Source organism: Massilia sp. NBRC 108631, assembly GCF_059704565.1.
Window position 1 is genome coordinate 1 of sequence record NZ_BAAKJE010000061.1, and the last position, 57671, is coordinate 57671.

At 66.3% G+C, this 57671-nt stretch carries 47 protein-coding genes, 1 pseudogene and 1 riboswitch (1 of these 49 running past the window's edge); of the genes and pseudogenes, 23 read left to right on the forward strand and 25 right to left on the reverse strand.

The window, feature by feature from the left end; genetic code table 11:
* Positions 1-81: 81 nt before the first annotated feature.
* From AC6H42_RS06680 to AC6H42_RS06705, 6 genes are all read right to left on the reverse strand, one after another.
* Complete coding sequence (locus tag AC6H42_RS06680; RefSeq protein WP_057154837.1) at positions 82-1626, reverse strand: alpha-N-arabinofuranosidase; 1545 nt, start codon at positions 1624-1626, stop codon at positions 82-84.
* 19 nt (positions 1627-1645) lie between these two features.
* A complete protein-coding gene (locus tag AC6H42_RS06685) occupies positions 1646-3604 on the reverse strand; it encodes a glycoside hydrolase family 97 protein (RefSeq protein WP_057154836.1) in 1959 nt (652 codons plus the stop codon).
* 64 nt (positions 3605-3668) lie between these two features.
* A complete protein-coding gene (locus AC6H42_RS06690; protein WP_057154835.1) occupies positions 3669-4436 on the reverse strand; it encodes an SDR family NAD(P)-dependent oxidoreductase in 768 nt (255 codons plus the stop codon).
* A 73-nt stretch (positions 4437-4509) separates the two neighbouring features.
* Complete coding sequence (locus AC6H42_RS06695; RefSeq protein ID WP_497547675.1) at positions 4510-6081, reverse strand: aldehyde dehydrogenase (NADP(+)); 1572 nt, start codon at positions 6079-6081, stop codon at positions 4510-4512.
* A complete protein-coding gene (araD1, locus tag AC6H42_RS06700) occupies positions 6078-7070 on the reverse strand; it encodes an AraD1 family protein (protein WP_057154833.1) in 993 nt (330 codons plus the stop codon). Before araD1 ends, AC6H42_RS06695 begins: the two co-directional genes overlap by 4 nt.
* Positions 7071-7087: 17 nt before the next feature.
* A complete protein-coding gene (locus AC6H42_RS06705; protein ID WP_497547676.1) occupies positions 7088-8830 on the reverse strand; it encodes an IlvD/Edd family dehydratase in 1743 nt (580 codons plus the stop codon).
* A gap of 174 nt (positions 8831-9004) precedes the next feature.
* Between AC6H42_RS06705 and AC6H42_RS06710 the strand changes: the two genes are divergently transcribed.
* Genes AC6H42_RS06710 through AC6H42_RS06725 form a run of 4 tightly spaced genes read left to right on the forward strand, consistent with a single transcriptional unit; the run spans position 9005 to position 11378 of the window.
* On the forward strand, positions 9005-9469 hold the full coding sequence (locus AC6H42_RS06710) for a YbaK/EbsC family protein (RefSeq protein ID WP_057154831.1): 465 nt from the start codon (positions 9005-9007) through the stop codon (positions 9467-9469).
* Positions 9454-10191 carry a CPBP family intramembrane glutamic endopeptidase gene (locus AC6H42_RS06715; protein WP_057154830.1) on the forward strand — a complete coding sequence of 246 codons (738 nt, stop codon included), beginning with the start codon at positions 9454-9456 and terminating at the stop codon, positions 10189-10191. The genes AC6H42_RS06710 and AC6H42_RS06715 overlap by 16 nt, the downstream gene beginning before the upstream one ends.
* 20 nt (positions 10192-10211) lie before the next feature.
* Positions 10212-10457: a hypothetical protein gene (locus AC6H42_RS06720; protein WP_057154829.1), complete on the forward strand. Its 246-nt coding sequence runs from the start codon at positions 10212-10214 to the stop codon at positions 10455-10457.
* A 15-nt stretch (positions 10458-10472) separates the two neighbouring features.
* Positions 10473-11378 carry a prolipoprotein diacylglyceryl transferase gene (locus tag AC6H42_RS06725; RefSeq protein ID WP_497547677.1) on the forward strand — a complete coding sequence of 302 codons (906 nt, stop codon included), beginning with the start codon at positions 10473-10475 and terminating at the stop codon, positions 11376-11378.
* Here the strand turns inward: AC6H42_RS06725 and udk are convergent.
* Both udk and AC6H42_RS06735 read right to left on the reverse strand, forming a co-directional pair.
* The gene (gene udk, locus AC6H42_RS06730; RefSeq protein ID WP_057154827.1) at positions 11353-11994 is read right to left on the reverse strand and encodes a uridine kinase; all 642 of its coding nucleotides are present in this window, start codon (positions 11992-11994) and stop codon (positions 11353-11355) included. The two genes, AC6H42_RS06725 and udk, sit on opposite strands and share 26 nt — an antisense overlap.
* A 105-nt stretch (positions 11995-12099) precedes the next feature.
* On the reverse strand, positions 12100-12495 hold the full coding sequence (locus AC6H42_RS06735; RefSeq protein WP_057154826.1) for an OsmC family protein: 396 nt from the start codon (positions 12493-12495) through the stop codon (positions 12100-12102).
* 81 nt (positions 12496-12576) lie between these two features.
* Here AC6H42_RS06735 and AC6H42_RS06740 point away from each other — a divergent pair, with 81 nt between their 5' ends.
* Positions 12577-13362: a DUF695 domain-containing protein gene (locus tag AC6H42_RS06740; protein ID WP_497547678.1), complete on the forward strand. Its 786-nt coding sequence runs from the start codon at positions 12577-12579 to the stop codon at positions 13360-13362.
* Between the two features lie 115 nt (positions 13363-13477).
* Here the strand turns inward: AC6H42_RS06740 and AC6H42_RS06745 are convergent, their stop codons facing one another.
* The 3 genes from AC6H42_RS06745 to AC6H42_RS06755 form a co-directional block, all read right to left on the reverse strand.
* On the reverse strand, positions 13478-13885 hold the full coding sequence (locus AC6H42_RS06745) for a hypothetical protein (protein WP_057154824.1): 408 nt from the start codon (positions 13883-13885) through the stop codon (positions 13478-13480).
* A gap of 137 nt (positions 13886-14022) precedes the next feature.
* Positions 14023-15297, reverse strand: coding sequence for a DUF819 family protein (locus AC6H42_RS06750; RefSeq protein ID WP_057154823.1), 1275 nt, complete (start codon positions 15295-15297; stop codon positions 14023-14025).
* 38 nt (positions 15298-15335) lie between these two features.
* Entirely contained in the window at positions 15336-16949 is a 1614-nt protein-coding gene (locus AC6H42_RS06755; RefSeq protein ID WP_497547679.1) for a diguanylate cyclase domain-containing protein, read from the reverse strand.
* A 118-nt stretch (positions 16950-17067) separates the two neighbouring features.
* On the opposite strand from AC6H42_RS06755, the gene AC6H42_RS06760 reads away from it, so the two are divergent.
* Complete coding sequence (locus AC6H42_RS06760; RefSeq protein WP_057154821.1) at positions 17068-18069, forward strand: alpha/beta fold hydrolase; 1002 nt, start codon at positions 17068-17070, stop codon at positions 18067-18069.
* A 33-nt stretch (positions 18070-18102) separates the two neighbouring features.
* Here the strand turns inward: AC6H42_RS06760 and AC6H42_RS06765 are convergent, their stop codons facing one another.
* The 4 genes from AC6H42_RS06765 to AC6H42_RS06780 all read right to left on the reverse strand — a co-directional run bounded on the left by AC6H42_RS06765 (position 18103) and on the right by AC6H42_RS06780 (position 24170).
* Positions 18103-19158 carry an aldose epimerase family protein gene (locus AC6H42_RS06765; RefSeq protein ID WP_057154820.1) on the reverse strand — a complete coding sequence of 352 codons (1056 nt, stop codon included), beginning with the start codon at positions 19156-19158 and terminating at the stop codon, positions 18103-18105.
* Entirely contained in the window at positions 19158-20102 is a 945-nt protein-coding gene (locus AC6H42_RS06770) for a glycoside hydrolase family 43 protein (RefSeq protein ID WP_057154819.1), read from the reverse strand. Before AC6H42_RS06770 ends, AC6H42_RS06765 begins: the two co-directional genes overlap by 1 nt.
* Positions 20103-20139: 37 nt before the next feature.
* Positions 20140-21492 (reverse strand): MFS transporter, encoded by a 1353-nt coding sequence (locus AC6H42_RS06775; protein ID WP_057154818.1) that lies wholly within the window; start codon positions 21490-21492, stop codon positions 20140-20142.
* A gap of 116 nt (positions 21493-21608) precedes the next feature.
* Positions 21609-24170, reverse strand: a complete 2562-nt coding sequence (locus AC6H42_RS06780) for a TonB-dependent receptor (RefSeq protein WP_229418145.1) — start codon at positions 24168-24170, stop codon at positions 21609-21611.
* A gap of 269 nt (positions 24171-24439) precedes the next feature.
* On the opposite strand from AC6H42_RS06780, the gene AC6H42_RS06785 reads away from it, so the two are divergent.
* The 3 genes from AC6H42_RS06785 (at position 24440) to AC6H42_RS06795 (ending at position 28191) form a co-directional block, all read left to right on the forward strand.
* Entirely contained in the window at positions 24440-25231 is a 792-nt protein-coding gene (locus tag AC6H42_RS06785; RefSeq protein WP_157200894.1) for a substrate-binding periplasmic protein, read from the forward strand.
* A 69-nt stretch (positions 25232-25300) separates the two neighbouring features.
* Positions 25301-27433 (forward strand): bifunctional 2',3'-cyclic-nucleotide 2'-phosphodiesterase/3'-nucleotidase, encoded by a 2133-nt coding sequence (locus AC6H42_RS06790; protein ID WP_497547680.1) that lies wholly within the window; start codon positions 25301-25303, stop codon positions 27431-27433.
* 8 nt (positions 27434-27441) lie between these two features.
* Positions 27442-28191 (forward strand): tetratricopeptide repeat protein, encoded by a 750-nt coding sequence (locus tag AC6H42_RS06795; RefSeq protein ID WP_497547681.1) that lies wholly within the window; start codon positions 27442-27444, stop codon positions 28189-28191.
* A gap of 145 nt (positions 28192-28336) precedes the next feature.
* Here the strand turns inward: AC6H42_RS06795 and AC6H42_RS06800 are convergent, their stop codons facing one another.
* A complete protein-coding gene (locus tag AC6H42_RS06800) occupies positions 28337-29872 on the reverse strand; it encodes an ATP-binding protein (protein WP_082551740.1) in 1536 nt (511 codons plus the stop codon).
* 112 nt (positions 29873-29984) lie between these two features.
* Here AC6H42_RS06800 and AC6H42_RS06805 point away from each other — a divergent pair, with 112 nt between their 5' ends.
* Positions 29985-30614 carry a response regulator gene (locus AC6H42_RS06805; RefSeq protein WP_307188274.1) on the forward strand — a complete coding sequence of 210 codons (630 nt, stop codon included), beginning with the start codon at positions 29985-29987 and terminating at the stop codon, positions 30612-30614.
* On the opposite strand, the gene AC6H42_RS06810 is transcribed toward AC6H42_RS06805, so the two are convergent.
* The gene (locus AC6H42_RS06810; RefSeq protein ID WP_497547682.1) at positions 30611-31924 is read right to left on the reverse strand and encodes a cyclic di-GMP phosphodiesterase; all 1314 of its coding nucleotides are present in this window, start codon (positions 31922-31924) and stop codon (positions 30611-30613) included. The genes AC6H42_RS06805 and AC6H42_RS06810 overlap by 4 nt on opposite strands.
* Positions 31925-32065: 141 nt before the next feature.
* On the opposite strand from AC6H42_RS06810, the gene AC6H42_RS06815 reads away from it, so the two are divergent.
* The 3 genes from AC6H42_RS06815 (at position 32066) to AC6H42_RS06825 (ending at position 35695) form a co-directional block, all read left to right on the forward strand.
* Positions 32066-33286 (forward strand): MFS transporter, encoded by a 1221-nt coding sequence (locus AC6H42_RS06815; RefSeq protein ID WP_497547683.1) that lies wholly within the window; start codon positions 32066-32068, stop codon positions 33284-33286.
* A gap of 65 nt (positions 33287-33351) precedes the next feature.
* Complete coding sequence (locus tag AC6H42_RS06820) at positions 33352-35139, forward strand: thiamine pyrophosphate-requiring protein (RefSeq protein ID WP_497547684.1); 1788 nt, start codon at positions 33352-33354, stop codon at positions 35137-35139.
* 109 nt (positions 35140-35248) lie between these two features.
* Complete coding sequence (locus AC6H42_RS06825; protein WP_497547685.1) at positions 35249-35695, forward strand: RidA family protein; 447 nt, start codon at positions 35249-35251, stop codon at positions 35693-35695.
* A gap of 35 nt (positions 35696-35730) precedes the next feature.
* On the opposite strand, the pseudogene AC6H42_RS06830 reads toward AC6H42_RS06825, so the two are convergent.
* Positions 35731-35838, reverse strand: a pseudogene (locus tag AC6H42_RS06830) (hypothetical protein); the annotation flags it as partial.
* A gap of 256 nt (positions 35839-36094) precedes the next feature.
* Positions 36095-36312, forward strand: a riboswitch (cobalamin riboswitch).
* Between the two features lie 152 nt (positions 36313-36464).
* On the opposite strand from AC6H42_RS06830, the gene AC6H42_RS06835 reads away from it, so the two are divergent.
* The 5 genes from AC6H42_RS06835 to mmsB are packed head-to-tail and all read left to right on the forward strand — an operon-like array spanning position 36465 to position 41953.
* Entirely contained in the window at positions 36465-37970 is a 1506-nt protein-coding gene (locus AC6H42_RS06835; protein WP_497547686.1) for a CoA-acylating methylmalonate-semialdehyde dehydrogenase, read from the forward strand.
* Between the two features lie 10 nt (positions 37971-37980).
* Entirely contained in the window at positions 37981-39141 is a 1161-nt protein-coding gene (locus AC6H42_RS06840) for an acyl-CoA dehydrogenase family protein (RefSeq protein WP_497547687.1), read from the forward strand.
* Positions 39142-39150: 9 nt separating this feature from the next.
* Entirely contained in the window at positions 39151-39933 is a 783-nt protein-coding gene (locus AC6H42_RS06845; RefSeq protein WP_057154806.1) for an enoyl-CoA hydratase, read from the forward strand.
* Entirely contained in the window at positions 39930-41069 is a 1140-nt protein-coding gene (locus AC6H42_RS06850; RefSeq protein WP_082551738.1) for an enoyl-CoA hydratase/isomerase family protein, read from the forward strand. Before AC6H42_RS06845 ends, AC6H42_RS06850 begins: the two co-directional genes overlap by 4 nt.
* Positions 41066-41953, forward strand: a complete 888-nt coding sequence (mmsB, locus tag AC6H42_RS06855; RefSeq protein WP_497547688.1) for a 3-hydroxyisobutyrate dehydrogenase — start codon at positions 41066-41068, stop codon at positions 41951-41953. The genes AC6H42_RS06850 and mmsB overlap by 4 nt, the downstream gene beginning before the upstream one ends.
* Positions 41954-42018: 65 nt before the next feature.
* Here mmsB and AC6H42_RS06860 read toward each other — a convergent pair whose 3' ends face one another.
* Positions 42019-43518, reverse strand: a complete 1500-nt coding sequence (locus AC6H42_RS06860) for an AMP nucleosidase (protein ID WP_057154804.1) — start codon at positions 43516-43518, stop codon at positions 42019-42021.
* A gap of 88 nt (positions 43519-43606) precedes the next feature.
* Here AC6H42_RS06860 and AC6H42_RS06865 point away from each other — a divergent pair, with 88 nt between their 5' ends.
* A complete protein-coding gene (locus AC6H42_RS06865; RefSeq protein ID WP_497547689.1) occupies positions 43607-44605 on the forward strand; it encodes a 2-dehydropantoate 2-reductase in 999 nt (332 codons plus the stop codon).
* Between the two features lie 15 nt (positions 44606-44620).
* On the opposite strand, the gene AC6H42_RS06870 is transcribed toward AC6H42_RS06865, so the two are convergent.
* Both AC6H42_RS06870 and AC6H42_RS06875 read right to left on the reverse strand, forming a co-directional pair.
* Positions 44621-45994 carry an MATE family efflux transporter gene (locus AC6H42_RS06870; RefSeq protein ID WP_497547690.1) on the reverse strand — a complete coding sequence of 458 codons (1374 nt, stop codon included), beginning with the start codon at positions 45992-45994 and terminating at the stop codon, positions 44621-44623.
* Positions 45995-46460: 466 nt separating this feature from the next.
* Positions 46461-47765: an NAD(P)/FAD-dependent oxidoreductase gene (locus AC6H42_RS06875; RefSeq protein WP_497547691.1), complete on the reverse strand. Its 1305-nt coding sequence runs from the start codon at positions 47763-47765 to the stop codon at positions 46461-46463.
* Positions 47766-47853: 88 nt separating this feature from the next.
* On the opposite strand from AC6H42_RS06875, the gene AC6H42_RS06880 reads away from it, so the two are divergent.
* Both AC6H42_RS06880 and AC6H42_RS06885 read left to right on the forward strand, forming a co-directional pair.
* Complete coding sequence (locus AC6H42_RS06880) at positions 47854-48798, forward strand: LysR family transcriptional regulator (protein ID WP_057154799.1); 945 nt, start codon at positions 47854-47856, stop codon at positions 48796-48798.
* A gap of 79 nt (positions 48799-48877) precedes the next feature.
* Positions 48878-51010, forward strand: a complete 2133-nt coding sequence (locus AC6H42_RS06885; RefSeq protein WP_497547692.1) for a TonB-dependent siderophore receptor — start codon at positions 48878-48880, stop codon at positions 51008-51010.
* Between the two features lie 2 nt (positions 51011-51012).
* On the opposite strand, the gene AC6H42_RS06890 is transcribed toward AC6H42_RS06885, so the two are convergent.
* The 4 genes from AC6H42_RS06890 to AC6H42_RS06905 all read right to left on the reverse strand — a co-directional run bounded on the left by AC6H42_RS06890 (position 51013) and on the right by AC6H42_RS06905 (position 53736).
* Positions 51013-52608: a PepSY-associated TM helix domain-containing protein gene (locus tag AC6H42_RS06890; protein ID WP_497547693.1), complete on the reverse strand. Its 1596-nt coding sequence runs from the start codon at positions 52606-52608 to the stop codon at positions 51013-51015.
* Complete coding sequence (locus tag AC6H42_RS06895) at positions 52605-52874, reverse strand: hypothetical protein (protein ID WP_497547694.1); 270 nt, start codon at positions 52872-52874, stop codon at positions 52605-52607. The genes AC6H42_RS06890 and AC6H42_RS06895 overlap by 4 nt, the downstream gene beginning before the upstream one ends.
* A complete protein-coding gene (locus AC6H42_RS06900) occupies positions 52864-53133 on the reverse strand; it encodes a hypothetical protein (RefSeq protein WP_057154795.1) in 270 nt (89 codons plus the stop codon). The genes AC6H42_RS06895 and AC6H42_RS06900 overlap by 11 nt, the downstream gene beginning before the upstream one ends.
* Positions 53134-53235: 102 nt before the next feature.
* A complete protein-coding gene (locus AC6H42_RS06905; protein ID WP_497547695.1) occupies positions 53236-53736 on the reverse strand; it encodes an RNA polymerase factor sigma-70 in 501 nt (166 codons plus the stop codon).
* A 339-nt stretch (positions 53737-54075) separates the two neighbouring features.
* On the opposite strand from AC6H42_RS06905, the gene AC6H42_RS06910 reads away from it, so the two are divergent.
* Positions 54076-54696 (forward strand): PEP-CTERM sorting domain-containing protein, encoded by a 621-nt coding sequence (locus AC6H42_RS06910; RefSeq protein ID WP_497547696.1) that lies wholly within the window; start codon positions 54076-54078, stop codon positions 54694-54696.
* Positions 54697-54754: 58 nt separating this feature from the next.
* Positions 54755-57671: the 5' portion of a pectinesterase family protein gene (locus tag AC6H42_RS06915; RefSeq protein WP_082551735.1), read on the forward strand. 644 nt of this gene lie beyond the right edge of the window; only the first 2917 of its 3561 coding nucleotides appear in the window; its start codon is at positions 54755-54757; its stop codon lies off the right edge, out of view.

A 57671-nucleotide genomic window follows, 5' to 3' on the forward strand; every position in this document is an offset into this window, starting at 1 on the left:
CATATTTCATCGTCATTCCCATCTGGTTCCAGTGCCGGCACGGCGCGGAACCAAAAGGTCCGCGCCGTGCCGGCACATAGCTTACTCTACTGCGACAACCACGACCGCCTTGGCCGGCAGCTTGACCTGCAGCTTGCCGTTGCTGGCCTTCGCTTCGAACGGCACCGGCTTCACCGACTGCGGCTTGGCGAAGGTGTTGTGCGCGTCCATCGCGTCGGCGGTCAGCAGCTGTCCGCGCGCCACGCCTGCCTGGGCGCCGGCGACATTCACCGACACTTCCGCAGCCTCTTTGGGATTGGTGTTGACCAGCGCCAGGTAGACCTTGCCGTCCTTGCCGCGTGCGGCCGAAGCACTCACCTGCGGCACGCTCACATTGCCCACGCTGTACTGGCCGTTGCCGGACATGGAGATCGGCAGCGAGGTCGCGTCCTGGAATGGCACGTACATGCGGTAGGCATGGTAGGTCGGCGTCAGCAGCATCTTGTCCTTGTCGGTCAGGATCATGGCCTGCAGCACGTTTACCATCTGCGCGATGTTCGTCATCTTCACGCGCTCGGCGTAGTTGTGGAAGATGTTGAAGTTCAGCGCCGCCACCACCGCGTCGCGCAGGGAATTCTGCTGGTACAGGAAGCCGGTGTTGGTACCCTTCTCCACGTCATACCAGGTGCCCCATTCGTCGACGTAGAAGCCGACCTTCTTGGACGGATCGTTCTTGTCCAGGACTGCCACGTTGTTCTTGATCAGCTCATCCATGCGCATGGTGTTCTTCATGGTCGAGATCCACTGGTCTTCGCCGAAGCCGGTGGCCGCGCCCTTCACTTCCCACTTGCCGGTCGGGATGGTGTAGTAGTGGAAGCTGATCGCGTCCATCTTGTGCTTCACGTTGGCCGACAGCACCTCGGTCCACTTCGTGTCATTGTCGTTGCCGCCGCTGGCAATGAACTTCGGCATATGGCCATGCGGCGCCTTCAGGAATTCGGCGGCGGTCTTGTACAGGTTGGTGTAGTGCTCAGGCGTCATCTGGCCGCCGCAGCCCCAGGCCTCGTTGCCGACAGCGAAGTAGTCCACCTTGAACGGCTTGTCGCGGCCATTCTTGCGGCGCAGTTCAGCCAGCGTGGACTTGGACGGCGACGTCATGTACTCCAGCCACTCCGCCATTTCCTGGTTGCTGCCGGTGCCCAGGTTGCCGTTCACATAGGTCTCGGCGCCCAGCAGTTCGGCCAGGTCGAAGAACTCATGCGTGCCAACCGCGTTGTTTTCCTCGACGCCGCCCCACATGGTGTTGACCTTGACCGGACGCTTGCTGCGCGGGCCGATGCCTTCGCGCCAGTGGTACTCGTCGGCGAAGCAGCCGCCCGGCCAGCGCACCAGCGGCACTTTCAGGTCTTTCAGCGCGCCCAGCACGTCGTTGCGCCAGCCCTTGGTGTTCGGCTGCTTGGAGTTCGGGCCGACCCACATGCCTTCGTAGATGCCGGTGCCCAGGTGCTCGGCGAACTGGCCGTAGACGTTCTTGTTGATCACCGGGCCAGGCTTGGCCGCGTCGATGGTGATGCTCACTTCGCCGGCGGCAAAGGCTGCGCCGCTCGCCAGGCTCATGGCCAGAATGGTTTTCTTGATGATGCTCATACCGTCTCCTGTTATGGTTTTACTTAAATACTGCGACAAAGCCGCCACGCGGCTTGATCGTGATCTTGCTTGCCTTGCCCGCCGCCATGGCGGACTGGGTAAATTCGCGTTCTCCCGCGCCGTCGGTCATCAGCGCGCCGGAGCGCTTGCCGATGAAGGACAGATCCAGTTCCAGCGTCTTGTCGTTCGCTTCCGAATTGATGCCCGCCACGTACCACGCGTTGCCAGCCTTGCGCGCGATGACCACGAACTTGCCCGGGAAGCCGGCCACGAATTTCGAATCGTCCCAGCTGCGCGGCAGGTCCTGCAGGAAGGCCTTCACGTAAGGCGGCACGGTGGCCATGCCTTCCGGGACTTCCGCAAAGTGCTGGATACCCGACAGCAGCAGCACCGATTCGGCCAGCTCGAAGCCGTTGCGGGTGGCGCGCTTGATGTTGGGGATGTCACCGAACACCATGGGCGTGAAGTCCATCGGATCGAACAGGTTGCGCGTGAACGGCAGCATGGACATGTGCTGCACCACCGCGTCCTGGTCGCGCTGCTCGAAGGTGGTGAACTCCAGGCCCTTGATGGCTTCGGCCGTCATCAGGTTGGGATAGGTGCGCGACCAGCCGCGCGGCAAGGTCGAACCGTGGAAGTTCACCAGCAGGCCGTAGTCCGCCGCGTCCTTCAGGATATCGATGTAGTAAGCGATCATGGACTTGCCGTCGCCGGCGAAGAAGTCCACCTTGATGCCCTTGACGCCCATGGCTTGCAGGCGCGCGAACTCGCTGCGGCGCGCTTCGCGCGTCAACAGCTTGCTCTTGGGCGAATACTCGGTACCGTTCCAGGCGCCGGACGAGTTGTACCACACCAGCACGCCCACGTTTTTGGCGGCGGCATACGCGGCCAGCTCCTGCACCTTCTCGTAGCCGATCTTGCGGTCCCAGTCGGCGTCGATCAGCGTGTAGTCCCAGCGCATGTCGGCCGCGTAGTCGATGAACTTCTTCTGCACCTCGTAGACCGTGTGGTCGTCCTTCAGCAGTGCCCAGCTCCACGAAGCGTGGCCGGGCTGGCCCAGCGACGGTGCGGTGGACGCGCGCGGCGCGGCGGGTGCGGCCAGGTCGGTGCCCAGCGTGGAGTTGACCAGCGCAGGCAGCGTGCCTACCGCCAGCACGCGCCACGGCGTGGTCAGCGTGCCGTTCGTTTCAGCCAGCAGCGCGCCGCCGGTAAACACTTCCGGCTCGGCCGGGCCACCGATGCGGTACACGCCGTCCGGCGACTCGGCCTGCAGGCGCGAGGCGTGGAAGCTGCCGTCCATGTTCGCTTCGGTCAGGGCCACCCAGGTCTCGCCCTTGCCTTCACCGGTCTTGAACAGCGCCGGGAACACCCAGCCGGCCTTCATGGGCGACGGCGTACCGACCGGGATGCCCATCTGGTAGTGCTCTTCATAGGAAGGATTGGTGTTCTTCCAGCCCGTCTGCGCCACCGACATGGGCTGCAGCCAGCCTTGCGCGGACTTGGCGAACGCGAAGCTGGTGCTCTCGCTGACGAACTTCTTGGCCGGCAGCGATGGCTCGGAAACGATGTAGCGGAAGGCCACGCCGTCGTTGGAGACGCGGAAAGCCACTTCCATGGTCTGCTTTTGCGCATTGCGCAGTGTATAGACCTGTTCATTGGCGGCGTAGCTGACGGAACGGCGCTTGCCGACGGCCATCTGGTACTTGTCCGAAACCGGCTTGGCGGCGGTCAGGCCGGCCAGCACCAGGCCCTGCGTAAAGTCGGCGCCCTCGAGCTTCAGGCCCAGTGCGGACGGCAGCAGCACCGGATTGCCGTCGCGCGAAATGGCGTACGTTACGCCGCCTTGCCGTACGTTGACGCTGACAGCCAGGTGGCCGTCGGGGCTTTTCAGGGCTGCGTTGGCTGCCGGCGCGGCAGCCGCAGCGGCAACGACGGCGCTGAATAGCGCCGTGCCATAACTCAATTGCGAATTCTTCATGTTTAGCTGCACCCGTCGCCAGACGGGCACCCTCAATGTGAACTGCACAAACGGCGGGAGGCGCTTATACCCAGCCGGCGTCGACGATGAATTCCTGCGAGGTGCACATGGCGCTGTCGTCCGCTGCCAGGAACAGGATCATGGAGGCGATATGGCCAGGCATGAGCTTGGCGGGCAGGCATTGCATGCGCTGGATTTCGGCTTCGGCCGCATCGTCCACCCACAGGTCGATCTGGCGCTGGGTCATGACCCAGCCGGGGGTGACGGTGTTGACGCGGATGCCGTGCGGGCCGAGGTCGCGCGCCAGGCTGCGCGTCAGGCCGATGACGGCCGCCTTGGTGGTGGCGTAGACCGGGTAGCCTGCGCCCTTGGCGTGCCAGGAAATGGAGCTGACGTTGATGATGGAGCCGCCGCCCTTGCGTTTCATGCCGGCCAGTACCGACTGGGCGGTGAAGAACATGGGGCGCTGGTTGATGGCGATGCGCTCGTTCCAGTAGTCCAGCGTGACGTTTTCGGCGTCGTGACGCTGGTCGTTGGCGGCGTTGTTGACCAGTACGTCGAAGTCGCCCAGTTTATCGGCCAGGGCGGCGATGGTCGCTTGCAGCGCGGGGATGTCGGTGATATCGCAGTGGCGGAATGCCGGCGCCGGGTGGCCCGAGGCGGCGATACGTTCGACCAGCGCTTCGCTGGCGTCCTTGGCGATGTCGACGAAGCCGACCAGTGCGCCCTGCTCGGCGAAGGCCGTCACCAGCGCTTCGCCGATGCCGGTGCCGCCGCCGGTGATGAATACGCGCTTGCCGCGCAGGCTGCCGAATTTGGCAAGTTCTGTCATGGTGTCTCCAGCTTATTATGTTGTTCGTGCTGCCGGCGGGTCAGTGCCTTGCACCGGACCCGCCCGGTACTGCCTACGCCTTGCCCAGCGCGCCGTCGCGGCGGCGCCAGATGGCCAGCGGGTTGTCTTCGCGCAGCTCTTCCGGCAGCAGCGCCTGCGCCAGGTTCTGGTAGCACACCGGACGCAGGAAACGGTTGATTGCGCCCGTGCCTACCGAGGTACTGCGGCCGTCGGCGGTGGCCGGGAACGGGCCGCCGTGCACCATGGCGGTCGACACTTCCACGCCGGTCGGGAAGCCGTTGGCCAGGATGCGGCCGACCTTGCGCTCCAGCACCGGCAGCAGCGCCTGCGCGTCGGCGTAGTCGCCTTCATCGAGCTGCAGCGTGGCGGTCAGCTGGCCTTCCAGCTTCTCGGTGATGGCGCGCATCTCGGCCACGTCCTTGCATGCCACCAGCAGCGAGGCCGGGCCGAAGACTTCTTCGTGCAGCGCGTGCTCGCCGAGGAAGGAGGCGGCGCTGGTCTTGAAGAACGCCGGAGCGCCCTTGCCTTCCAGCTGCTCGCCCTTGGCCAGCGTGGTCACGCAGCCCTGGGCAGCCAGGTTGGCCACGCCGCGCTGGTAGCTGCCGGCGATGCCGGCGGTGAGCATGGTGGCCGGCGCGGTCGGCTGCAGCGCCACCGTGGCGGCTTGCGCAAAGCGGTCCAGGTCCGGGCCGTCGATGCCCAGCACCAGGCCGGGATTGGTGCAGAACTGGCCCACGCCCATCACCAGCGAGGCGGCGAAGCCTTGCGCGATGCTGTCGCCGCGCGCGGCCAGCGCCTGCGGCAGCAGGTACACCGGGTTGATGCTGCTCATTTCGGCATACACGGGAATCGGCTGCGGACGCGCCGCCGCAACCGCCATCAGCGCGGTGCCGCCGGAGCGCGAGCCGGTGAAGCCGACCGCCTGGATGGCGGGATGCGCCACCAGCGTCTGGCCGATGCCGTTGCCGGTGCCGGTCAGCAGCGCGAACACGCCGGCCGGCAGCCCGCACTGTTCCACCGCCTTGACGACGGCGCGCGCCACCAGTTCGGACGTGCCGGGATGGGCCGAGTGGGCTTTCAGCACCACCGGGCAGCCCGCCGCCAGCGCCGAGGCGGTGTCGCCGCCGGCCACGGAGAACGCGAGCGGGAAATTGCTGGCCGCGAAAACGGCCACCGGACCCACCGGGATCAGGCGCATGCGCAGGTCCGGGCGTGGCGGCGTGCGCTCCGGCAACGCCGTGTCGATGCGGGCGTCGCGCCAGGAGCCTTCACGCAGCAAGTCGGCGAACAGCTTGAGCTGATTCACGGTGCGGCCACGTTCACCTTCCAGGCGGGCGCGCGGCAGGCCGCTTTCGGCCATGGCGCGTTCGATCAGCGTATCGCCCAGCGCCATGATCTGCGCGCCGATGGCTTCCAGGAAGCTGGCGCGTGCCTCGTCGCTGGTGGCGCGGAAGGTGTCGAAGGCAGCGCCGGCCAGGCTGCAAGCCTGGTCGATCTGCGCCACGTCCACCATGTGGAAGTCCGGTTCCATGGCGGCCGCGTCGGCAGGGTTCATGGCCTTGAATGAGCCGCCGTTGCCTTTGACGGCGACGCCGCCGATGAGTGCTTCACCAGTAATGATCATAAGGCGTTGACTTTCGTGTAGCTGGTTTCGGCAACTTCCAGGCGGTTGCGCAGCGCAGGACCGAAGGCAGGCGCTTCGATCTCGAAGGTCTCGCCCGGCTGCACGCTGATGTTGTCCGCAACGCTCAGGGTGGCGGTGCCGAAGAAGTGGATGTGGACGTCGCCGGCGCGCTTGAACAGGCCGTATTTGAAGTGGTGGTACTCCAGGTTGGCGATGGTGTGCGACATGTTCTCTTCGCCGCTGAAGAAGGCTTTCTCCCAGCGCACTTTGCCTTCCTTGTCCAGGATACGCGAGGTGCCGGTGACGCTTTGCGGCAGTTCGCCCACCAGCAGCGCCGGGCCCAGGCCGCAGGCGCGCAGCTTGGAATGGGCCAGGTAGAGGTAGTTCTGGCGCTCGGTCACGTGGTCCGAGAATTCGTTGCCGATGGCGTAGCCCAGGCGGTATGGCTGGCCGTCGTCGCCGATGATGTACAGGCCGGCGATTTCAGGCTCTTCGCCGCCGTCCAGCGCGAAGTCGGGCATGACCAGGGACTGGCCGGTGGCGGCCACGATGGAGCCGTCGCCCTTGTAGAACCACTCGGGCTGCACGCCGGCGGTGCCGGCGGCAGGCTTGCCGCCTTCCACGCCCATGCGGAACATCTTCATGGAGTCGCTCAGCGCTTCGACGTCGCCGCCGATTTTCTTGTGCATGGAGTCGCGGGTGTCGGCGCTGCCCAGGTGGGTCAGGCCGGTGCCGGTGACGTAGGCGTGGGCTGCGTCGGCGTGGTCCAGCGGCGCCAGCAGGCGGCCGGCTGCGGCCACGTCGCCGTAGTTGTGGGTTTGCGGGCCGGCGTCGGCTTGCGCCAGCTCGGCCAGGCTTTTCTTCTGGGCGATGGCGGCCTGCGCCAGGGCGTAGGTGGTGGTGAAGCTTTCCAGTTCGCGGATGGTGGACTGCTCCAGCAGGCCAACGCGGCGTTCACCGTTCTCTTTTTTAAATTGTACGAGCAGCATGGGTATCTCCGTTTTATTTAGTGCGAATGCTTGGGCACGGCCGAACCGCGGCTGCCCACCAGGAAGTCGAAGTCGCAGCCTTCGTCCGCTTGCAGCACGTGGTCGATGTACAGCTGCTGGTAGCCCGACTTGGCGCCTTCCACCCTCTGTTCGGCGCGCGCGGCCTGGCGCTGTGCCATCTCCTCGTCCGAGATTTCCAGGTTCAGCAGGCCGCCGGCGCAATCCAGCGTGATGAAGTCGCCATCGCGCACGATGCCCAGCGGGCCGCCGGCCATCGCTTCCGGCGCCACGTGCAGCACCACGGTGCCGTAGGCGGTGCCGCTCATGCGGGCGTCCGAGATGCGCACCATGTCTTTCACGCCGGCCGCCAGCAGCTTGGGCGGCAGGCCCATATTGCCCACTTCCGCCATGCCGGGGTAGCCTTTCGGGCCGCAGTTTTTCATCACCAGCACGGAGTTCGCGTCACACTCCAGGTCCGGGTCCATGATGCGTTCTTTATAGTGTTCGAAGTTCTCGAACACCACCGCCTTGCCGCGATGCTGCATCAGCGCCGGTGTGGCGGCCGACGGCTTGAGCACGGCGCCGCGCGGCGCCAGGTTGCCGCGCAGGATGCAGATGCCGCCATCCTTCAGCAGCGGCTTGTCCAGCGGACGGATCACTTCGTCGTCGTAGATCGGCGCGTCGTTGTTGTTTTCCCACAGCGTCTTGCCGTTGGCGGTCAGCGCGTCCTTGTGCGGCAGCATGCCGCCTTCGCCCATGCGGCGGATCACGCCCGGCAGGCCGCCGGCGTAGTAGAACTCTTCCATCAGGAAGCGGCCGGACGGCAGCAGGTCCACCACCGTGGGCTGGCCACGGCCGATGCGGGTCCAGTCTTCCAGCTCCAGCGCCACGCCCATGCGGCCGGCAATGGCTTTCAGGTGGATCACGGCGTTGGTGGAACCGCCGATGGCGGCGTTGACGCGGATGGCGTTCTCGAACGCCTCCTTGGTCAGGATCTTGGACAGGCGCAGGTCTTCCCACACCATGTCGACGATGCGCATGCCGGACATATGGGCCAGCACGTAGCGGCGCGCGTCCACTGCGGGGATGGCGGCGTTGTGCGGCAAGGTGGTGCCCAGCGCCTCGGCCATGCAGGCCATGGTCGAGGCGGTGCCCATGGTGTTGCAGGTACCGGCCGAGCGCGAGTGGCCCGCTTCGGCGGCCAGGAATTTGTGCATCGAGATTTCGCCGGCTTTCACCTGCTCGTGCAGCTGCCATACGGCGGTGCCGGAGCCGATGCTCTTGCCGTCCAGCTTACCGTTCAGCATGGGGCCGCCGGATACCACGATGGTCGGCACGTCCACCGACGCGGCGCCCATCAGCAGGGCCGGGGTAGTCTTGTCGCAACCGACCAGCAGCACCACCGCATCCATCGGGTTGCCGCGGATCGATTCTTCCACGTCCATCGACGCCAGGTTACGGGTCAGCATGGCGGTTGGGCGCAGGTTCGATTCGCCGTTCGAGAACACCGGGAATTCCACCGGGAAGCCGCCCGCCTCGAGGATGCCGCGCTTGACATGCTCGGCCAGCTTGCGGAAATGGGCGTTGCAAGGAGTGAGTTCGGACCAGGTGTTGCAGATGCCGATGATGGGCTTGCCCTGGAATTCGTGGTCTGGAATGCCCTGGTTTTTCATCCAGCTGCGGTACATGAAACCGTTCTTGTCCTGCGTACCGAACCATTGGGCCGAGCGCAATTCCACTTTTTTCTTCGTCTCCGACATGCAAATCTCCTGTAATTTTTCGCACTGCAATGGTGGAATATTAAAGAAGGTATCGATGCCTATCCAATGAATTAAAAATCGATATCGATACTGAAATTGATATCGATTCAAAAAGTTGCCTTGCGCTTATAATCTATACAACTCTAACACCGGTTTTTACGCCCCTTCCACTCTATGAGCCTGCAATCCGTCCGCGAATTCTTTGCCGCCAGACAGCTGGATCTTCCCATTATCGAGCTGGCGGTGAGCACCGCCACGGTGGCATTGGCCGCCGAGGCGCACGGCGTGGAGCCGGGCCGTATCGCCAAGACCCTGTCGTTCCGCCTGGGCGACGGCCGCGCCATCCTGCTGGTGGCCAGCGGCGACGCCCGCATCGACAACCGCAAGTTCAAGGACGCCTTCGGCAAGGGCCGCATGATGGACGCCGACGACGTGGTGCGCATGACCGGCCACCCGGTGGGCGGCGTGTGCCCCTTCGGCCTGGCCGAGCCGCTGCCAGTCTATCTCGACTCGTCGCTGCGCAAGTACGCCGAAGTCCTGCCGGCTGCCGGCGCTGTCCACAGCGCGGTGCGCATCAGCCCCGAGCAGATTGCCGCCGTGACCGACGGCCAGTGGGTGGATGTGTGCCAGGCGGCATAAACGACGCCGTGGCCAAGCCGCTGTCGGAAACGCAGCGGACCTGGAACGAGATCAAGCACGAGATCGGGCTGTTCGCCGCCTTCGTGCGCAAACCGCGCCGCACGCTGCGCGGCGAGAAAAAATGGCTGAGCCGCTTCCTGCTGCTGTGGGGAATGTGCCTGGCCGTGGCCATCCTGCAAATTCCGCTGGAAATCGGCTTCGAACAGTTCGCGCCTTCCATCAAGTACACCCTCAACACGGACACCAGGTTCATGCTGATGGCCGTGTTCATCGCGCCGCTGCTCGAGGAGCTCGCCTTCCGGGCCGGGCTGCGCAACGCGCGCTACACGCTGTTCATCGGGCCGGCGCTGTTCCTGGTCATCCGCGCCGGCTCCGCCCCGCTCGCGCTGGCGGTGGCCGCAGGCTTCGCCGTGGTAGCGCTGCTGGACTGGCTGTACCGCCGCCACCTGGCCGGCCCCGGCCTGATCATGCGGCGCGGCCGCGCCTTCCTGCGGCGCTACCCGCTGGTGGTCTGGACCTATGCCGCCGCGTTCGCCGTCATCCACATCGGCAATTTCGAGTATTCGCAACAAGCCGCCTTCCTGATGCCGCTGGTGCTGCTGCCGCAACTGTTCTGCGGGCTGGTGTTCAGCTACCTGCGCATCCGCCACGGCCTGCTCTACAGCATGTTGCTGCACGCGGCCTACAACGCCAGCCTGTGCTCCGTATTGCTGTTAGGATGATGGCCGTTTAAAGGAATCCGATGCTCATACTAAAAGTCATCTTCGTGATCTTCGTCGTCGCGGTCGGCATCCCCTGCCAGATCATCGATTACCGCCACCGGAAGATGAACGCCTACCAGCCCGGCAGCGGGTGGTCCTACTATTCGCGCCTGAAACGCGAAGGCAAATGGGAGGGCAAGTTCATGATGAACAGCGCCTATATGGCCCTGGCCCTGGTGCTATCCATGGCCGGACTGCTGGCCGCGCACTTCTACCACCACGCCTGATCCAGGGAACGTCCCATGTCCTATCCCTACCTGAGCGACGCCGTCCAGGCGCTGACCGGCCTCACCCTGCCCTTGCCGCTGCCGATGTTCGGCCTGTTCGTGGCCATCGCCATGCTGGCCGGCTCCCATGCGCTGACGCTGGAGCTCAAGCGCCTGCATGCAGCAGGCCGGCTGTCCACCGCATCCGGCGTGGCGCCGCACGAGATCGTGCCCAACCTCACGCTGGTCGTCATGGCGGCGGGGATTGCTGGTGCGCGCCTGTTCCACATCCTGGAGAACCTGGATGAATTCCAGGCCGCGCCGCAGGCGATGATATTCTCCACCTCCGGCCTGAGCATCTTCGGCGGGCTGATACTGGGTACCCTGGCCGGGCTGCTGTTCGTGCGCCGCCACAAGCTGCCGCTGCTGCCCACGCTGGACGCGGCGGCCCCGGCCATGATGCTGGGCTACGCCCTCGGCCGCATCGGCTGCCAGGTGTCGGGCGACGGCGACTGGGGCGGCGCCGCCAAGCTGGCGCTGAAGCCGGACTGGCTGCCGCTGTGGGCCTGGGCGCAAACCTACGACAACAATGTGGTCGGCGCCGTGATCGCCGCGCCGGGCGTCTACCCGACGCCGATGTACGAGGCGCTGATGGCCTTGCTCTGCTTCGGGGTGCTGTGGGCGCTGCGGCGGCATGGCCGCGCGGCGGGCTGGCTGTTCTCGGTCTATATGCTGCTGGCTGGCGCCGAGCGCCTGCTGATCGAACAAATCCGCATCAATCCCGTGCTCGACTTTGGCGGCATCCATGCCACCCAGGCCGAGATCATCGCCACGTTGCTGATCCTGGCCGGCGCCGCCGGCGCGGTCCTGCTGGCAAGAAAGCGCGGGCGCGGCGGCAGGGCTTCAGGCAATAAAATCAGGGCCGCTTCAGCTGACCGATAACGCTCGCCACCTTGGTGGTGATCACATCGACCGCCGGCCCATTTGCGCCATGCGGAATAATGACGTCGGCGTGGCGCTTGGTCGGCTCGATGAATTGCTTGTGCATCGGGCGCACCGTTTCCAGGTACTGGCCGACGACGCTGTCCACCGAGCGGCCGCGTTCCGTAATGTCGCGTTGCATGCGGCGGATGAAACGCACGTCGGAGGCGGTATCGACGAAGATCTTCAGCGACATCATCTTGCGCAGGTCCGCATCATACAGGGCAAACAGGCCTTCGATCACGATGACCGGGGCCGGCCTGACCGGGATGGTGCGGTTGGAACGGTTGTCGAGCGTGAAATCGTATTCCGGCATCTCGATCGCTTCGCCATTGCGCAAGGCCTGGACGTGCTGTACCAGCAAAGGCCAGTCAAAAGCCTGCGGATGGTCGTAATTCTGCTGGCGGCGGACTTCGGGGGTGAGATGGGACTGGTCGCAGTAGTAGTCGTCCTGCATCACGACCGAGACCATATCGGCGCCGAACGACGCCAGCACTTGCTGGGACACCGTTGACTTGCCGCTGCCGCTGCCGCCGGCGACGCCAATAACAAACGGCTGGAAAGAAATCTTGTTCATGCCGAATGATACCGGAACGGCGGCCGAACCGGTAGGGAGCGGCTGGTTCCGAATGGCCCATGCCGGAGGCCCGCAGCGCACGCCGGACGCGTGCCGCCGGCCGTATCACAGCCGCGTGACCTGCACGCCGGCGCGGATGGTGTTGTGGACTTCGGCCACCGCGTCGGTTTCGCGCAGCAGCCTGGCGACGTCCTCTGCGGACGCGGCAGAGCGGATGGCGGCCGTGTAGCGGATATCGCTGGCGGCCAGCCCGACGCCGGCGAACTCGGCGCTGGCCTGCACGTGTGCACCATCGATGGGGATGCCCAGGCGTTGCGCCTCCCGGTACAGGTCGTTGCAGTAGCAAGTGGCCAGCGCCAGCATCAGCAATTCGCCGCCGTTCACGGCTGAGCCATGGCCGGAGGGTTTGGCCGGCACAGCCAGCGCCTGCACCTTGCCGTCCGTCTCGACCGATACCGCATGGCCGGCCGCCGAGCTGTCCACCGCTGCAGAGATACGCATGTGCCTTCTCCCATAATAATTTCGCAACGCTTGATCGTATTGCGCCAGAATTGGCTTCCCATTAACGTTCCAGGAAGCAACATGACGCATCTGCCGACTGACTGGCCTGACGACGTGGACGGCGACATGTTTCGCCGCATGCGGGAAAGTGGATTCGACTTCAGCGAGGCAGTGGAGATCGAGTTCATCGTGGACTTCGACAGCTGGCCGCCGCCCGAATCGTTGCTGCGCGCGCTGCACAGCCTGTACCCGCGCATCCAGCTGCACAATCCCGATGAGGACGGCGACGGCTACGTGATATTCCTGGTGCACGGCCTGCTTACCTACGAGCTGGCGATGTCGGTGCAGAGCACCGTTTCCGAACTGGCCGCGCCGTTCGGCGGCGTATGCGATTCCTGGGGTGCGATGCAGCCGCCGTCCCGGACCGGTTCATGGACGCCGTCCGCGGACGGCAAGTGGCTGGGCGCCAGTTTTACCTACGAAGGCTTCCCGCTGGCGCTGCGCGTACGGCCCGCTGCGGACTCCGACCGGAACCGTGCCCGCTTTCCGCAACTGGTGCGCATCACGCACCAGCTGGCCAGCGTCAGCGACAACGGCCTGCCCGAGACCGGCTACAACCGGTCGCTGGCCGGCTTCGACCAGGACGCCCTCGATCTGTTCGAGCAGCGCGACGAAGGCCTGATTGTGCTGATTGAAACCTTTGCCGGCAAGCGGACCTACTACGGTTTCGCGCTGGCTTCGGCGCCGGCCGAGCGCCGCCTGCAGGAATTGAAGCAGCGCTATCCCGAGCATGACATATCGGTGCAAGCGTCTGCGGACCCGGAGTGGCAATTCCTGTCCCGTTACAAGGAAGACTTCCCCTGGTAGAAAAAAACCGGCATGGCAGGCCGCCGCGCGCCGGTGGTTTGCCGGCATGCTGCTGGCGGCGCAGCACTACGAAACGCGCTGAGCCGGTGCTGGCCCGGCGGCCAGGATGCCTTGGTCAGTTCGCGTAGGTATCCAGGTCGGACATGACGTCCATGAGCGTATCAAGGGATACTTTGGCAGCCATTTCGTAGCCTTTGGCGACCACGAAATTGCCCTCTTCGTACTGATACGCCGAACGCCGCATGGACGGCAATTCCTTGCTGCCGCGCTTGCGCAGGCCGACGCTGGTATGCGCCATGGTGCCCTTGGTATTGACATACTCGTTGGTGATGAAGACGATTTCGTGCGTTTTATTGTACTTGGCGCAGTACTGGTCCGTCACCTTGGAACCGATACCCTTTTCGATCAGCTTGAACGTCTGCGGCTCGCCATAGTGCCGGTAGGAGAACTGGCATCCCGCGCTGGCGGCGCCGGACAGGGTGAGCAGGGAAATGCCGAGGGCAAGAGCAGTTTTAATACGCATGGAATACTTTAAAAGTGTAGGAGTTAGTCAAAATACACTTTATATTACCATGCAGCAATTTGTATGTGAAGCGGCCGCACGCGCGTTGCGGCAAAAACCCGACAGATCCGCCGGCCTGCGCACAGGCCGGCGCCAGGCTACGCTCCCGTCAGCAAGCGCAGCAGCTGGCCCGCTATCCACCCGCCGTAGGTGCCCAGGCCATAGCCCAGCACCGCCAGCAGCACACCGACCGGCGCCAGCGCCGGGTGGAAAGCGCTGGCGACCACCGGCGCGCTGGCGGCGCCGCCGATATTGGCCTGGCTGCCGACCGCCATGTAGAACACCGGGGCCTTGATCAGCCAGGCCATGCCCAGCATCAGCGCACCGTGGAAGCTGATCCAGATCAGACCGAGCGCGAACAGTTCGGGATCCGAGAAGATCGCGCCGAGGTTCATTTGCATGCCGATGGTGGCGACCAGGATGTAGATCGCCACCGAGCCGAACTTGGAGGCGCCCGCCCCCTCCAGCTTCTTGGCGCGCGTGAAGGACAGCATCAGGCCGAAGGTGGTGGCCAGCACCGTCACCCAGAAGAAGTTCGCCGTCAGGCTGTAGCGCTCCAGGTGGGGCGCGTTGGTTTTGATGAATGGCACGATATAGCTTGCCATCCAGTGCGCCAGGCCGGTGGCGCCGAGGCCGTACGCCAGGATCAGCTGCATGTCGTAGGAACCGGCGATGCGGGCGCTGTCGAGCTGGACCTTTTCAACCCGCACGCGCAAGTCGTCCAGTGCCCGCGTGTCGGCGCCGCGCCAGGCGTCCAGGCGCGCGCTGCGCCCGGCCAGGAACAGCAGGAAGGCCATCCAGATGTTGGCGCAAATGACGTCCACCGCCACGAACTTGCCGAACACGTCCGCGCCGACGGCATACACTTCCTTCATTGCCGCCTGGTTGGCGCCGCCGCCGATCCAGGAGCCGGCGGTGGTCGTCATGCCGCGCCAGATGGCGTTCGGCCCCTCGGGATTCAGCAGCGACGGGTCGAAAAAGCCCATGATGGCCAGGGCCACGGGCGCGCCCAGGATCACGCCGGTGGTACCGGTCAGGAACAGGATAATGGCCTTGGGGCCGAGGCGCACGATGGCGCCCAGGTCGCACGCCAGGGTCAGCAGCACCAGCGCCATCGGCAACAGGTAGTCGCGTGCCATGGGGTAAAGGCGAGACGATTCGCCGTTGATCACGCCGAAGGTATTCAGCAGGCCGGGAATGAAGTAGCACAGCAGCAGCGCCGGCACCACGGAATAGAAGCGGCGCCAGAACGGATGCGGCGACCGTTCGCTGGCCAGGACCAGGCCGAGCACGACAACCAGGATGCCCAGGACGACCGGGTCAGAGGTGACCAATGCGGAGTTGACGGGTTCGTTGGTACTGGACACTGCCATGGGGATCCTGGGAAACGTTGTCGGACAAGCCGTGCATCTTACCCCAAGTAATTGCCGCCGGGCCGGCTTTGTGCATCGTCTTGCGAGGACGCACGGCGCACCTGCTTGCGGGCCGCCTTGGCCGTGTACATGGCCTGGTCCGCTGCCGCCAGCAGGCTCTCCACCGTCGCGCCGGATTCCGGGAACACGGCAACGCCGATGCTGGCCGCCGCCTGCAGTTCGAGGCCAGCGAGCCGGTACGGTTCGGCCATCAGCTTGACCAGTTTGTCCACCACAGTGGCGGTTTCCGCCGCGCCCGCGTCGCACAGCACCACGGCGAACTCGTCGCCGCCCAGCCGGGCCGCCATGTCGGCCTTCCTGAGCTGTGCGGTCAAGCGCCCCGTCGCACTGATCAGCAGCGCGTCGCCGACCGCGTGGCCATGGGTGTCGTTGATGGTCTTGAAGTTATCCAAGTCCAGGTACAGCACCGACAGCGGGGCGAGGCTGCGGCTGGCGATGGCAAGCTGGCGCGCAAGGAATTCTGTGAACATGGCGCGGTTGGCTATGCCGGTGAGCACATCGTGCGTAGCCTGGTGTTTGGCCTCGCGCAGCATGGCCGCCGCTTTCGCCATGGCCTCGGCCACGTCGTCCGCTTCGCGCAGGCCATGGCTGGCCGGCTCCACGCGCTCGCCCGCGCCCAGCGCCAGTGCCGGCGGTATCAGCCCGCGCAGGGAACGGCGTATGCGGGCGCCGACCAGCCAGGCGAAGAACAGGCTGCTGCCCAGCAGGCCGGCCGTGGCCAGCACCAGCGACCACAGTTTGCGGTTCATTTCGGCGCTGAGCCGGTCCAGCGGAATGCCGATCGCCACGGTCCATTCCGATTTGCCCGCCTTCGACATCACCGCGAGGATAGGCACGCCATCCAGCGTTTCTGTTTCGAAAGCGCCTTCAGGTTGCCGATGCATGCGCTGCCGCACTTGCGGGATTGCGCTGGTGCCCATAAAGCGCTTCATGTCCCTGGAGCGCGCCACGATCAGCCCGTTCCGGTCAAGCACGCTGGTGATCCAGTGCGCGGGATAGCTTTGCTGGCGCAGCACGGCTTCAAACCGTTCGGCCGCGATGGTGGCCGTCAGCGCATACCGCTTGCCTTTGCCGTCGCGCACCGGGATGCCGACCGACACGATGTGGCGGGCCGAGACCGGACCGATGAACAGGCTGGAATTGACTGTCTCGTCGCGCTCGAGGACGTACTTCAGCATCAGGTCGTCCGGATTGCGCGGCAGCGGCTGGCCGTAAGGCAGGAAGGTATTCATCAGCTGCTGGCCGCCGGCGTCCTCCAGCACGATATTGAAGATGTTCTGCCGCGCCCCCAGCTTGCGCGCCTGCGCGTCGAAGGCCTTCAGGTCGCCCGACGTGAAGCTGGGCGAGGTGGACAGCGCGACCAGCGCCGATTCCACCACGGCCAGCTCCTTGTCGATTTCCAGTGCATTGGCCCGCGCGGTGGCGATCGCGCTTTGGACGAAGCTTTCGCGGCTCAGCTTGTAATCATAATAGATTAACCCGGCCGCCATCAGCGATGCCGGAACGATGCAGGCCAGTACCAGCAGTACCAGCCTGGAGCGGATAGTGGGGGCATGCGGCGAAGTCTTCGCGGGCGCGGGTATTTTTTTCAAAACAGGGACGCAAGCAGTTTTCTTGCCATTTTACAACGGAAATTATGATTCCGATCAAGCTGGCCCCGCAATGCTTACTATGACACAATTGGTTTTTCACCAACATGCGCGGAAAGACATGAACGTCAAAAAACTCGCAACCATCCTCGCTGCCATTCCCGGCGCCATGGCAGCACAGTGCGCCAACGCAGCCGCCCCCATCGATCAGCAACTCGCTTTTTCCAAACCGCAGCAGATGATAGACATCGGCGGCCGCAAGTTGAACCTGCACTGCAGCGGCAGCGGGCCGCTCACGGTGGTGTTCGACTCGCCCTCCAGCGACGCCGCCTGGAGCTGGGTCGGCGTGCAGCCGCAGATCGCCAGGCGCACACGCGCCTGCGTCTACGACCGCGCCGGACTTGGCTTTAGCGATCCGTCGCCGCGTACAGGCATCTCGGGCAATGCGGTGGAAGACCTGCACGCGCTGCTGGGCAAGGCCGGCATCGCGCCGCCGTATGTAATGGTGGGCACATCTTACGGCGGCGCCAATGTACAGCTGTACGCCTACCGCTATCCGGCCGAGGTGAAAGGGATGGTGCTGGTGGAGCCGCAGCACGAGGACGAGACCGAGCGCCTGGACAAGATCGTGCAAGGCAAGCTGAAGCAGATCTACGCGCAGCAGAACGGCATGGAGAAGGAATGCGCCGCGCAGGCCGAAAAAGGCTTCACGCCGGAGCAGCTGCAGCACTGCGTCGGCCAGGTGCCGCCGCACTTCGGGCCGGAACTGGCCAAAGCCTACCTGGGGGTGATGTCGTCCGCCCGGCACTGGCGCGCGGCAACCTCGGAGGACTTCAACTTCGACCAGGGCGGCGACCAGTTGCGCGCCGCGCGGCGCAGCTTCGGCGACATGCCGCTGGTGGTGCTGACGCGCAGCGTGAGCCCGTTCGCCGTGCCCGGCAAGCCGCAAAGCGGCTTGAACAAGGCGTTTGAGAACGAAAACCGCAAGATGCACAAGGAAGTGGCCGCACTGTCGAAGCGCGGCAGCGAGCGCGTGGTGCCGGGCGCCGGCCACATCATCCAGGCCGACAAGCCGCAGGCGGTGGTGAAGGCCATTAACGAGGTGCTGGACAAGCTGAAGTAAACAATCGGGGCCTGTCGAGACCCCGATGTGGCTTTAAGCGGCCGAGAAACGGTACAGCGACTCGGTGAAGTAGGTGTCGCCGGGACGCAGGATGGTGCCGGGCCACTCGGGGTGATTGGGCGAGTCCGGGTGGTGCTGCGGTTCCAGGCACAGGCCGCTGCGGTATTCGTAGCTGCGGCCCTTGCCTTTCAGCGTGCCATCCAGGAAATTGCCGCTGTAGAACTGCAGGCCCGGTTCGCGCGTGAACAGTTCCAGCACGCGGCCGGACAGCGGGTCGCGCAGCGTGGCGGCCAGGCCCAGCTCGCCGCTCTGGTTGTTCAGCACCCAGTTGTGGTCGTAGCCCTTGCCGTTGGCCAGCTGCGCTTCGCCGTCGCCGATGCGCGCGCCGATCGCTTGCGGGGTGCGGAAGTCGAACGCGGTGCCGGCCACCGGCGCCAGCTCGCCCAACGGAATCGATTTGCCGTCGATCGGGGTGTAGCGGTCGCCCTGGATGGTCAGTTCGTGGCCCAGGATGTCGCCCTGCCCCGCCAGGTTGAAGTAGGCGTGCTGCGTCAGGTTGACCGGCGTGGCCTGGTCGGTCACGGCGGTGTAGCGCACGCGCAGTTCGCTGGCGTTGTTGAGTTCATACACCACTTCCACCCGCAGGTTGCCGGGGTAGCCTTGTTCGCCGTCGGCGCTCAGATACACCAGCGTCAGGCCGACCGAATCGGGCGCCACGAACGGCGTGGCTTGCCACACCTGCTTGTGGAAGCCTTGCGCGCCGCCGTGCAGGTGGTTCTCGCCGTCGTTCACGTCCAGCTGCACCGTGCGTCCGTCCAGCCCGAAGCGGCCGTGCTTGATGCGGTTGCCGTAGCGGCCGATCAGCGCGCCGAAGTACGGTACGTCGCCGCAGTATGGCGCCACGCTGTCGAAACCGTGCGTGACGTCGGCCAGGCGGCCGTCGCGGTCCGGCACGTGCAGCTCGGTGATGATGCCGCCGTAGTTGGTGATCTTCACCAGCATGCCGCTGCGGTTGGTCAGCGTGTAGAGCTTGACCGGCACGCCGTCCGTGGTGGCGCCGAACGGCGCTTCGGTGATACGCAGTTCCATCACGCCTCCGACGCCTTGCCGAACACCGGCATGCCCTGCTCGTCCCAGCGCAAGGCCTTGACGAAGGTGTGGCGGTCCGGGTTCCACAGCGGGTCGCCGACGATTTCGGTGTAGGTGCGGGCGTGATAGACCAGCAGCACGTCGTCGCCGTCGCCGTAGGTGAAGCTGTTGTGGCCGGGACCGTAGATCTTGCCTTCGTAGCAGGTGCGCAGCACCGGCTCCGGCGACTTGGTCCACGAGGCCGGGTCCAGCAGGTCAGCATTCTCGTCGGCCCACAGCAGGCCCATGGCGTAGTTCTCGTCGGTGGCGCTGGCCGAGTAGCTGATGAAGATCTTGCCGTTGCGCTTGAGGATGGACGGGCCTTCGTTGACCCAGAAACCGCGGATCTCCCAGTCGAATTCCGGCTTGCTGAGCATGACCGGCGGCCCGCCCAGCTGCCACGGCGTCTTCATCGGCGCGATGTAGAGGTTGGAGTTGCCTTCGATGTCGACGTCCTTCTGCGCCCACAGGTAGTACAGCTGGCCCTGGTGCGTGAAGGTGGTGGCGTCCAGGCAGAAGGTGTCGATGCCGGTGTCGATCTGGCCCATGAATTCCCACTGGCCTTCCAGGGGGTTGGCGTTCTGGTTGCGGATGGCGTACATGCGGTGCTGGAACAGCTTGTGCTTGATCTCGCGGCTGGGCGCGGCGGCGAAGTAGACGTACCAGGCGCCTTGGTTGTAGTGCAGCTCGGGCGCCCACACCAGCTCGCTCCAGGCGCCGCTGTCCGGCTTGAACCAGACGTCGACCTTCTCGGCCTCGGCCAGGCCGGCGATGGTGCGCGCGCGGCGCAGCTCGATGCGGTCGTACTGCGGCACCGAGGCGGTGAAGTAGTAGTAGCCGTCGGTGTGCTTGTAAATGTAGGGATCGGCGCGTTGCTCGATCAGGGGCTTGAGGGTTTCAGCCACGTGGTTCTCCGTTTTCTAAAAATTTTGCCTGCAAGGGTCAGCCAGCGGCATAGCCTTGCGTTTTCATTTCGGCCTTCACTTCGGTGTAGTACTGGTCGCTGATGCGGTATTTGAACATCAGCAGGCCCATCAGGAAGTGGAAGAAGCCGGGAATAATCGACAGCATCAGCGCAATGCCGGTGAGCGCGAACGGGGTCTGCTCCTGGTTGGGCTGGTAGTTGAAATAGGTCAGCAGCACGCCCACCAGCACGCCGGCCACGCCCATGCCCGCCTTCTGGCACACGGAAATGCCGCCGAAGGCGAAGCCGGACACGCGCTTGCCGGTTTTCACCTGGCCGTAGTCGATGGTCTCGGCGATGGCCGACCAGAACACCGGCGCGTGCAGGTCCACCACGAAGGACAGCAGGAAGTACAGCACGAAGGCCAGCATGATGTCGCCCGGCTTCACCAGCGCGTAGATCAGCACGCTGATGATGGCCACGCCGATCTGGCTGTAACGGAACAGCTTGACCTTGCAGTAGAACTTGGTGATCCAGGTGGAAGCGATCATCGACAGGATGGCCGCGCCCACGCCGATGGACATGAAGGTGGACACCACGGCGGTGTTGCCGCCCAGGTAGTACTTGGCATAGTAGATGGCCACCGAGCCGCGCAGCACGTAGCCGATGGTACCGGTAACACAGACGCCGCACAGGATCAGCCACTGGTCATTGCGCAGCAGCAGCTTGAGCTGCACCCACAGCGACTGGCGCTCGACCACGTGGGTCACGCGCTCGGTGGTGGTGAAGAAGCAGAACAGGAACAGCGCCACGCCCATGGCGGCCATCACGGCCATGGCGGCCTGGTAGCCGGCCGCCGGATTGCCGCTGCCCCAGCGTTCGGCCAGCACCGGCACCACGATGGTGACCAGGAAGCCGGCGATCTTGGCGAAGAACAGGCGGTAGCCGTTGGCCGACAGGCGTTCCTGCGGGTCGCTGGTGAGGCTGCTCGGCAGCGAAATGTAGGGGATGCCCACGCCCGCCGTCATGATGGTCATCAGGATGTAGGTGGAGTAGGCCCACAGCAGCTTGGCGTCGTAGCCCCAGTCCGGGGTCGAGAACACGAAGAACACGCTGATGCCGTACGGGACGGCCAGCAGCAGGAAGTAAGGGCGGTAGCGGCCCCAGCGGCTGGTGAACCGGTCGGTGATCTGGCCCATCACCAGGTCGGCGGCGGCGCCGACGAATTTCACCACCAGGAACAGCATCGCCAGGTCGGCCGTGTGCAGGCCGTAGATGTCGGTGTAGAAAAAGGTGATGATCAGCATCATCGAGGAGATCACCACGTTCAGCGCCATGTCGCCGGCGCCGAAGCCGATTTTTTCCAGCGTGCTTAGCTTTTGGGTATGCATATTTCTTCCGATACAGGTGCGAATCAAAAACTGCAAAAGCCGCCGGGCTTTGCGGCGCGGCGGCTCCGGCGGGCGGCGGGGCATCGCCCCGCCAACCCGCCCTGCGGTGACGCGAATTACATCTTCCAGCGCAGCGACAGGCCGATGGTGCGGTCGTAGCGGCGCACGTCGCGCGGGTTGGTCTCGATGCCGTGGTAGTCGTTGTACGTGCGGTCCAGCAGGTTTTCCACGTCCAGCGTCACGCCCATGTTGTCGTTGATCTTGTACGACAGCGACGCATCGGCGGTCTTGATCGGCTTGACGATCAGGTCCAGGCCCAGGGCGCGGTAGTTGTAGGTGTCAACGAAGCGGCTGCGCCAGTTGTAGGCCACGCGGGCCGACCACGGGCCGCGCTCATACAGGCCGACGATATTGTAGGCGTTCTTCGACATGCCCTGGAAAGGATTCTTCTTGCCGTCCTCCATCAGGTGACCCTTCATGTAGGTGTAGTTCGCCTCCAGGCCGAACCCGCTCAGCCAGCCGGGCAGGAAATCGTAGAACTGGCGGTAGCCCAGTTCGATGCCTTCCAGCTGGCCGTCGTTCACGTTGCGCGGACGGTCCATGCGGTAGGTCTTGCCGTCGATCTGTTCCAGGCTCAGGCGGCGGATCACGTAGTCCTCGAACTTGTGCTTGAAGACGGTGGCCGTCACGCTGCCGGTCGGGGCGAAGTACCATTCCAGCGCCGCGTCTACGTTCTTGCCCGTGATGGGCTTGAGGTCCGGGTTGCCGCCGTTGCCGCCATAGATGCCTGCCCCATCCGGCGTGGCGCCCAGCGAGACGCCCGGATTGAAGTCGCCGAAGTTCGGACGCTGGACCGCTTTGCCGGCGGTCAGGCGGGCGATCAAGTCTTTGCGCAGCGTGGCCTTCAGGGTCATGTTGGGCAGCACGTCGGTGGTGGACACGTCGCGGTTGACGGCCACCGGATTGCCGTTGATGTTGCTGAAGCCGTTCACGTCCAACTGAGTGCGCACCACGCGCACGCCGGCGGTACCGTCGAACTGCACGCCGAAGGCGTCAAAGCCGAAGCGGGTCTTGCCGTAGAAGGCGGTGGTGTCTTCAGCATTGCGGTACAGCGAGTAAGGATCAGGCGCGGTGCGGCCATCGCGGCCATACAGCTTGCGGATTGCGTCGATATTGCTGTGCTGGTAACCGGCGCAGGCCACCAGCCACTGGTTCATGCCGTAGTCGTTGGCCAGGTTCATCGACGGGCACAGCATGCCCGGCAGCGCGGTCACGGCTGGCGCGTTGGCCGGCACCGGCAGGAAGTTCATGCTTTCATGCTGGTACGAGGCCTTGCGCTGGGCCAGGCGCACACCGGCGCTGAATTCGCGGAAGAAATTTTCTTCGCCGTTGTTGTAGATGGCGTCCGCCCGCCAGTCGTTCGACTGGCCGCCCGAGGCCTGCCAGTTGTCGATAAAGGCACCCAGCTTGTAGTTGGCCGGGTTGGTCATGTCGTAACCCGGGTAGTTGAAGTACGCGCCGCCGTTGACATAGGTGCTGCCTTCGATCTTGGTCGGGCTGGCGGTCATTTCCAGGATCGGGAATTCCTGCTTCCAGCGGCTGTTGACGCGCGAGAATTCCGTGGTCACGCGCAGGTCCGGGGTGACGTCCCAGCGCGCGCCGATGGCGCCCTGGTGGCTCTCGGAATCGTCCTGCGGCGCCTGGTTGGAGCTGAGCGCGAACAGGCCGTTCGGGTTGGTCGAAGAGAACGTGGCCACCTGCTTGGTGCCGGGGAAGAAGGTGTAGGTCGAGTTCGGGTTCCAGCCCACGCCGCCCAGGAAGAACTGGCGCTCCATGTCGTGGTCGATGCGGGTGGACCAGCCTTCGGCGTACAGTTCCACCGTGTTCGACGGACGCCATTGCAGGGCCCAGTTAGCCGACAGGCGCACGCGCTTGCCCAGCGCGTTGACGTGGCCCACGTCGATCGGGCCGGTGGCGGCCGGGTCGCCCGGCACCAGGTGATCCGGCGGCGCGCTCCAGGTCACTTCGTCGTGGTAGTTGCCCTTCTGGTAGGACAGGCCCAGCAAGGCGCCGACGTCGCCAAAGCCGGTTTTCCAGCGGTTCGAGACCATGCCCGACGCTTGCGGGTCGTTGGTCTCGGCGCGGTTGCGGTTTTCCACGCGGCCGGCCAGGTTGGCGGTGAAGCCCTTGAAGTCGAACGGACGCGAGGTGCGCACGTCGATCACGCCGGCGGTGCCGCCTTCGACCATGTCCGCGCTCTGGGTCTTGTAGACGTCCACGCGCTGCAGCATGGTGGTCGGGATGTCGGCAAGGAACAAGCTGCGGCCGTTGGAGGTGTAGATCTCGCGGCCGTTCAACAGGGTTACCAGGCCGGGCAGACCGCGCACGATGATGGAGCTGGCTTCGCCGGATTCGCGGCGGATCTGCACGCCGGACACGCGGCCCAGCACTTCAGCCACGTTCTTGTCCGGGAATTTGCCGGCTTCCTCGGCGACGATGGAGTCGATCACCTCATCGGCGTTGCGCTTGATGGTTTGCGCGCTTTGCGCCGCCTTGCGCACGCCGGTCACGGTCACGACCGGTCCGGCCGCATCGGCTGCGGCTTGAGCCTGTTGCGCCCAGACGGAGGCGCTGCTCAGCAAGCCCGCTGCGAGCAGCGACCCGACAGAGGCTTTCAAGATAAAAGTAGAAGTTTTGGCCGCGATTGGGCCGGTGGTCCGTTCCATAAAGGTCTCCGTCTGTTTTAATTATGTATGCAAGGCAACCTGCCAACTTGCCAGCCCTGCCAGTTCGAAGCCATCTTATGACGGCAGTGCGAATTCAATCCAATCAAATTTTAACCGTTTCCGATATCGTTTTCGGTATCGTTGCCAGCGCGTGCCCGCCGAGACATTACCATGGCGCCGCACTATACTGCACCAAACTAGCCTATGGATAAAGGACGCCCGTGCGGAAAATGCCCACGCTGCTGGCCGTACTGGCTGTGCTGCTCGCCACGCTGGCGGGCGCCGTCCCGGCGCGGTGCGCCGAGCAGCAGTTGGATGCGTACAACACTTATCTATCGCCGCCCTTCCTGAACCCGGACGGCAGCGGTATCGCGGCCGACCTGGTGGCGCGGCTGAATGTCCATCTGGCAGGCGCCTACCGACTGCGGCTGCGCCACGTGCCGCGCCAGCGCCTGATGCTGGCCAGCATGCGCAATCCGGCCTCCTTCGACGGCGTGGGCCTGCTGCTGTCGCCCGGCTTCGTAAACGAGGACCGCAATCCGCGCTTCCTGTGGAGCGAGCCGGTTTTCTACGACCATAACGTGCTGATATTTGCCGCCAGTTCCACACCACAGCTGGAATCGGTGGAGGATCTGCGCGGGCTGCGCTTCGGCGCCATCATCGGCTACCGCTACCTGAACCTGGAGCGGCTGGTGGAGGACGGCGGCCTGCAGCGCCAGGACACGGGCGCCGAGCGCCTGAACCTGCGCAAGGTGGCGCTCGGCCGGGTGGACTTCACGCAGATGAACCGCCTGCTGTATGGCGCCATCGAGGGCGAGGCGGAGTTTGCCGGCAAGCTGGCCGCCATCCCCGAACCGGGCGCGCCGCCGTTCGCGCGGCGCCTGTTCGTGGGCCCGCATCAAAAGGCGCTGCTGCTGCGCCTGAACGCCGCGCTGGCCTCCCTGCCCTGCGACGCCCTGTGGCGCGCCAGCACCGCCCGCCACCAGATTACGCTGGCGCCCTGCGCACGATAGGAAACTGTCACGCGCTTGTCATTAGAGCAATGTAAAGTCTTGCCGTTATCAACCGACGGAAGCATTGCAATGACCAACAACAAGATCCTGGCGGCCGCCGCAGCCACCCTGGCTGCCATGACCGCTGCCGGCCTGGCAGGCTGCTCAAACGACGCCGCGCCGCCCGCCCCGGCGCCGGCGCCCTATGCGGAAGGCACCACCGTCACCCTGGCGCTGCTGGAGACGACCGACCTGCATGCCAACGTCATGAGCTACAACTATTACTCGCTGGCCGAAGACGCCACCTTGGGCGTGGAGCGCACTTCCACCCTGGTGCAGGCCGCCCGTGCCGAGTTCCCCAACAATATCCTGCTCGACAACGGCGACACCATCCAGGGCACGCTGCTGGGCGACCTGCAGGCGGTCACCACGCCGGTAGCGTGCAGCGCCACGCTGGCCATCCACAAGGCCATGAACAGCATGAAATTCGACGCCGGCGGCATGGGCAACCACGAGTTCAACTACGGCCTGCCCTACCTGAGCCAGGTGACCAATACCGAATTCGGCATCCCCGGCGTGAGCAAGCCGGCCGGCAACTGCGGCGCGCCCGCCTTCCCGCTGGTGCTGACCAACGTGACCGCCGTGGCCAGCGACAAGCCGATTTTCCAGCCCTACACCATGCTGGCGCGCGACTTCACGGGCACCGGCCCGGACGGCAAGCCGGTCAGCGTGAAGCTCAATATCGGCGTGATGAGCTTTGTGCCGCCGCAGATCCTGGAATGGGACCAGAAAAACCTGGCCGGCAAGGTGGCCGTGAGCGGCGCGGTGGAAGCGGCGCGCAAGTACGTGCCCGAGCTGCGCGCCAAGGGCGCCAACCTGGTGGTGGCGCTGTCGCACGGCGGCATCGACACCAGCGCCTACAGCCCGAAAATGGAGAACGCCAGCTACCACCTGACCTCGCCCGGCATGGACATCGACGCGCTGATGATAGGCCACTCGCACCTGATCTTCCCGAAAGGGAAAGAGACCGGCGCGGCCGCGCTGGACCCGTCTTTCTCCAGCCTTCCGGCCAGCGCCAACGTGGACGGCGCCAACGGCTTTGTCAACGGCGTGCCGACGGTGATGGCGCAGAGCTGGGGACGGCGCCTGGGCATCATCAAGCTGCAGCTGGTGTACCAGGGTGCGAAATGGGTGGTTGTCCCGGGCAAGACCACGGTGGAATCGCGCGGTTTCAAGTACACCGACGGCAGCACCAACGTCAAGGCCGATCCGGCCATCGCCGCACAAGTGGCCAGCGAGCACGCGGCCACCATCGCCTACGCCAAGCAGCCGCTGGGCGTGAGCACGGACTTCCAGATGTCGGCCTACTTCGCGCTGGCAGGCGATGTGAGCGCGATCCAGCTGGTCAACCAGGCGCAGATCGACTACGTGAAGAACTTTATCGCCACCAGCACCGACGCCACGCTGGCAAGCTACAAAGCGATTCCCGTCATCTCGTGCAGCGCGCCATTCAAGGCGGGCCGCAATGGCCCATCCGACTTCACCGACGTGGCGCCGGGTGCCAGCGCGGCGGCGCCGGTGGGCCTGCAGGTGCGCAATCCGGGCGACCTTTACCTGTACAGCAACAACAACCTGCAGGCGGTGAAGATCAAGGGTTCGGACCTGAAAGCCTGGCTGGAAACGGCGGCGCGCCAGTTCGGCCAGATCGACCCGGCCAAGACCGCCGAGCAGGACTTGGTGCCGAGCTACGGCACCATCTATAACTACGACGTGTTCTACGCCGAGAACAACGAGCTGAAATACCAGATCGATGTGACCAAGCCGGCCGGCAGCCGCATCGTGGGCCTGACGTACAAGGGCAAGCCGGTGGCGGACGCGGACGACTTCATCGTGGCCACCAACGACTACCGCGCCGGCGGCGGCGGCGCGGTGCCCGGCATCGACGGCAGCAAGACCATCATCAAGTCGCCGGACGCGAACCAGACCGTGGTGAGCAACTACCTGCAGGCGCTGGGCAAGGCCAGCGGCAAGGTGACCCTGGCGGCCAACGGCAGCGCGCGCAGCTGGAGCTTTGTGAAGGTGGCCACCGCCGGCCCGGTGATCCTGCGCTCGGCGCCGGGCCACCTGGCGCAGGCCAAGGCCAGCGGCCTGGCCAGCGTGGCGGCGGAAGGCGGGCTGGATGCCAGCGGCTTCGCCAAGTACACGATAGACCTGAGCAAGTGATGCCGGCCATGAAAAGCGCACATCTGCTGGCCGGTGCATCGGTGATCCTGGCGGGCGCGGTGCTGGTGTGGAGCACGCAGGCGCCCGCGTCAGCGGAGGCGCCGTCGGCCGCGCAGATCGAAGCGGCCGCCATGGCGGCGGCGCAGACCGGCGATCCGCAGGCGCGCCAGCAGCTGCAACGCTGGGCCCGGCAAGGCTTGCCGGTGGCCGAGCGGGAGCTGGGCACGTTGTACCGCAAGCAGCCGGAGCGCCAGGGCGCGGCGCGCCAGTTGCTGGAGCACGCGGCGCGCGCCGGCGACGCGGAAGCGGCTTACCAGTTAGGCGAGCTGCTGCGCGGCGGCCTGCCGGCCCAGGCCGGGCTGGCCGCCCAGCCGGGCGCGCCGGAACAGGCCTGGCCGTGGTACCGGCAGGCCGCCGAGGCGCGCCACGCCAAGGCCGCGCTGACCCTGGGCCAGATGGCCGCCAACGGCGACGGCGTGCGTAAGGACGCGGCGGTGTCGGCCAGGTGGCTGGCCCTGGCCAGCGAGCTGGGCAACGCGCACGCCATGTTCCTGCTGTCGAACGCCTACCGCTACGGCGTGGGCGTGGAACGCGACGAAGCCAGGGGATTCGAATTGCTGGAAGACGCGGCCGAACACGAGTACCCGCCCGCGCTGCAAGACCTGGCGCTGGCGGTGCAGAACGACGACGCGCTGCGCGCCAGCCACTTGCTGAAGGAAGCGTCGGAGCACCGCCGCAACAACTGGAACAAGTACTAGGACCGCTGGCGGCTCATGCCGGCTTACGCGCACGTTCAATCGTCCCGGGGAATTGCCGCGTCGCCATTGCTGAGCCGTGGCGCCTGCTTGCTCGCCGGTAGCGCGGGTCAGGCGCCACCACGCGCCGTAACCGGTCAGGCCAGCCTCACCCCGCCACCCCACTCCTCAGCTCCAGCGCATACGCCCGTGTGGTGGCCGAAAGCCGGTAGCGGGCGCGCGGCCCGCCATGGTCCACCAGCGCCAGCGAATGGCTCACCAGCCCGGCCAGCGCATCGATCGCCTCGTACAGGGAAAAACCCTGCGGCGCGAGCGCTGTGACCGCCGCCTCCATCGTAAAGCCATCCGGCAGCGCGGACAGGTGCCGCAGGGCGCAGCGCATCGGCTCGGCCAGCAGCGCGTAGCTCCAGTCCAGCGCCGCGCGCATCGACTGGTGCCTCAGCGGCGCATTGCGGCGGCCACGGCGCAGCAGCCGCAGCATGTCATCCAGGCCGGACGCGGTCTGCTCCACGCCCAGTGCCGGCACGCAAGCCGCCGCCAGCTCTATCGCCAGCGGCAAGCCTTCCAGCCTGCGGCATATCGCCGCGATCTGCACTGCCATGCGCGGCGTGGGATGAAAGCCGCTGTCCGCCGCCCGCACCCGGGCCACGAACAATTGCAGCGCACTGTATTGCAGCAGGTGCGCGCTATCGACCACGTCCACGTCCGGCACCGCCAGCGGCGACACGCGCCACACGGTTTCGCCGGCGGCCAGCAAGGGCTGGCGGCTAGTGACCAGCAGCCGCAGTTGCGGACAACGCTGCAGCAGTTCCTCCACCAGCCGCGCAGCCGCATCGGCCAGGTGCTCGCAATTGTCCAGCACCAGCAGCATAGGCTGATCGCCGATGTGGGCAGCCAGCGTGGCCAAGGTATGGGCGAAGCCGGCTTCGGCGCGGGCAGCGGCCGCGCCTGGCGCGGCACCGGATGCGGCACTGGATGCAGCACGGGTTGCGGTACCGGCTGCGGCGTCGCCCGCCTCGGCCGGAATCCGTGCGCCCATGCCCAGTGCGCAGGCCACGGCGGCGCCGGCGCCGGGCGCGTCGCATACGTCGGCCAGCTCGGCCCAGGCCACGCTGCCGGTGGATGCCGCGGCGGTGCGGTGCGCCATGGCCAGCGCCAGCAACGTCTTGCCGATGCCGCCGGTGCCCGCCAGCGTGAGCAGGCGGCAGCCCTGCAGCCGTGCCAGCGCATCCTGCAACTGGGCTTCACGCCCGATCATTTCCGCCATCGGCAGCGGCAATTGGCGCGTGCAGGGCCGCGCCGCGCCGCGCGCGGACGCGGCGGCGGCGGCCGGCACGGCGCTGAGCCGCCCCGAAAACACATAGCCCCGCCCCGCCACCGTGCCGATCAGGTTACGGTCCTCGCCCAGCGCCTTGCGCAGCGCAGCAATCTGCACCCGTAAATTGCTGGCGTGGATGTCCTGCCCCGGCCAGGCCAGCGCCAGCAGCTCGTTCTGGCTCACCACGGTGCCGCGCGACGCGATCAACGCCATCAGCACCGCCGTGGCGCGCGGCCCGAGGGCCACGACACGGCCAGCGGCCCCGTCGTCCTCTCCGCATCCGGCGTGCAGCTCGCCCCGTCCCGGCAGCAAGGTGTAGCGGCCGAATGCGATCGCATCTGTGTCCTGTTCCAGCAATGTATCCATATGGCGCAGCGTAACGCGGCACTGCACAATGCCCTACCCCCGATTGGGGTATACAGACCGTAAAAGTCGCTTGTCTCGTGTAAAATGTTTGCCTTTAACAAAGTTGTTGACCGTGAATCATCCGCCTCCCATCCGCGTTCTCGTTGCCGACGACCACCCCCTGCTGCGCGAGGGGCTGTCCGCCGTGCTTGAACACTGCCCGGACGTGCAGTTGGTGGCCGAGGCCGGCGACGGCGCCCAGGCGGTGGCGCAATACCTGCAGCACCGGCCGGACGTGACCCTGATGGACCTGCAGATGCCGGTCATGAACGGCATCGACGCCATCGCCGCCATCCGCGCGCAAGACCCGCTGGCGCGCATCATCGTGCTCACCACCTACAAGGGCGACGTGCAGGTGCTGCGCGCGCTGAAAGCCGGGGCGGCCGGCTATCTGCTGAAAAGCATGCTGCGCAACGACCTGCTGGCCACGATACGCAAGGTGCATGACGGGCAGCAGCACATTCCGCCCGAGATCGCCGCCGAAATGGCCGCCTATTTCGCCGCCGACGCACTCACCGCACGCGAAATCGACGTGCTGCGGCTGGTCGCGCTGGGCAACTCCAACCGGCGCGTGGCGGCGGAACTGGGCATCGCCGAAGAAACCGTGAAGGCGCACATGAGCGGCCTGCTGGCCAAGCTGGGCGCCAACGACCGCACGCACGCCGTCACCATCGCCATCCGGCGCGGTATCATCGAGATTTAAGCGAACTGCGTATGGCCGGACCAATAGCGGTCGATATCCTGCAAGCCCCAGGCCGCGGCGTCCTCGCGGCTGACGATACTGTCGTTTGCCGACTTCGAAGCGAGGTCCACCAGCTCCGGGCGCAGGTAGGCGTGCCCCTTGGCTGAATAGAACACCCGCACCTTGGGCTGGATCAGCGACTGACCCGCCGTCAGCTCCACTACCACGCCCAGGCGCTCGGACTTGAGCCGCACCAGCGTGCCCACCGGGTAAATGCCGACGCATTTGACGAACGCTGAAAACACCACCGGGTCGAAATGCCCCTTGCTCCATTCAGCCATGCGCCGCAGCGACTCGGCCGGGCACCAGCCGGGCTTGTAGGGGCGGTTCGAGGTAATGGCGTCGTACACATCGCACACCGCGCCCATGCGCGCGTACAGTGAAATTTCGTCGCCCTTCAGGCCATCGGGATAGCCGCTGCCATCGACCTTTTCATGGTGGTGCAGGCAAACATCGAGCGCCATGGCTGCCATGCCCGGAGTAGCCGCCAGCATCCTGTGGCCCTCGGCCGGGTGGGCCTTGATGGCGCCGAATTCCTCGTCCGTCAGCTTGCCGGGCTTTTTCAGGATGCCAGCCGGCACTGCCATCTTGCCGATGTCGTGCAGCAGGCCAGCCAACCCAGCCTGGCGGATTTCCTCATCGCTTAGCTGCAGCTGCTTGCCCAGCGCGATCATCAGCGCGCACACGGCCACCGAATGCATGTACGTGTAGTCATCGACGGTCTTCAGGCGTGCCAGGCCGATCAGTGCACCCGCGTTGCGCATCACCGATCCCGCGATCTCTTCCACCAGCGGCACGGCGTCCGATACCGAGACCGCCTTGCCCATGCGCGCCTCGTTGAACATGGAGTGCACCGCGTCGCGCGATTTGCTGAGCAGCTTGACGGCATGCTGGACCTCGTCGCCCATGCCGACCGGCGCGATGGACGCCAGCGCCCGGCGCGGCGCCGTGGACAGCCCTGCGCGGCCCGCCGCTTGCGCCTGCTTGGGCTCCGGTTCCGGCTGCGTTTCCGGCGCCCCCGGGTCCCCCTCCGCGTCCTCCTCCGCGCCGCCCTCGCCGCCGGCGCCGCCCATCCCGGCCAGTGCAGCGGGACGGCTCTTGGCGGTATCGATCCAGACCTCGCGCAAGCTGCTCGCCTGGATCTTCTCCAGATCCTCGGTGCGCTCCAGTAAAATCGTCTTTTGCCAGAACGGCCATGCCATCCACGAGCCGCAGATGCGGTCGATGTACATACCAATTTTCAGTTGTGCAACCGGAATTTTTTTCAGCATACGAAACCCTTAACGGAAGCCAGCGAACCAGCCAGCCTATCCTAGCGCGAACCAGGCCAGGCTGAAAGGTCAGTCCAGCAATGCTGACAAGCTGGCAAGGCCGACGCTACACTGTCGGCTACACCATTTGCCGAACCGTTTATGCACCTACGCTGGAAGACCCTCGCCATCCTCGCCTGCACGCAGATCATGTCATGGGGCGCGCTGTACTACGCCATCGCCATCCTGGCGCCCGAGATCCGGCGCGAGACGGGCTGGAGCAGCGCATCGGTGGTGGGCGCGTTCTCATGGAGCCTGCTGGTGTCCGGCCTGGCCGCCGCGCCCATCGGCGCGCTGTTGGACCGGCACGGCGGGCGCAGCGTGATGGGTGCCGGCTCCGTGCTGGGCGCGCTGGGCTTCGCCATCTTGAGCCGTATGCACAGCCTGCCCGCCTACTACCTGGCCTGGACCATCCTCGGCCTGGCCATGGCCATGACCATGTATGAAGCGGCCTTCGCCGCCATCAACCGCCAGTTCGGCATGGACAGCCGCAAAGCCATCTCCACGCTTACGCTGTTTGGCGGCTTCGCCAGCACCGTCTCCTGGCCCCTGACCCAGTATCTCGACGCCCGCGCCGGCTGGCGCGACACCTGCCTGGTATACGCCGCCGCGCAGCTGCTCCTGAGCTTCCCGCTGCACCTGCTGCTCCCAGGCAGCAAGCACCTGCCGCCGCACCCCACCGCCGCACCGGAACCGGCAGCGGCCGCCGCGCCGCCCACCGTGGAAGCGACGCCGCGCGAGCACACGCTGCCGGAAGCCATCCGGCACCCGGCCTTCTGGAAGCTCGCCTTCGCCTTCTCCGCCAACAGCTTCATCTTCTCCGCGCTATCCGTGCACCTGATCCCGCTGTTGCAGCAGTACGGCCACACCGCCGCGCTGGCGGTCTGGCTGGCCGCACTGGTCGGCCCCATGCAGGTGGCCGGCCGCATCGGTGAAATGACCGTAGGCCGCAACGCCCTGCCCCGCACGGTCGGCAAGGTCACTTTCGGCGCCCTGCCAGCCGCCCTGCTGGCGCTGCTGCTGTTCGGCTCCCACGCCTGGGCCGCCGCCCTGTTCTGCATGATGTACGGCATGAGCAACGGCATCCTCACTATCGTGCGCGGCACCATCCCGCAGACCATGTTCGGCCGCCGCCACTACGGCGCCATCTCCGGCGCCCTGGCCGGCCCCGCGCTGATCTCGCGCGCCGCCGGCCCGCTGGCCGTGGCCGGCCTGGTGCACTACGGCGTACCCACCATCCTGCTGCTGGTGCTGCTGGCCGTGGCGCTGGCGTCGCTCGCCTTCTACCTGCTCGCCATCCGCGTCCAAGTTTCCGAGGAGTAGCGTGCGCCGCCGCAGCGCCCGGCTCACTACCATGGCCACATTGCAAACCTTGCGGAAGGCCAGCCATGTCTTCGACAGTGGGCGATTTCCTCTTGCAGCGCCTGGGCGAATGGGGCGTGCGGCGCGTGTACGGCTATCCCGGCGACGGCATCAACGGCATCGTCGGTGCCTTCGGGCGGCAGGAACAGATCGAATTCATCCAGCCCCGCCATGAGGAAATGGCCGCCTTCATGGCCACCGCCCACGCCAAGTTCACCGGCGAGACCGGTGTCTGCCTGGCCACCTCCGGCCCCGGTGCCATCCACCTGCTCAACGGCCTGTACGACGCCAAGATGGACCACCAGCCCGTGGTTGCCATCATCGGACAGCAGGCGCGCATGGCCATGGGCGGCGACTACCAGCAGGAAGTGGACCTGCTTTCCCTGTTCAAGGACGTGGCGCACGAATACGTGCACGTGGCGAACGACCCGGCGCAAGTGCGCCACCTGGTCGACCGCGCCATGCGCATCGCCAAGGAGCAGCGCACCGTCACCTGCATTATCTTCCCCAACGACGTGCAAGACCTGCCCGCCGTGCCCAAGCCGCCGCGCGAACACGGCTCGCTACACACCGGCATCGGCGCGCTCAGCGCCAGCATGCAGCCGTCCGTCGACGCCCTGCAGCACGCTGCCGGCATCCTCAACGCCGGCGGCAAAGTCGCCATCCTGGCCGGCGCCGGCGCGCTGCACGCCACCGACGAGCTGATCGCCGTGGCCGACCTGCTGGGCGCGGGCATCGCCAAAGCCCTGCTGGGCAAAGCCGCCGTGCCGGACGACCTGCCATATGTGACGGGCGCCATCGGCCTGCTCGGCACCAAACCCAGCCACGACATGATGAACGGCTGCGACACGCTGCTGATGGTGGGCTCGTCCTTCCCCTATGCCGAGTACCTGCCGAAAGAAGGCCAGGCGCGCGGCGTGCAGATCGACATCGACGCCCGCCGCACCAGCCTGCGCTATCCGATGGAACTGAACCTGGTGGGCGACGCCAAGGCCACCCTGGCGGCGCTGATCCCGCTGCTGCACCGGAAGACAGACCGCAGCTGGCAGCAGCTGATCCAGGAAAACGTGCAGCGCTGGTGGCGCGTGCTGGAGGCGCGCGCCATGAACGAGGCCGATCCGCTCAACCCGCAGCGCGTATTCTGGGAACTGTCGTCGCGCCTGCCGGATAGCGCCATCCTCACCATCGACTCCGGCTCGTCGGCCAACTGGTACGCGCGCGACGTGCGGCTGCGGCGCGGCATGATGGCCAGCCTGTCCGGCGGCCTCGCCACCATGGGCCCGGCCGTGCCCTACGCCATCGCCGCCAAATTCGCCTGGCCCGAGCGGCCCGTGATCGCGCTCGCCGGCGACGGCGCCATGCAGATGAACGGCATCAATGGCCTGATCACCGTGGCGCGCCTGTGGCGGCAATGGGCCGACCCGCGCCTGGTGGTGATGGTGCTGAACAACGGCGACCTTAACCTGGTGAGCTGGGAGCAGCGCGGCACTGGCGGCGACCCGCGCTACGCGCCGTCGCAAGGCCTGCCGGATTTTCCGTACGCGGCGTACGGCGAGCTGCTCGGGCTAAAAGGCATCCGCGTCTCGCACCCGGACGACGTGGGCCCAGCCTGGGACGAAACGCTGCGCTGCGACCGGCCCTGCGTGCTGGAGATGGTGACCGACCCGAACGTGCCGCCGCTGCCGCCGGACGTGTCGCTCAAGCAGGCCCGCGCCTACTTTTCTGCGCTGCTCAAGGGCGACCCGGATTCGATTGCCATTATCAAGGCGACGATCAAGGAGACCTGGGATTCGTGGTTCCCGCCAAAGCCATAGCGCTTCTCTGACTATTGAGGGAAGCGACGCTTTAAATGGAACGCTATTCTTCGGTACCCGGTGCAAGGCAGCCCAGCCGCACCTCATTCATTCCAGAGAGCGAACCAAGATGTCAGTAGAAAAGCGATGTGAGAACTTAGGCGTGGCATGGGAAAAGGCCTTTGGCTACGTGCAAGCCGTCAAGGTCAAGGACACGGTCTATATTTCGGGCCAACTGAGCCATGATGGCGAGGGCGCGCTAGTGGCGCCGGCCGCTCTCGATGCACATGGCAAGCCTGTCGATTTTTCCAACATGGAAGCGCAACTGCACCAGACTTACCTCAATGGCATAGCGCTGCTGGCCCGCTACGGCGCCACCCTGGACGACGTTGTCGAAGAAACTTTGTACGTGCTCGATGTTGATGCCGCCTTTACTGCCGGCGCAAAAGTCAGAAAGGCGATGTATGGTTGCGACCAGCCCCAGTGCGCAAGCAATATCATCGGTGTATCAAGGCTCGCATTTCCTTCACAATTGGTGGAAGTCACCTTCCGTGCGGTTCTTCCCGATCGCGGCTGACGCGGTTGTGGCCTGCAAATGCACTGCTGCGGCACCTGCAGCACGCCAGCTAAACCGTGCGCCAGACTCCGGCCCGGGAAGCCTTGCGGCCGCATGTCCTCGAAGGGGTATGGCAGGCCGGGGAAGCGGCCGTCGGGCAGCGCCGCGCACCACCACCTGGCTGCCCAGCGCCTTCACCATGCGCATCGTGGTTGCCCGGTTCAGCGAGGGACGCGACTGCCGCAGCGCGGATAAAACATCCACAGGGCCGGATTCGATGAAACGATTCATGAAACGACACTCCCACGAATATTCAGTCAATTCAATGACTTGCACGCGATGCACGCGTTTTCGTGAGGCGATACTTTGCAAGGTCATGCGTAAAAAACAAATTACGTTTACGTAAACGTCATGTGTTGTGCTAATCTTTATTTAACAGGTGCGCCGGGCAAGTTCTTGTCCTGCGTTAAACGGGAAAGTGGTCGGCGCGTACCCATCATCGCGTGCCCCAAGCCCCTGCTGCCTCCGCAACGGTAGGCAAGTGCGGCTGCTTCATTCACGCCACTGGTCCACCAGACTGGGAAGGCGAAGCAGCAAGACTTGCAAGCCCGGATACCGGCCTGTTGATCTTCAGCGCCGCCCGCTCCATGGCGGCGCAGGGTCTGGCCACGTGCGGAAGGCGCGTGGCGGGTGCCGCGCGGCGGGAGACGCCGTTCGGCTTACTTTTGCAGACTGGCGGCACAACGCGCGCTTGAGACGTGCCCGCGCCGCCCAACAAGGAACGCACACCATGGCTACTGCTATTCCCACCGTCAAACTCCTCATCAACGGCGCTTTCATCGACTCGCGCACCGAGCACTGGAGCGATGTGGTCAACCCCGCCACCCAGGAAGTGATCGCCCGCGTGCCGCACGCCACGCCCGGCGAAATGGCGCAAGCCGTCGCCGCCGCGAAGACGGCCTTCCAGACCTGGCGCAAAACGCCCATCGGCGCCCGCGCCCGCATCTTCCTCAAGTACCAGGCCCTGATCCGCGAGCACATGGCCGAACTGGCCGCCCTGCTCACCGCCGAGCAGGGCAAGACCCTGGCCGACGCCGAGGGCGACGTGTTTCGCGGCCTGGAAGTGGTGGAGCACGCGGCCAACATCGGCCAGCTGCAGATGGGCGAGCTGGCCAGCAACGTGGCCGGCGGCGTGGACACCTATACCGTGCACCAGCCGCTGGGCGTGTGCGCCGGCATCACGCCGTTCAACTTCCCGGCCATGATTCCGCTGTGGATGTTCCCGATGGCTATCGCCTGCGGCAATACCTTCATCCTCAAGCCCTCCGAGCAGGACCCGATGGTGACCATGCGCCTGGCCGAGCTGGCGCTGCAGGCGGGAATTCCGGCGGGCGTGCTGAACGTGGTGCACGGCGGCGCGGACGTGGTCAACGCCATCTGCGACCATCCCGATATCAAGGCCGTGTCCTTCGTCGGCTCCACTACGGTCGGCACGCATGTGTACCAGCGCGCCACGCTGGCCGGCAAGCGCGCGCAGTGCATGATGGGCGCGAAGAACCACGCCATCGTGCTGCCGGACGCGCACCGCGAGCAGACCCTGAACAATCTCGCTGGAGCGGCGTTCGGCGCGGCAGGCCAGCGCTGCATGGCGCTGTCGGTGGTGATCCTGGTCGGCCAAGCGCAGCAGTGGTTGCCGGACCTGGTGAAGAAGGCGCAGACGCTGTCCATCAACGCCGGCGCTGAGCCTGGCACCGACATCGGTCCGCTGATCTCGCGCAAGGCCAAGGCCCGCGTGCATCAGCTGATCGGCCAGGGCGTCGAGGAAGGCGCGAAGCTGGAGCTGGACGGACGAGCGCCGACCGTGCCCGGCTACGAAAGCGGCAACTTCGTCGGCCCCACCGTGTTCTCCGGCGTGACGCAGGACATGGCGGTCTACAAGGAGGAGATCTTCGGCCCGGTGCTGTGCGTGATGCACGCGGCCACGCTGAAGGAAGCCATCGCCATCATCAACGCCAACCCGAACGGCAACGGCACGGCACTGTTCACGCAGTCCGGCGCGGCGGCCCGCACCTTCGAGGAGGACGTGGATGCGGGCCAGGTCGGCATCAACGTGCCAATCCCGGTACCGGTGCCGCTGTTCTCCTTCACCGGCTCGCGCGGCTCCAAGCTGGGCGACCTTGGCCCCTACGGCAAGCAGGTAGTGGCCTTCTACACCCAGACCAAAACCATCACCGCACGCTGGTTCGACGACGCGGCGGTGACAGCAGGCGTGAACACGACCATCTCGCTCAAGTAAGGAGCCCGTCATGGACTTCGAACTGAACGAGGACCAGCGCGCCTACCAGGACGCCGCGCGCCAGTTCGCCGCGCGCGAAATGGCGGCGCAGGCTGCACGCTGGGACGCGGAAAGCATCTTTCCGCGCCAGACCATCGCGCATGCCGGCGAGCTCGGATTCTGCGGCCTGTATGTGCCGCAGGCCATGGGCGGGCTGGGCCTGTCGCGGCTGGACGCCACCGTGGTGTTCGAGGAGCTGGCGCGCGCCTGCCCTTCCACCACGGCTTATCTCACCATCCACAACATGGCCAGCGCCATGATCGCGCAGTGGGCCCAGCCCGAGGTACGCGAGGAATGGATAGCCGACCTGGCGGCGGGCCGCAAGCTGGCCTCCTATTGCCTGACCGAGCCCGGCGCAGGTTCGGACGCCGCTTCGCTGACCACCGCCGCCGCGCTGGAGGACGGCATGTACGTCATCACAGGCGGCAAGGCCTTCATTTCAGGTGCCGGCGCGACGGACGCGCTGGTGGTGATGGCGCGTACCGGCGGGGCCGGCGCGGGCGGCATATCGGCCTTTTTGGTGCCCGCCAACACGCCCGGCATCAGCTACGGCCGGGAGGAAGAGAAGATGGGCTGGAACAGCCAGCCCACGCGCGCCATCAGCTTTGACGACGTGCCCGTGCCCGCCTCGCACCTGCTGGGCCGCGAAGGCGACGGCTTCAAGCTGGCCATGCGCGGGCTGGACGGAGGCCGCATCAACATTGCCACCTGCTCCATCGGCGCGGCGCAGGCTGCACTGAACAGCGCACAGCGCCATATGGGCGAGCGGGTGCAGTTCAAGCGCGTGCTGGGCGACTTCCAGGCCTTGCAGTTCAAGCTGGCCGATATGCAGACCGGCCTGGTGGCGGCGCGCCAGATGGTGCGGCTGGCCGCCACCAAGCTCGATGCGGGCGCGGCCAACGCGGGCATCTACTGCGCCATGGCCAAGCGGCTGGCGACGGATACCGGCTTCACAGTCTGCAACGAAGCGCTGCAGATCCACGGCGGCTACGGCTACCTGCGCGACTATCCGCTGGAGCGCTTCCTGCGCGACGTGCGGGTGCACCAGATTTTGGAAGGCACCAACGAGATCATGCGCGTGATCGTGGCGCGCCATTTATTGCAGCATGCACCAACCGAAGAAAACCTCTGAGGAGACCCAGTGACTACCTACACCAATTTGCAATTGCAGATCATGGAGCACACCGCCGTGCTCACGCTGGCCAACCCGCCGGCCAACACCTGGACCACGGACAGCCTGCGCGAGCTGCGCCGGCTGGTGGAAGACCTGAACGCCAATCCGGACGTCTACAGCCTGGTGGTGACCGGCGGCGGCGCCAAGTTCTTCTCGGCCGGCGCCGACCTGAAGCTGTTTGCGGACGGCGACGTGGCGGTGGCGCATGAGATGGCGCGCCTGTTCGGCGCGGCGTTCGAGGCGCTGTCGGACTTCCGTGGCGTGTCGATTGCGGCCATCAACGGCTATGCCATGGGCGGCGGACTGGAATGCGCGCTGGCCTGCGACTTGCGCATCGCCGAAACGCAGGCGCAGATGGCACTGCCGGAAGCCGCAGTGGGCCTGCTGCCTTGCGCGGGCGGCACGCAGAACCTCGCGTGGCTGGTGGGCGAAGGCTGGGCCAAGCGCATGATTTTGTGCGGCGAACGCGTCGATGCGGCCACGGCGCAGCGCATCGGCCTGGTGGAGGAAGTGGTGGAAACCGGCGGCGCCTTGCCGCGCGCGCTGGCGCTCGCGGCGCAGGCGGCCAGACAAAGCCCTGCCAGCGTGCAGGCCTGCAAGCAGCTGATCCAGGGCGCGCGCCGCCAGCCGATGGCGCATGTGCTGCCGGCCGAGCGCGAAGCCTTCGTCGGCCTGTTCGGCGGCGCCAACCAGCGCGAAGGGGTGCAGGCCTTCCTCGAGAAGCGCCAGCCGGTGTGGAGGCAGGCATGAGCGAGGCGCCGGTACTGTTCCGCACCCTGCCCTGCCGCAGCCAAGCCGGCGGCGAGTCGCTGATCGGAGTGGCCACGCTGAACGCGCCTGCTACGCTGAACGCGCTATCGCTGGAGATGATCACGCTGCTGGATGAGCAGTTGGCGGCCTGGGATGCCGATCCGGCCGTCATGCTGGTGATGCTGGAGGGCTCGGGAGACAAGGCGTTCTGCGCCGGCGGCGACCTGCAGCAGCTGTACCGTTCCATGCGCGAGCACCACGCCTCGCCGCAGGCCGCCGATCCGCTGGCCAACAGCTACGCGCTGGAGTTCTTCAGCCGCGAGTACGCGCTGGACTACCGCATCCATACCTATGCCAAGCCGGTGCTGGTGTGGGGGCACGGCATCGTGATGGGCGGCGGCATCGGGCTGATGGCGGGCGCCAGCCATCGCGTGGTTACCGAAGGCTCGCGGCTGGCGATGCCGGAAGTGGCAATCGGCCTGTATCCGGACGTGGGCGGCAGCTGGTTCCTGAACCGCGCGCCCGGCCACACCGGCCCCTTCCTCGCGCTCACCGGCGCCGCGCTGAGCGCGGCGGACGCGCAGTTTGCCCGCCTGGCGGACTATCGCGCGGCCCACACGGACAAGGCGCGGCTGATCGACATGCTGCAAACGCAGGAATGGGCCAAGGCGCCGGCCGCCAACCACGAGCATCTGAACGGCCTGCTCGCTCGCCTGCAGCAGTGCGCACCGCCCGCCCCCGCCAGCCCGCTGCGCGAGCACTACGACCTGATCAACGACTTGTGCGCCAGCGGCAATTTCGGCGACATGGTGCTGCGCATCGCAACGCTGGAAAGCGAGGACCGTTGGCTGCAGAAGGCGGCCACTGCCCTTCGCAAAGGCTCGCCGGGCGCTGCCTGGCTGGCCTTCGCCATCCAGCAGCGCGCCAAACACCTCTCGCTGGCCGAGGTATTCCAGCTGGAACTGGGCGTCTCGCTGGTATGCGCGGCGCGGCCGGACTTCGCCGAAGGTATCCGCGCCCTCATCATCGACAAGGACAATCAGCCGCGCTGGCAGCCCGCCAGCCTGGCCGACGTGAGTGAAACCTGGGGCGAAGGCTTTTTCGCCCCGCTGAACCTCGAAGGGAAAACCGCATGAGCCACATCGCATTCATCGGCCTGGGCAACATGGGCGCCCCGATGGCGCACAACCTGCTCAAGGCCGGCCATGAGCTGACCGTGTTCGACTTGTCCGCCGGCGCCGTGCAAAGCCTGGCCGGCGCCGGCGCCCGCAGCGCGCCGTCCGCCCGCGCCGCCGTGGAAGCCGCGGACGTCGTTGTCTCCATGCTGCCCGCGAGCGCGCACGTGCACAGCCTTTACCTCGGCCAGCAAGGCATCGTGCAGCATATTGCGGACGGCGCGCTGGTAGTCGACTGCAGCACTATTGCCGCCGCCACGGCACAGGCGGTGGCGCAGGCGCTGGCGGCGCGCGGACTGGCGGCGCTCGACGCGCCGGTGTCAGGCGGCACCGCAGGCGCGGCGGCCGGCACGCTGACCTTTATCGTCGGCGGCGAGGCGGCTACGCTGGAGCGCGCGCGGCCCTATTTGTCCGCCATGGGCAAGAATATCTTCCATGCGGGGGCCAGCGGCGCGGGCCAGGTGGCCAAGATCTGCAACAACATGCTGCTGGGGATACTGATGGCGGGCACCGCCGAAGCCCTGGCGCTGGGCGCGGCGCACGGGCTGGACCCGAAGGTGCTGTCGGACATCATGGGCAAGAGCTCGGGGCGCAACTGGGCGCTGGAACTGTATAACCCGTACCCGGGTGTGATGGAGAACGTGCCGGCCGCGCGCGGCTACAGCGGCGGATTCGGCGTGGATTTGATGCACAAGGACCTGGGGCTGGCGGCGGAAGCGGCCATCGCGGCGCGCTGCGCGGTCCCGCTGGGCGAACTGGCGCGCAACCTGTATGGGATGCATAGCCTGTCGGGCTCCGGGGGGCTGGATTTCAGCAGCATTATCCAGCCGCTGCTCAGGGAGTGACGGCGGTGGCGGGTGGCGGCCTGCCGCCTGTCCCGCCCGGCGGTGCGCCGGCAATCACGCCGCCATCACTGGAACGCGACCTCGGCGAAGCTGCGCAGTTTGCGGCTGTGCAGCTTGTCCACGCCCAGCTCGCGCAGCATCTCCACGGCGCGGATGCCGATGCGCAGGTGCTGGTCCACGCGCTCGCGGTAGAACGCATTGGCCATGCCCGGCAGCTTGATCTCGCCATGCATCGGCTTGTCGCTCACGCACAGCAGCGTGCCGTACGGCACCCGGAAGCGGAAGCCGTTGGCGGCGATGGTGGCGCTTTCCATGTCCAGCGCCACCGCACGGCTCTGGCTGAAGCGCCGCTCCGGCGTGCGCTGTGGCAGCAGCTCCCAATTGCGGTTGTCGGTGCTGGCCACGGTCCCGGTGCGCATCACGCGCTTCAGGTCATGCCCGGTCAGCTGCGTCACTTCCGCCACGGCGGCCTCGATTGCGACCTGCACTTCGGCCAGCGGCGGGATCGGCACCCACAGCGGCAGGTCCTCGTCCAGCACGTGGTCCTCGCGCACGTAGCCGTGCGCCAGCACGTAGTCGCCCAGTTCCTGCGTGTTGCGCAGGCCGGCGCAGTGGCCCAGCATCAGCCAGGCATGCGGGCGCAGCACGGCGATGTGGTCAGTGATGGTCTTGGCGTTGGCCGGGCCCACGCCGATATTGACCATGCTGATGCCGCTGCCGTCCTTGCGCACCAGGTGGTAGCCCGGCATTTGGGGCAGGCGCGGCAGGGGCGAGCCCAGTTCGTCGCCCGGCTCGGACGGCGCGCCGGCGCGGCGCAGCACCAGGTTGCCCGGTTCCACGAAGGCCACATAGTCATCCTCCCCTTGCGCGGAGCGGCCCATGATCTCGTGGCCAAGCTTGATGAATTCGTCGATGTAGAACTGGTAGTTCGTAAACAGCACGAACTTCTGGAAGTAGGCCGGCAAGGTGCCGGTGTAGTGGCGCAGGCGCTGCAGCGAGTAGTCCACGCGCGGCGCCGTGAACAGCGACAGCGGCTGCGCTTCGCCGAACGGCGCCTCGAAGGTGCCGTTGGCGATGCCGTCGTCCATCGCTGCCAGGTTGGGCAGGTCGAACACGTCGCGCATCAGCAGGCGGCGCTCGGCGCTCATGCTGCCTTCGATATGGTCGTTCTCGGCGAACGAGAAATGGATGGGAATCGGCTGCGCGCTCATGCCCACTTCGATCTGCACTTGCTGCTTGCTGCCGTGGTTCTTCAGCAGCAGGCGGAACTGCTCGTGGTAGTAGCGCGCGAACAGGTCGGGCCGGGTGAGCGTGGTCTCGTAGGTGCCGGGACCGGCCACGAAGCCGTAGGACAGGCGCGAATCGGCGCGCGCCACGGTATCGGTGTGCACCCGCACGTAGGGGTAGCAGGCGCGTACATGCTCGTCGGGCGTTTCGCCGTCGACGAAGCGTTGCAGCGATTCACGCAGATGCCGTATGCTGCCGTCGTACAGCGCCTGGACCTGGGCCAGCGCCGCTGCCGGGTCGTTGAAGCGCTCGGGCGCGATGAAGGGACGGTTCTGCATGGTCGTTCTCCTTTACTAGTAAGCTCTATTCTATTGTATCGGCGTTTACATTGCAGTGCAGCATTCTGATTTTTTTGAGGAGGCGGGAATGAAGGTGTGCATCGTTGGCGCGGGCGCCATCGGCGGATTTCTGGGTGTGCGGCTGGCCGGTGCGGGCGCCGCTGAGGACGGTAGCTTGACTGCGCTGGCGCGCGGCGCCACGCTGGCCGCACTGCGCGAGCATGGCTGGCGCATGCAAACCGCCGACGGCCTGCTGCAGGCGCCGGCCGCCACGGTGGATGCGGCCAGCCCGGCCGGCATCGCAGCGCTGTGCGTACAGGATCTCGTCATCATCGCCGTGAAAGGCCAGTCGCTGGGCGCGGTGGCGCCCACCATCGCTCCCCTGCTCGGGCCGGACACCGTGGTGCTGCCGGCCATGAATGGCGTGCCGTGGTGGTTCGGGGAAGGCTTCACCGGTACGCCTCTGGCCAGCGTGGACCCGGGCGGGCGCATCGCCGCCGCCATCCCCCAGCACCTGGTGCTGGGCTGCGTGGTCCATGCCAGCACCTCGACCGCCGAGCCAGGGCTGGTGGTACACAAGATGGGCCAGGGACTTATCATCGGCGAACCGGCAGGCGGCGTGTCCGGGCGTGCGCGCCGCGTCGTGGCGCTGTTCGCGCGGGCCGGCTTCAGCGCCACCCTGTCGGAGCGCATCCGCTACGACATCTGGTACAAGCTGTGGGGGAATATGACCACCAACCCGGTCTCCGCCATGACCGGCGCCACCGCCGACCGTGTGCTGGATGACCCGCTGGTGGCGCGCTTCTGCATCTCGGCCATGCATGAAGCGGCGGCGATCGGCCGCCGCATCGGCTGCGTCATCGACGAGACGCCGGAGGACCGGCACAAGGTGACGCGCAAGCTGGGCGCATTCAAGACCTCGATGCTGCAGGATGCGGAGGCGGGCCGGCCGATGGAGATCGACGCGCTGGTGTCGGCGGTGCGCGAAATAGGCCAGCGGGTCGGCGTAGCCACGCCCAATATCGACGCCCTGCTCGGCCTCACGCGCCTGTTCGCCCGCACGCACGGACTGTATCCGGACGCCTGAGCGCCGGGGCATCGGCTACAGCGGCGGCGTTTTCGCCCGCAGCCGGCGCCGCGCGGCGCGCGCGTGCGGCACCCAGGCGTGCACCGACCAGCGGCGCCACATGGTCAGGCCGCGTATCCATTCGTCGGTGGCGTAGGCAATCCACAGCCCGACCAGCCCCAGCCCGAAGTAGATCCCCAGCAGCCAGCTGCCGCCGGCCAGCACGATGGCCATCGACGCGGCGCCCGCCGCCACCGGGTAGCGCGCATCCCCCGCCGCCCGCAGCGCGTTGATGACCACCAGGTTGAAGGTGCGGCCCAGCTCCAGCAGCACCGCGATCCACAGCAGCACCGAGCCGTTCTCGATGATGACAGGGTCCTGCGTGAAGCAGCCCAGCAGCCAGGGGCCGGCCAGCGCCACGCTGCCCGAGATCACGGCGCTGATCACCAGGCCGCGCGCCAGCGCGCCGCGCACCAGGCCATGCGCCTCGCGCAGCTCGCCCGCGCCTATCATGTGGCCCACCATGATCTCGACTGCGAAGGCGGTGGCAAGGCTGAACATCACCACCACGCTGCCCACCTGGTGCACATAGGCCAGCGTGGCCAGCGCCTGCGCGCCCAGCGTTCCGGCCACCGCCATGCTGGCCATGAAGGCCAGGCGCCAGGCGATATTCTCAGCAGCCGCCGGCACGCCGATGTGCAGCACAGCGGCCAGTTCGGCGCGGCGCAGCTTCCACCAATCGCTGGCCACGGGGTGGATGCCGAGATGGCGGCGCCACAGCATCAGGTGCAGCACCAGTCCCAGCACGCGGCTGATGAGCAGCGCGAGGGCGAAACCCGGCAGGCCCATGGCGGGCACCGGGCCCCAGCCATACATCAGCGGCCAGGCCAGCACCAGGTGGCTCAGGTGCATGGCCACCAGCACCAGCAGCGTGTCGCGCGTGCGCAGGTGGGCCCGCATCACGCTGGCCATGGCGGCGTTCCAGGCGTCGAGCAGCATGGCGGCGGCCAGCGCCTGCAGGAACGGCGTGGCCAGCGGCAGTACCTCGGCCGGCGCGCGCATGATCTCCAGCAGCCAGCCGGCGCCGGCGAAGGCCAGCAGCGCGGTGAACACGCCCAGCCAGGTGCTCGCGCCGAGCATGGCCAGCGCCACCTTGTTGGCCATATCGCGCCGCCCGCCGCCCAGGTTCTGCGTGATGACCACGCCGATGCCGGAACCGACGATGCGGAACAGCAGGAACAAGGTCACTGAAATGTTGTTGGCGATAGCAAAAGCCGCGCCGTACGTGTCCGACAGCCGCGCCGCCATGGCGGTGCCGACCACGCCGGCCAGCACGGCCAGGAACAGCTCGATTAACAGGGGCCATGCGAGGGTGAAAATATGAGGACGGGGAGCGGCGGCGGTAGTCATCCCGCCATGATAGCGATTTTTGCCCCAATACGCAGGCGAAATGTTATCGCTCACATGGTTGTCGGCGACGCCAGCAGTCCGGGCTGCGCAGGCGCATCTCGGCCAGGTTCGCGTCCGGTCAAAACCCGCCCCCGCCCACCTGCGCCTGGCTTCCACTCGCACGGTGCCGGTGGCGCAGCCGGCGCCGCCGGCCGCTGCAAGGCGGCGGTCAACGAGGCAGTCAACGAGGAAGGATAGCGGGCCAGCGCGAGGTGGCTGCGCAGGCGCTCGCTCCAGGCGTCGGCGTCGCGCTGCGTCAGCCGCCGCCGCGCATCCGGAACGGCGCCGTCCGCGCCCGGCGCGCCCGCGTCCTGCAGGCCACCGCAGGCAAGCGTGATGGCGCCTGGCATGAACACGGCATAAGACGGAAACGCTGCACCCAGCAACAAGGCCGGGGCAGCGAGGGTAAGGACGCCTCGTCTCTGCATCAATGCAGCTTAACCGATGGCGAGATCCGTTTGCGCAGCCAGTCGGCCAGGGTGACGGCGGCGGCGCGGACAAAGCCGTGCAGCGCCATCAGGTGTTTCTGGTACATCAAGCCGTACAGCAGGTTGGCGAACGCGCCGCTGACCGGCAGCTTGCTGCCATACGAGCCGCCCAGCAGCACGCCCACCGCCGCCACCGGGCCGAGCGACACCAGCGAACCGTAGTCGCGGTAGCTGAACTCGGGCAGCGGCCTGCCTTCGCGCCTGCCCAGCGCGGCGGCCAAAAACACTGCTTGCTGATGCGCCACCTGCGCACGCGGCGGCGCGGCGCCTTTCACCGGGCAGACGAAGCTGGCGCAGTCGCCGATGGCGAACACCTCGGGATCGTCCACCGATTGCAGCGTGGGCCTGACCATGATCTGCCGCATGCGGTTCAGCGACAGGCCCAGCGTGCCGGTGATGGCAGAGCCCTCCACGCCTGCCGCCCACAGCGTCAGGCTGGCCGGCCGCAGTTGCGTCTCGCCCTCGCCTTCCTTCACATGTACGCTGTCCGCACCAACTTGCGTGACGGCCGTGCCGGTGCGGATCTCGATGCCACGCGACTTCAGGTACGCCTCGGCGCGCGCCGACTGTTCCAGCGGCAGGTGCGGCAGCAGGCGCGGCCCGCGTTCCAGTATGCTGATGCGTACGTCTCGCGCCGGATCCAGCGTGTGGATTTTGTACCTGGCCAGCGCACGGGCGCTGTAGCCCAGCTCCGCCGCCAGCTCCACGCCGGTGGCGCCGCCGCCCACGATCACCACGTTCACCGCGTTGCCCTCTTTCCCCGCAGCCTCGCTGGCCCTGACGCAGGCGCCGAAGAAGCGGCGATAGAAGCCCTTCGCTTCGCGCACATTGTCCAGCGTGCAGACATGTTCCGCCGCGCCGGGCACGCCGTAGAAGTTGGTCACCGCGCCCAGCGCCAGCACCAGCGTGGTGTAGCCCAGCGCGCGCGTGGCCCGCACTTCGCCCACATCGTCCGACAGACACGGCGCCAGCTCCAGCACGCGCGCTGCGCGGTCCACCGAGCGCAGCTCGGCGTGCATGAAGGTGAAGCCATGTTCGGCCGCCTGGGCCGAGTACTCAATCTGGAACACCTGCGGATCGCGCTTGCCCGAGGCAACCGTGTGCAGCAGGGGTTTCCAGAAGTGGGTGGGTGAACGGTCGACCAGTATCACCCGTGCGTGGCCCTTGCGGCCCATGGTGTCTCCGAGCCGGGTTGCCAGTTCGAGGCCGCCTGCGCCTCCGCCTACGATAACGATGGTTTGCATGGTTTTTCCCTCCTTCTGGCTGTTAATATAGTCCCCTCGGAAAGAAAACAAAAATTACTTCTTTCGACTGATTGATAAGGAATAGCTTATGTATCACGCGAGTTTCCGCCAGCTCCAGGCGCTGGTTCTTGTCGGCCGGCATGAAAGCGTGTCACGCGCGGCTGAAGAAATGCACGTCACACAGCCCGCCATTTCGGCGCAGTTGCGCGCGCTGGAAGACCTGGCCGGCACTGCGCTCACGCGCAAGGTCGGCCGCAATATCCAGCTCACGGCGGCAGGTGAAGTGATGCTGCAGTTTTCGGAACGCATCCTGCAGCTGTGGGAACAGGCCGGCGATGAGCTGGGCGAACTGCGCGGTGTGAGCAGCGGCACCTTGCGCATCGGCGCGGTGGTGACAGCGGAGCACTTGCTGCCGTCCATGCTGGTGAAGTTCACCACCGAACGCCCCAACGTGCGGATGAAGCTCCACGTGGGCAACCGCAGCGAGATCGTGGCCATGTTGTCGCGCAAGGAGATCGATCTTGCCATCATGGGCACGCCGCCGCGCGAGTTCCGCATCAACGCCGCGCGCTTCGCGCACCATCCCATGGCTTTCGTGGCCAGCCCCAGGCATCCGCTGATGAAGAAGAAGCGCGTCACCATCGACGACGTGGTGCAGGCCAACCTGCTGGTGCGCGAACGCGGTTCGGGCACGCGCACCACCGTGGAGCGGGTGTTCAAGGACGCGGGCCACACGCTGCACTTCGGCTCCGAAGTGTCGAGCAACGAGGCGATCAAGAGCATGGTGGCGGCCGGGCTGGGCGTGGGCTTCGTGTCGGTGCACGCCTGCGCCCTGGAGTTCGAGGCGGGCCTGATCGACATCCTGCCGATGAAGGAGAGCCCGGTGGAGGGCTCATGGCACGTGATGCACCTGGTGGACCAGCCGCTGCCAAGGATCGCGGCGGCCTTCCAGGATTTCATGGTGACGTCCGGCCAGGAGCTGATCGGCGCCGAGCTGGAATCGTTCTACCGCAAGCACCGCCGCTTGCGCTAGCAAGTACTGAACAGGCGGCCGCCTGGTTCGTCTAATGGGAGGAGCACATCTTTTATCAACCTTGAGGTACCTCTTCCCCATGATTTCCCAACCCAACACGCCGGCCAGGATGCTGGCAGTCTCCGTCCATCTGGCCCTCGCTGGCGGCTACGCCTGTGCGGCCGAAGCCACCCTGCCCACCGTGGAAGTGCGGGCCACCGCCGACAAGGAAAGCGCCTACATCGCCTCGCGCAGCTCGGCCGGCGCCAGGACCGACACCCCCATCATCGAAACGCCGCAGTCGGTGTCGGTGGTGACGTCGGACCAGTTCTCGACGCAGGGCGCCGGCGACCTGATGGACGCACTAGGCTACACCGCCGGGGTGGCACGCCTGGAAGCGAACGACAAGACCACCGACGGCTTCATGCTGCGCGGCTTCTCCACCGGCGCCGGCGGCGGCTCCATGTACCGCGACGGCGCCAAGTTCATGGTCAACGTCTACGACGGCAAGCAGGAGCTGTACGGCCTGGAACGGATCGAAGTACTGAAAGGGGCCGCATCGGTGCTGTATGGCGCGGCCGCGCCGGGCGGCATCATCAACACCGTCAGCAAGCGCGCGCGCGCGGGCACGGTGAACGAGGTGAACCTGGAAGCGGGCAACCTGTCGCGCAAACAGTTCACCGCCGACGTGGGCGGCGCGCTCGGCCCGGCCGGCAATGTGACCTGGCGCCTGACCGCGCTGCTGCGCGACAGCGCCACCATGACCGACCACGTGGACGACGACCGCGTCTACATTGCCCCCACGCTGACCTGGCAACTGGGCGCCAACACCAGTCTGAGCCTGCTGTCGCACTACCAGCGCGACAACACGGCCTATAACTACGCGCTGCCGGTAGAAGGCACCATCGCCGCCAATCCGAACGGCGCGTTGTCGCGCCACCTGTTTACCGGCGAACCGGGCTACGACAAGTACAAGAACACGCAGTACTCGGCGGGCTACCAGCTGGACCACAAGTTCAGCGACGACACCAAGCTGCACCACGGCCTGCGCTACTTCAAGGCCGACATCGACTTCCCCTCCACCAGCTTGTATGGCTGGGTGCCGGGCGCCGGTGCGGCCGGCCTGCTGGCACAGGCGCGCGGCGCCCAGGACCGCACCGACGAGTCGCACATGGCCACGGCGGACGTCTTCGTCGAACACAAGCTGCACACCGGTGCGCTGCGCCACCGCTTCCTGCTGGGCGGCGACTATACCTACCAGTTCCACAGCAGCGAGCGGTATAACCGCGAGATCGCGCCGATCAACATGTTCCAGCCGGCCTACGGCGCGCAGCCGGGTGCGCAGCGCCAATTGTTCGACTGGTATCCGGACACCAAGCAGCGCCGCGCCGGCGCCTACCTGCAGGACCAGATGAAGCTGGACCGCCTGGTGCTGCTGGCCGGCGTCCGCCACGACAACACCAGCGAAACCACCGCGCCGCTGACGCCGCCGACGTCCTGGTCCAAGGAGAAGAACAGCGCGTGGACCGGCCGCGCCGGCGCAGTCTACCTGTTCGACAACGGCGTGGCGCCGTTCGCCAGCTGGAGCCAGTCGTTCGAGCCAGCCAGCGGCATAGACAAGGACAACCAGCGCTTCAAGCCGACGCGCGGCGAACAGTTCGAAGCCGGCGTGCGCTACCAGCCCGGCAACGGCGGCACCATGCTGAGCGCCACCGCCTACCAGCTGACGCAAAGCGATGTGCTGGCGCCGGACCCGGACGCGCCAGCCAGCAACCCCGGCGCGCAGATCCAGGTAGGCGAAGTACGCTCGCGCGGCGTTGAGTTCGAAGTCCGCACGGCGCTCAACAGGCAGATCAACCTGCTGGCGGCCTACGCCTATACGGATGCGCGCATCACCCGCATGACCATCCCCTCCTTCATCGGCAAGCGCCAGGGCGGCGTGCCATACAACCAGCTGTCGCTGTGGGCCGACTACAGCGCGCCCTTCGGCGTGCAGGGCCTGAAGGCCGGCCTGGGCGCGCGCTACGTGGGCGAAACCGTCGGCACCTGGGTGTCTGGGAAAATCGCGGCGGCCACCATCGCCGACGCCATGGTCAGCTACGACTACCTGAACTGGCGCGTGGCGCTGAACGTGCGCAACCTGGCGGACAAGATCTACATCGCTTCCTGCACCTACGGCTGCTTCTTCGGCGCCTCCCGCGAGATCAAGTTCAACGCGGGCTACCGCTTCTGATCTTAAGCGGCGCGCTGCCGCTCGGCGGCGGCAGGCGCCGCGCGCAGCGACCATACGCTGCACGGATCGCCTTCGCGCCCGCGTTTTAGCGCGGCGCGCCCCATTTTCAGGAACCCCAGTCCGGCCAGCAGTGCCACCAGGTTCACGCCGGCCACCACCCACTCCCCCCGCCACAGCGACTGCAGCGGATTGACGCCGCTGTCGGCCCACTGCGCCAGCGGAATGGCCAGCGTCAGCCCGGCGCTCAGCGACAGCAGCTCGAGGGCGGCACGCGCCGGCGGGCGCGCAAAAGCCCACGCCACCGACAACAGGAACACCGCGTAGTAGGCGCGCTCCTCCCACAGCGGCAACTGGCCCGGCAACGCCGGGAACAGCTTATTCACCAGGAACACCGCCGACACGCCCGCCACGCAGCCCAGGCATACGCCCAGCGTAGCCTGCGCCATCAGTTTGCCGCTGCGTGGCTGCTGCACCGCCTGGCGCTTGCGGCGCGCCTCGATCCACAGCAGATTGCCGCTGTAGAACAGGAAGGCACCGGCCAGGCCCAGCAGGAAATACAGCCATTGCACGGCCGCGTGACCGAAATTCCCGTAATGCAAGGCCTGCAGGCCGCGCAGGAACGTGGTGCCGGGGCTGAACTGCTCCGGCGTGTTCACACGCACCACGGCGCCGTCGGCCGCCTTCATCACCACGGCGGCGGAACTGGTCAAGGTGCGCTGGCCCACGCTGCCATAGGCTTCGATCTGCGCATTGGCGTCGCCCGCATGGTGGTAGCGCACGAACTCCACCGCCATGCCCGGCGCCGCCTGCCGCACGCGCGCCAGCAGCTCGCCGGCCGGCAGCGAAGGCTGCGCCACGCCTGCCGCCACGGCCGGCTTCGCGGCCGAGATGTCCAGCTGGATCAGTTCCAGCAGCTTGCCGTCGAAGACCATGAACTGGAACGGCGCCAGCAGCAGCACGCCCAGCGCCAGCACCGCGCCGCTCCACGCGAAGATGATATGGAACGGCAGCGACAGGATGCCCACCACGTTATGCGCGTCCTGCCACATGCGCTTCAGGTTCTTCCCGATGCGCAGCGCGAACAGGTCCTTGAGGAAGGCGGGCGCGTACGCCACCACGCCGGTGCCCAGCGCCAGCCCGTACAGGATGCACACCACGCCCAGCACATAGACACCCCAGCTGGCCGGCAGCCCGGCCGTATAGTGCAGGCGGTACAGGAAATGCGACAGCGCCGAATGCGGCTTCACCTCCAGCAGCGTGCCGTCCGGCGCCAGCCGGAACAGGTGCTCGGTCTCGCTGCCGTCCTTGGCATGTTCGTCCCAGTGCAGCGAGAGATGCGGCTCGTTCAGCGTGGGCAGTTGCAGCAGAAACGATTCCTTCGCCTGCGGGTGGCGGCGCAGCACGGCGTCGACCAACTCCTGGGCGCGCGCCGGCGGCTCCATTGCCGCGCGCTGCGAGGCGGGCGTCTCCCAGGTATGCAGCTCCTTGGTGAAGATCGTGATGGCCCCGGTATAGAAGGCGATGAACAGCGCGAAGCCGGCCACCAGGCCGACCCAGGTATGCACCGCGATGTAGGTGCGCAGCGTGGACGCCTTCATGCCGCGATCCTCACCAGGCCACTGGCCTTCAGCGCAATCAGCAGGCCGAAGCCGGCGAGCGTGGCCCCGCCCATCCACAGCCAGGCGCGCAGCCCGGACTTGAAATGGAAGGCGGCCGCCATCAGCGCAACCCAGACCGGGAAGAACAGCAGCAGCGCGGGCAGCGTATCGCGCTGCTGGTTGCTGCTCAGGAGCGCGGCCAGGCCCACCAGCGCCACCGCCAGGAGCGGCGCCAGCAGCGCCGCGGCGAAGGACTTACCCCACATGGCGCCCCCTGTTCCAGGCGTCCAGATACGGCAGCGCCACCAGCGCGAGCATCAGCCCGGACAGGGTGATGAATACGGCGCACCAGAAACCGTATTCGGCGGCCGCCAGCAGCACTGCCGCCGCGCCCAGCGGCACGGCCAGCCAGCGCAGCTTGCCGCGCAGCGCTGCCGGCACGCTGCGCCACAGCGCCTGGTGCGGCGAAGCCAGGTAGAGACAAAGCGCGGCCGCGCAGGCCACGCCGATACAGATCCAATTCATTGCACACCCCGATTAAATGAGACTTATTCTCAATAACGGGAATGATAAATGATAATCATTCTCGGCAAAAGCTAATTTTGCTCATTTGATATCTTGTGCCAGTCACGCCCGCAGGGCATCGCGGCAGCACTGCATGGCGTCGCGTATCAAGAAATTGACCAGGGTGGCCGAGATACCCAGTTGCCGGGCCACCTCGCGCTGGGTCTCGCCGCCCAGCCGGTGCAGCTCGAACGCCGCGCGGGTGCGCTCCGGCAGCGTGGCCAGCGCGCGACCCACCAGCATCAGCTGCTGGGCATGGATGGCATGCGCCTCCGGCGTGGCCGCGCCCGAGCCCACGTCCACGCCCGCCTCCTCGCAGGAAAATACCTGCGCCTCGAAGCTGCTGCGGCGGTAGCGGTCGATCGCCAAGTTGCGCACCAGTTGATACAAATAGGGATGCGCGTTCTTCACGTGCAGCTCCTCCATGCCATCCGCCAGTTTCAAAAACGCGTCTTGCACCACGTCCTCGGCGCGCTGGCGGCAACCGAGAATGCGGGCGGCGGCGTCGCGAAGCTGAGGGCGGGAGACAATAAATTGCTGACGAATTTCGATACCAGTTGCCATTGAAAATGCTATCCAGGTTTTATTTTCTTATATTGAATGAGACTTATTCTCATTTAGTGATGATGGCGCAATCTGTCATTTTTTACAAGCAAAGTGTTGGATTTCTTGTATCGCGCGCGACTATTTAAAATGATTGGCCAGTCCACCTTGAAATACTGGTCAGGCCAAAGTAGAATCAATTTGTCACGTATGCAAAATGCAAGTTCTCCCCGCAGAGACCTCGGCACGCCTTCCTCCAGCCCTCGTCAACGCGGCACCGGACACGCGAGGTGTCCTCCACAGCGCCCCGGCACGCGGGTCGCTGCTCTTCACCGCTGTCCCACAAATCCAGGAGCACACATGAAAAAAACAACATGGGAGACACTGGCGCGCGCGGCCATCGCCGCATCCGCCATGACCGCAATCACCGCCACGGCCCTTCCTGCCACCGCGCACGCTAGCATCCTGCCGCTGCAGAACGCCGTCATCACTGCCACCTACAATGGCGCGGGCGGCGCCATGCTGGGGCTGGACGACGGCTTCAGCGGCTCGCCCGGCGGCAACCGGAGCGCGCTCGACCCGCTCGGCGCCGGCGTGGAGTTCATCAGCGCCGACGCCATCTTCGCCTTCGACTTCGCCGCCGACGGCACCCTGTCCATCTTCAACAACAGCGGCGCGCCGCTCGATCCCGGCGCCTACAGCTTCCGCTTCGACTTCGGCGCCACCCTGGCTGCCCCCATCACCGCCTTCAAGCTGCTGGACGGCAGCGCAGTCGCCGGCGTGCCCGTGTTCTCCATCCTCGACGGCGGCACCGCACTCGGGCTGGACCTGGGCGGGCTGACCTGGAGCGGCGATTTCTTCCCCGTCACCGCCAGCATCGAAGCGCAGCAGGCAGCGGCCGTACCGGAACCGGGCAGCTTGTCGATAGTGCTGGCCGGCGCGGGCGCCATTGCGCTGGTCCGGCGCCGCCGGCGCGCTTAGCCGCCGCCTGGTCCCGGATTCGCTTTCCCCACTATAGATTCCTGTCACAGGAGCACACATGAGACACCTCCGTTTCAAGGCCGCGCTATGCCTTGGGATGCTGCTCGCCGCATCGGCGCCATCGTCCCTCAATGCCGCCGCCATCGACGCAGCCCGCCAGACCGCACCAGCCGACGGCTGGGCGGGCCAGGCCGGCGGCACCGCCGGCGGCGCGGCCGCCATCAGCAGCTACATCTACACCGTCAACAACCGCGCGCAACTGCTCGCCGCCCTCAACAACGGCGGCAACAACCCCAAGATCATCAAACTGGTGGGCACGGTGGACATGAGCGAAGGCGTCCCCTACGCCAACACCGGCGACCAGGCCGCGCGCGGCGTGATCCGCATGAAGCCCAACACCACGCTGATCGGCGACGGCGCCAACGCCGGCATCGTCAATGGCCACATCCAGGTCACCAACATCTCCCAGGTCATCATCCGCAACCTGAAAATCGTGGCGCCCTGCGACGTCGGCCCGGTGTGGGACCCGAACGACGGCGCCACCGGCAACTGGAACTCGGCCTACGACGCGATTGCCGTCTCCGGCGCCGACCATGTGTGGGTGGACCACGTGACATTCACCGATGTGCCCGTGACCGACAACCTGCTGCCCATCGAGAACGGCAAGGTCAAGCAGTGCCACGACGGTTCGCTGGACATCACCAATGCGTCCGACTACGTGACCGCGTCCTACAACGTGTTCACGCAGCACCACAAGAACAACCTGATCGGCTCCAGCGACAGCGCCTCGGCCGACGAAGGCAAACTGCGCATCACCTTCAGCAACAACGTCTTCCGCGACGTCACCAGCCGCTCGCCGCGCGTGCGCTACGGCCAGGTCCACCTGTTCAACAACTACTTCGTGGGCAGCAAAACGGGCGCCATCTACGGCTACGACTACAGCGTGGGCGCGGGCTACAACGCCAAGATCCTGTCCAACGCCAACGTGTTCGAGATCGCCGGCACCGGCAACTGCGGCGACGTCGTGAAGAACCCCGGCGGCACGCCCACCGGCGCCTTCAAGGACACCGGCTCGCTGCACAACGGCGCGCCGCTGGCAGGCTGCACGGTGCCTGACACCGTTGGCTGGACGCCGCCGTACACCTTCAGCCCGCGCCCGGCCGCGCTGGTGAAAGCCAACGCAGTGGCGCAGGCGGGCGGCGGCAAGCTCACCACCGCCATCACCGGCACCGGCGACGTCTCGGTCGATCCCGGCCTGACGCTGGCCTGCCCGGCCACCGGCCTGTATTTCTGCGACGACTTCCAGAACGGCAGCAGCGCCAGCTGGGACCTGCTGCCGCTGGCCGGCCCGAACGGCAGCTTCTCCGTCAAGGCGGAAACCGTGGGCGGCGCCAACAAGGTGATGCAGTACACCGCCGCCAGCACCGGCGGCGTCCTGGCGCTGCTCAAGTCCAGCGCCATGGCGGCGGTGCCGTCCGGCGACTACTTCGTGGAAGCGCGCATCAAGCCGCTCACCAATGGCACCACCGGCAACAAGCAGCTCTACCTCATCACGCGCTACCAGAACGCCAGCAACTGGTATGGCGGCGGCCTGAACGTGCAAAGCTCCACCGCCAGCACCCAGGTGGAAATCGCCAAGATGCTGAACAACTCCCTGAGCCGGCCCAAGCAGGTGAGAAAGCCCATCAACATGGACGCGCAGTTCTACACCGTGCGCTTTGAAATGACAGGCAGCACGCTTACCATCTACCTGGACGGCGAATCGCTGGGCAGCGTAACCGACACCGCCTTCGCCGCGCGCGGCCTGGTCGGCCTGTACACCGCCAACAAGTCGTTCCAGATCGACGACGTGCGCATCGGCGACCCGGCGCTGAAACCGGCCCAGCTCACCCTCAACCCATCGGGCACCACCTACGCCGCCGAAGCGGGCGACGCACCGCTGCAGGTGGCCGTCACCGCCGTCAAGGCCGACGGCAGCGCCGACGAATACAGCGCCAGCTCCAGCAATCCGGCCGTGGTGGCAGTGGGCGTCAACGGCGGCACCTTGACCATCACCCCGGTAGGACCGGGCACGGCCAACATCACCGTCACCAGCGACTCCGACCCCACGCTGAAGCGCGGCATCGCTGCCACCATCGCCGCGCAGTTCATCCAGCCGACCCAGACCTACGGCCTGGCCGGCCTCGCCAGCCCCGCCGTGCAGCAGGACGGCGTGAACGTGGACGCCGCCCTGCAGCTGACCTTCGACAGCCCGCCCACGCTGGGCAGCGGCGGCAGCATCCGCATTTTCCGCAAGGTCGACGACGCGCTGGTCGATGTGATCAGGATCAGCGGCGAGACCGAGGAAATCGGCTACGCAGGCCAGGCCGCCATCCGCAAAGTAAACAGCACCCCGGTCACCATCAGCGGCAACACGCTGACGGTGCGCCCGCACAGCAACCGCCTGGCTTACGGCGCCGAGTACTACGTGGCCATCGCCAACGGCACCGTCAACGGCATCCTGGGCGGCGTGCCGTTCGCAGGCATCGGCAAGCTGGGGGGCTGGAGCTTCGCCACCCGCTCCGGTCCGCCGGCCGTGTCCTCCGTTCTCACCGTGGCCGCCGACGGCAGCGGCGACTTCAACACCGTGCAAGCGGCGCTGAACTTCGCCATGAAGGAGTTCGCCAAGGCCGATCCGGTCACCATCAGCATCAAGAACGGCGCTTACCGCGAACTGCTCTACCTGCGCGCCAAGGACAACGTGACCCTGAAGGGCGAAAGCCGCGACGGCGTGGTGATCCAGTACACCAACCACGACACGCTGAACGCCGGCTCCGGCGGCAGCCAGGCGCCGGGCGCGGCCACCGCCCCCGCCGGCGGCCGCTCGGTGATGCTGGTGGAAGCGTCCGACATGCTGCGCCTGGACACGCTCACCATCCGCAACACCACGCTGCGCTCGTCCTCGATTTCGGCGCAGGCCGAAACCCTGTACTTCA

What these genes read in the sequence shown, in the direction of transcription:
- AC6H42_RS06740 (WP_497547678.1), top strand. Translation starts at nt 12,577, where the DNA reads ATGACGCATCTGCCGACTGACTGGCCTGACGACGTGGACGGCGACATG.
- mmsB (WP_497547688.1), top strand. Translation starts at nt 41,066, where the DNA reads ATGAGCCACATCGCATTCATCGGCCTGGGCAACATGGGCGCCCCGATG.
- AC6H42_RS06815 (WP_497547683.1), top strand. Translation starts at nt 32,066, where the DNA reads ATGCACCTACGCTGGAAGACCCTCGCCATCCTCGCCTGCACGCAGATC.
- AC6H42_RS06835 (WP_497547686.1), top strand. Translation starts at nt 36,465, where the DNA reads ATGGCTACTGCTATTCCCACCGTCAAACTCCTCATCAACGGCGCTTTC.
- AC6H42_RS06840 (WP_497547687.1), top strand. Translation starts at nt 37,981, where the DNA reads ATGGACTTCGAACTGAACGAGGACCAGCGCGCCTACCAGGACGCCGCG.
- AC6H42_RS06880 (WP_057154799.1), top strand. Translation starts at nt 47,854, where the DNA reads ATGTATCACGCGAGTTTCCGCCAGCTCCAGGCGCTGGTTCTTGTCGGC.
- AC6H42_RS06810 (WP_497547682.1), bottom strand. Translation starts at nt 31,924, where the DNA reads ATGCTGAAAAAAATTCCGGTTGCACAACTGAAAATTGGTATGTACATC.
- AC6H42_RS06710 (WP_057154831.1), top strand. Translation starts at nt 9,005, where the DNA reads ATGAGCCTGCAATCCGTCCGCGAATTCTTTGCCGCCAGACAGCTGGAT.
- AC6H42_RS06820 (WP_497547684.1), top strand. Translation starts at nt 33,352, where the DNA reads ATGTCTTCGACAGTGGGCGATTTCCTCTTGCAGCGCCTGGGCGAATGG.
- AC6H42_RS06745 (WP_057154824.1), bottom strand. Translation starts at nt 13,885, where the DNA reads ATGCGTATTAAAACTGCTCTTGCCCTCGGCATTTCCCTGCTCACCCTG.
- AC6H42_RS06690 (WP_057154835.1), bottom strand. Translation starts at nt 4,436, where the DNA reads ATGACAGAACTTGCCAAATTCGGCAGCCTGCGCGGCAAGCGCGTATTC.
- AC6H42_RS06795 (WP_497547681.1), top strand. Translation starts at nt 27,442, where the DNA reads ATGAAAAGCGCACATCTGCTGGCCGGTGCATCGGTGATCCTGGCGGGC.
- AC6H42_RS06905 (WP_497547695.1), bottom strand. Translation starts at nt 53,736, where the DNA reads ATGGCAACTGGTATCGAAATTCGTCAGCAATTTATTGTCTCCCGCCCT.
- AC6H42_RS06825 (WP_497547685.1), top strand. Translation starts at nt 35,249, where the DNA reads ATGTCAGTAGAAAAGCGATGTGAGAACTTAGGCGTGGCATGGGAAAAG.
- AC6H42_RS06685 (WP_057154836.1), bottom strand. Translation starts at nt 3,604, where the DNA reads ATGAAGAATTCGCAATTGAGTTATGGCACGGCGCTATTCAGCGCCGTC.
- AC6H42_RS06765 (WP_057154820.1), bottom strand. Translation starts at nt 19,158, where the DNA reads ATGGAACTGCGTATCACCGAAGCGCCGTTCGGCGCCACCACGGACGGC.
- AC6H42_RS06750 (WP_057154823.1), bottom strand. Translation starts at nt 15,297, where the DNA reads ATGGCAGTGTCCAGTACCAACGAACCCGTCAACTCCGCATTGGTCACC.
- AC6H42_RS06895 (WP_497547694.1), bottom strand. Translation starts at nt 52,874, where the DNA reads ATGTGGGGTAAGTCCTTCGCCGCGGCGCTGCTGGCGCCGCTCCTGGCG.
- AC6H42_RS06900 (WP_057154795.1), bottom strand. Translation starts at nt 53,133, where the DNA reads ATGAATTGGATCTGTATCGGCGTGGCCTGCGCGGCCGCGCTTTGTCTC.
- AC6H42_RS06790 (WP_497547680.1), top strand. Translation starts at nt 25,301, where the DNA reads ATGACCAACAACAAGATCCTGGCGGCCGCCGCAGCCACCCTGGCTGCC.
- udk (WP_057154827.1), bottom strand. Translation starts at nt 11,994, where the DNA reads ATGAACAAGATTTCTTTCCAGCCGTTTGTTATTGGCGTCGCCGGCGGC.
- araD1 (WP_057154833.1), bottom strand. Translation starts at nt 7,070, where the DNA reads ATGCTGCTCGTACAATTTAAAAAAGAGAACGGTGAACGCCGCGTTGGC.
- AC6H42_RS06885 (WP_497547692.1), top strand. Translation starts at nt 48,878, where the DNA reads ATGATTTCCCAACCCAACACGCCGGCCAGGATGCTGGCAGTCTCCGTC.
- AC6H42_RS06800 (WP_082551740.1), bottom strand. Translation starts at nt 29,872, where the DNA reads ATGGATACATTGCTGGAACAGGACACAGATGCGATCGCATTCGGCCGC.
- AC6H42_RS06860 (WP_057154804.1), bottom strand. Translation starts at nt 43,518, where the DNA reads ATGCAGAACCGTCCCTTCATCGCGCCCGAGCGCTTCAACGACCCGGCA.
- AC6H42_RS06680 (WP_057154837.1), bottom strand. Translation starts at nt 1,626, where the DNA reads ATGAGCATCATCAAGAAAACCATTCTGGCCATGAGCCTGGCGAGCGGC.
- AC6H42_RS06735 (WP_057154826.1), bottom strand. Translation starts at nt 12,495, where the DNA reads ATGCGTATCTCTGCAGCGGTGGACAGCTCGGCGGCCGGCCATGCGGTA.
- AC6H42_RS06890 (WP_497547693.1), bottom strand. Translation starts at nt 52,608, where the DNA reads ATGAAGGCGTCCACGCTGCGCACCTACATCGCGGTGCATACCTGGGTC.
- AC6H42_RS06760 (WP_057154821.1), top strand. Translation starts at nt 17,068, where the DNA reads ATGAACGTCAAAAAACTCGCAACCATCCTCGCTGCCATTCCCGGCGCC.
- AC6H42_RS06720 (WP_057154829.1), top strand. Translation starts at nt 10,212, where the DNA reads ATGCTCATACTAAAAGTCATCTTCGTGATCTTCGTCGTCGCGGTCGGC.
- AC6H42_RS06705 (WP_497547676.1), bottom strand. Translation starts at nt 8,830, where the DNA reads ATGTCGGAGACGAAGAAAAAAGTGGAATTGCGCTCGGCCCAATGGTTC.
- AC6H42_RS06865 (WP_497547689.1), top strand. Translation starts at nt 43,607, where the DNA reads ATGAAGGTGTGCATCGTTGGCGCGGGCGCCATCGGCGGATTTCTGGGT.
- AC6H42_RS06850 (WP_082551738.1), top strand. Translation starts at nt 39,930, where the DNA reads ATGAGCGAGGCGCCGGTACTGTTCCGCACCCTGCCCTGCCGCAGCCAA.
- AC6H42_RS06775 (WP_057154818.1), bottom strand. Translation starts at nt 21,492, where the DNA reads ATGCATACCCAAAAGCTAAGCACGCTGGAAAAAATCGGCTTCGGCGCC.
- AC6H42_RS06870 (WP_497547690.1), bottom strand. Translation starts at nt 45,994, where the DNA reads ATGACTACCGCCGCCGCTCCCCGTCCTCATATTTTCACCCTCGCATGG.
- AC6H42_RS06910 (WP_497547696.1), top strand. Translation starts at nt 54,076, where the DNA reads ATGAAAAAAACAACATGGGAGACACTGGCGCGCGCGGCCATCGCCGCA.
- AC6H42_RS06725 (WP_497547677.1), top strand. Translation starts at nt 10,473, where the DNA reads ATGTCCTATCCCTACCTGAGCGACGCCGTCCAGGCGCTGACCGGCCTC.
- AC6H42_RS06695 (WP_497547675.1), bottom strand. Translation starts at nt 6,081, where the DNA reads ATGATCATTACTGGTGAAGCACTCATCGGCGGCGTCGCCGTCAAAGGC.
- AC6H42_RS06875 (WP_497547691.1), bottom strand. Translation starts at nt 47,765, where the DNA reads ATGCAAACCATCGTTATCGTAGGCGGAGGCGCAGGCGGCCTCGAACTG.